The organism is Vibrio sp. 3-2(1), from assembly GCF_963887575.1.
In the GTDB taxonomy this organism is placed as follows: Bacteria; Pseudomonadota; Gammaproteobacteria; order Enterobacterales; family Vibrionaceae; genus Vibrio; species Vibrio anguillarum.
In genome coordinates, this window is the sequence record NZ_CAWPGB010000022.1 from 57,672 (window position 1) to 115,342 (window position 57,671).

36 protein-coding genes and 2 pseudogenes (1 of these 38 only partly in view) are annotated in these 57,671 nt (G+C 46.0%); 18 read left to right on the forward strand and 20 right to left on the reverse strand.

The window, feature by feature from the left end:
* Window positions 1-246, reverse strand: partial view of an ATP-binding protein gene (locus AACQ79_RS08555; protein ID WP_170898933.1) — the 5' portion only. The gene continues 2,421 nt to the left of window position 1, outside the view; only the first 246 of its 2,667 coding nucleotides appear in the window; the start codon lies at window positions 244-246; its stop codon lies off the left edge, out of view.
* 515 nt (window positions 247-761) lie between these two features.
* Between AACQ79_RS08555 and AACQ79_RS08560 the strand changes: the two genes are divergently transcribed.
* A complete protein-coding gene (locus AACQ79_RS08560; protein ID WP_170898934.1) occupies window positions 762-2,204 on the forward strand; it encodes a glyceraldehyde-3-phosphate dehydrogenase in 1,443 nt (480 codons plus the stop codon).
* Window positions 2,205-2,429: 225 nt separating this feature from the next.
* Here the strand turns inward: AACQ79_RS08560 and AACQ79_RS08565 are convergent.
* Window positions 2,430-2,573 (reverse strand): annotated as a pseudogene (locus AACQ79_RS08565) (hydroxylamine reductase); the annotation flags it as partial.
* A gap of 162 nt (window positions 2,574-2,735) precedes the next feature.
* Between AACQ79_RS08565 and AACQ79_RS18370 the strand changes: the two are divergent.
* Window positions 2,736-2,945: pseudogene (locus AACQ79_RS18370) on the forward strand (hypothetical protein).
* Between the two features lie 82 nt (window positions 2,946-3,027).
* Here the strand turns inward: AACQ79_RS18370 and AACQ79_RS08575 are convergent.
* Window positions 3,028-3,642 (reverse strand): LysE family translocator, encoded by a 615-nt coding sequence (locus AACQ79_RS08575; RefSeq protein ID WP_013868407.1) that lies wholly within the window; start codon window positions 3,640-3,642, stop codon window positions 3,028-3,030.
* A gap of 206 nt (window positions 3,643-3,848) precedes the next feature.
* Between AACQ79_RS08575 and AACQ79_RS08580 the strand changes: the two genes are divergently transcribed.
* The gene (locus tag AACQ79_RS08580) at window positions 3,849-4,001 is read left to right on the forward strand and encodes a hypothetical protein (RefSeq protein WP_170898906.1); all 153 of its coding nucleotides are present in this window, start codon (window positions 3,849-3,851) and stop codon (window positions 3,999-4,001) included.
* A 61-nt stretch (window positions 4,002-4,062) separates the two neighbouring features.
* Window positions 4,063-5,325 (forward strand): L-methionine/branched-chain amino acid transporter, encoded by a 1,263-nt coding sequence (gene yjeH, locus AACQ79_RS08585; RefSeq protein WP_170898935.1) that lies wholly within the window; start codon window positions 4,063-4,065, stop codon window positions 5,323-5,325.
* 128 nt (window positions 5,326-5,453) lie between these two features.
* Here the strand turns inward: yjeH and AACQ79_RS08590 are convergent, their stop codons facing one another.
* Both AACQ79_RS08590 and AACQ79_RS08595 read right to left on the reverse strand, forming a co-directional pair.
* Window positions 5,454-7,190 carry a methyl-accepting chemotaxis protein gene (locus AACQ79_RS08590; RefSeq protein ID WP_047688716.1) on the reverse strand — a complete coding sequence of 579 codons (1,737 nt, stop codon included), beginning with the start codon at window positions 7,188-7,190 and terminating at the stop codon, window positions 5,454-5,456.
* Window positions 7,191-7,329: 139 nt separating this feature from the next.
* Entirely contained in the window at window positions 7,330-11,298 is a 3,969-nt protein-coding gene (locus AACQ79_RS08595; protein WP_170898936.1) for a response regulator, read from the reverse strand.
* 123 nt (window positions 11,299-11,421) lie between these two features.
* On the opposite strand from AACQ79_RS08595, the gene AACQ79_RS08600 reads away from it, so the two are divergent.
* From AACQ79_RS08600 to AACQ79_RS08610, 3 genes are all read left to right on the forward strand, one after another.
* Window positions 11,422-12,516: an HD domain-containing phosphohydrolase gene (locus AACQ79_RS08600; RefSeq protein WP_170898937.1), complete on the forward strand. Its 1,095-nt coding sequence runs from the start codon at window positions 11,422-11,424 to the stop codon at window positions 12,514-12,516.
* A 39-nt stretch (window positions 12,517-12,555) separates the two neighbouring features.
* Window positions 12,556-13,005: a GNAT family N-acetyltransferase gene (locus tag AACQ79_RS08605; RefSeq protein WP_170898938.1), complete on the forward strand. Its 450-nt coding sequence runs from the start codon at window positions 12,556-12,558 to the stop codon at window positions 13,003-13,005.
* A 280-nt stretch (window positions 13,006-13,285) separates the two neighbouring features.
* Window positions 13,286-14,614, forward strand: coding sequence for an anaerobic C4-dicarboxylate transporter (locus AACQ79_RS08610; RefSeq protein WP_013868401.1), 1,329 nt, complete (start codon window positions 13,286-13,288; stop codon window positions 14,612-14,614).
* 126 nt (window positions 14,615-14,740) lie between these two features.
* Here AACQ79_RS08610 and AACQ79_RS08615 read toward each other — a convergent pair whose 3' ends face one another.
* Window positions 14,741-24,175: a retention module-containing protein gene (locus tag AACQ79_RS08615; RefSeq protein WP_170898939.1), complete on the reverse strand. Its 9,435-nt coding sequence runs from the start codon at window positions 24,173-24,175 to the stop codon at window positions 14,741-14,743.
* Window positions 24,176-24,553: 378 nt separating this feature from the next.
* Between AACQ79_RS08615 and AACQ79_RS08620 the strand changes: the two genes are divergently transcribed.
* Window positions 24,554-26,137, forward strand: coding sequence for an EAL domain-containing protein (locus AACQ79_RS08620; RefSeq protein WP_170898940.1), 1,584 nt, complete (start codon window positions 24,554-24,556; stop codon window positions 26,135-26,137).
* A gap of 34 nt (window positions 26,138-26,171) precedes the next feature.
* Here the strand turns inward: AACQ79_RS08620 and AACQ79_RS08625 are convergent, their stop codons facing one another.
* From AACQ79_RS08625 to AACQ79_RS08660, 8 genes are all read right to left on the reverse strand, one after another.
* On the reverse strand, window positions 26,172-26,960 hold the full coding sequence (locus tag AACQ79_RS08625; protein ID WP_170898941.1) for a LytR/AlgR family response regulator transcription factor: 789 nt from the start codon (window positions 26,958-26,960) through the stop codon (window positions 26,172-26,174).
* A complete protein-coding gene (locus tag AACQ79_RS08630; protein ID WP_170898942.1) occupies window positions 26,957-28,009 on the reverse strand; it encodes a sensor histidine kinase in 1,053 nt (350 codons plus the stop codon). The genes AACQ79_RS08625 and AACQ79_RS08630 overlap by 4 nt, the downstream gene beginning before the upstream one ends.
* Window positions 28,009-29,310 carry a hypothetical protein gene (locus AACQ79_RS08635; RefSeq protein ID WP_170898943.1) on the reverse strand — a complete coding sequence of 434 codons (1,302 nt, stop codon included), beginning with the start codon at window positions 29,308-29,310 and terminating at the stop codon, window positions 28,009-28,011. The genes AACQ79_RS08630 and AACQ79_RS08635 overlap by 1 nt, the downstream gene beginning before the upstream one ends.
* A 1-nt stretch (window position 29,311) precedes the next feature.
* Complete coding sequence (locus tag AACQ79_RS08640; RefSeq protein WP_017042180.1) at window positions 29,312-30,073, reverse strand: outer membrane lipoprotein-sorting protein; 762 nt, start codon at window positions 30,071-30,073, stop codon at window positions 29,312-29,314.
* Entirely contained in the window at window positions 30,066-31,325 is a 1,260-nt protein-coding gene (locus AACQ79_RS08645; protein ID WP_170898944.1) for an ABC transporter permease, read from the reverse strand. The genes AACQ79_RS08640 and AACQ79_RS08645 overlap by 8 nt, the downstream gene beginning before the upstream one ends.
* Window positions 31,313-31,996, reverse strand: coding sequence for an ABC transporter ATP-binding protein (locus AACQ79_RS08650; RefSeq protein ID WP_170898945.1), 684 nt, complete (start codon window positions 31,994-31,996; stop codon window positions 31,313-31,315). The genes AACQ79_RS08645 and AACQ79_RS08650 overlap by 13 nt, the downstream gene beginning before the upstream one ends.
* A 14-nt stretch (window positions 31,997-32,010) precedes the next feature.
* The gene (locus AACQ79_RS08655; protein WP_096036932.1) at window positions 32,011-32,829 is read right to left on the reverse strand and encodes a hypothetical protein; all 819 of its coding nucleotides are present in this window, start codon (window positions 32,827-32,829) and stop codon (window positions 32,011-32,013) included.
* A 204-nt stretch (window positions 32,830-33,033) separates the two neighbouring features.
* Entirely contained in the window at window positions 33,034-33,942 is a 909-nt protein-coding gene (locus AACQ79_RS08660) for an aldo/keto reductase (protein ID WP_017048162.1), read from the reverse strand.
* A gap of 321 nt (window positions 33,943-34,263) precedes the next feature.
* On the opposite strand from AACQ79_RS08660, the gene AACQ79_RS08665 reads away from it, so the two are divergent.
* The 10 genes from AACQ79_RS08665 to AACQ79_RS08710 all read left to right on the forward strand — a co-directional run bounded on the left by AACQ79_RS08665 (window position 34,264) and on the right by AACQ79_RS08710 (window position 47,042).
* Entirely contained in the window at window positions 34,264-36,312 is a 2,049-nt protein-coding gene (locus AACQ79_RS08665; RefSeq protein ID WP_170898946.1) for an alpha-amylase, read from the forward strand.
* Window positions 36,313-36,657: 345 nt separating this feature from the next.
* Window positions 36,658-37,893, forward strand: coding sequence for an outer membrane protein transport protein (locus tag AACQ79_RS08670; RefSeq protein ID WP_170898947.1), 1,236 nt, complete (start codon window positions 36,658-36,660; stop codon window positions 37,891-37,893).
* A gap of 15 nt (window positions 37,894-37,908) precedes the next feature.
* On the forward strand, window positions 37,909-40,245 hold the full coding sequence (locus AACQ79_RS08675) for a VolA/Pla-1 family phospholipase (protein WP_170898948.1): 2,337 nt from the start codon (window positions 37,909-37,911) through the stop codon (window positions 40,243-40,245).
* Window positions 40,246-40,556: 311 nt separating this feature from the next.
* Complete coding sequence (yhfZ, locus tag AACQ79_RS08680; protein ID WP_026028897.1) at window positions 40,557-41,453, forward strand: GntR family transcriptional regulator YhfZ; 897 nt, start codon at window positions 40,557-40,559, stop codon at window positions 41,451-41,453.
* A gap of 52 nt (window positions 41,454-41,505) precedes the next feature.
* Window positions 41,506-41,883, forward strand: coding sequence for a hypothetical protein (locus tag AACQ79_RS08685; RefSeq protein ID WP_228209306.1), 378 nt, complete (start codon window positions 41,506-41,508; stop codon window positions 41,881-41,883).
* Between the two features lie 3 nt (window positions 41,884-41,886).
* Window positions 41,887-42,762 carry a phosphotriesterase-related protein gene (locus AACQ79_RS08690; RefSeq protein ID WP_094123395.1) on the forward strand — a complete coding sequence of 292 codons (876 nt, stop codon included), beginning with the start codon at window positions 41,887-41,889 and terminating at the stop codon, window positions 42,760-42,762.
* Between the two features lie 37 nt (window positions 42,763-42,799).
* A complete protein-coding gene (locus AACQ79_RS08695; RefSeq protein WP_013868383.1) occupies window positions 42,800-43,159 on the forward strand; it encodes a DUF2620 domain-containing protein in 360 nt (119 codons plus the stop codon).
* Window positions 43,160-43,168: 9 nt separating this feature from the next.
* Window positions 43,169-44,470 (forward strand): YhfT family protein, encoded by a 1,302-nt coding sequence (locus tag AACQ79_RS08700; RefSeq protein WP_094123394.1) that lies wholly within the window; start codon window positions 43,169-43,171, stop codon window positions 44,468-44,470.
* A gap of 159 nt (window positions 44,471-44,629) precedes the next feature.
* The gene (locus AACQ79_RS08705) at window positions 44,630-45,787 is read left to right on the forward strand and encodes a YhfX family PLP-dependent enzyme (protein ID WP_094123393.1); all 1,158 of its coding nucleotides are present in this window, start codon (window positions 44,630-44,632) and stop codon (window positions 45,785-45,787) included.
* A gap of 1 nt (window position 45,788) precedes the next feature.
* On the forward strand, window positions 45,789-47,042 hold the full coding sequence (locus tag AACQ79_RS08710) for a phosphopentomutase (RefSeq protein ID WP_170889666.1): 1,254 nt from the start codon (window positions 45,789-45,791) through the stop codon (window positions 47,040-47,042).
* Window positions 47,043-47,217: 175 nt separating this feature from the next.
* On the opposite strand, the gene AACQ79_RS08715 is transcribed toward AACQ79_RS08710, so the two are convergent.
* The 6 genes from AACQ79_RS08715 to AACQ79_RS08740 form a co-directional block, all read right to left on the reverse strand.
* Complete coding sequence (locus AACQ79_RS08715; protein WP_017042172.1) at window positions 47,218-47,775, reverse strand: Lcl C-terminal domain-containing protein; 558 nt, start codon at window positions 47,773-47,775, stop codon at window positions 47,218-47,220.
* Window positions 47,772-49,232: an Lcl domain-containing protein gene (locus AACQ79_RS08720; protein ID WP_094123391.1), complete on the reverse strand. Its 1,461-nt coding sequence runs from the start codon at window positions 49,230-49,232 to the stop codon at window positions 47,772-47,774. The genes AACQ79_RS08715 and AACQ79_RS08720 overlap by 4 nt, the downstream gene beginning before the upstream one ends.
* A 2-nt stretch (window positions 49,233-49,234) precedes the next feature.
* The gene (locus AACQ79_RS08725; RefSeq protein WP_170898949.1) at window positions 49,235-51,511 is read right to left on the reverse strand and encodes a proprotein convertase P-domain-containing protein; all 2,277 of its coding nucleotides are present in this window, start codon (window positions 51,509-51,511) and stop codon (window positions 49,235-49,237) included.
* A 9-nt stretch (window positions 51,512-51,520) separates the two neighbouring features.
* A complete protein-coding gene (locus tag AACQ79_RS08730; RefSeq protein ID WP_129532894.1) occupies window positions 51,521-53,662 on the reverse strand; it encodes a TonB-dependent hemoglobin/transferrin/lactoferrin family receptor in 2,142 nt (713 codons plus the stop codon).
* Window positions 53,663-55,675 (reverse strand): prolyl oligopeptidase family serine peptidase, encoded by a 2,013-nt coding sequence (locus AACQ79_RS08735; RefSeq protein ID WP_170898950.1) that lies wholly within the window; start codon window positions 55,673-55,675, stop codon window positions 53,663-53,665.
* Between the two features lie 256 nt (window positions 55,676-55,931).
* On the reverse strand, window positions 55,932-57,278 hold the full coding sequence (locus AACQ79_RS08740) for a DEAD/DEAH box helicase (RefSeq protein ID WP_026027154.1): 1,347 nt from the start codon (window positions 57,276-57,278) through the stop codon (window positions 55,932-55,934).
* Window positions 57,279-57,671: the final 393 nt, after the last annotated feature.

The window sequence follows — 57,671 nt, forward strand, 5'->3', positions numbered from 1 at the left end:
CCGAGAGTCCTCGCTATTTTCGCTGCGCAGCTGCGCACTGAGCAAGGTATAAAAAAGGGCAGAACTGGTGGTGACCTGATTGATTGCCCCAATCTTTTGGTTCAACACATGGTATGTGTCTAAACGGCTTTCAAATGGGAGGAATAGACGCCATGCCACAGCCAGAATAACCAGTGTTGGTATGAGGCAGAGTAAGAACAAGCGTGCCTTAATTGAGAAGTGGGTAAGTATTACCATTGTTATCATCCTTGGAAGTAATACATCCTAGCCAATGGTTAAATAGTAGACGCTATTTTATGCGTCTGCGCTCTTATTAAGATAAAACCAGCGCGGTAACGAAAGCGTTGCCCGTCACGATTCATCCAATAAGCGTGATGGTGAATTAACCGAAAACTCACCACATTTTAAGATAACAATTTGAATCTAATCTCATTTTTATGAAAAAGGAAAAACCTCAGGCATCAAATATTTGAAGCAGACCATTATCATCACAAAATAAGTCGCGACTTTAGAATTTGTCAATATCTCTAACCACCGCCAAAAAACACTCAATACGCTGATTTTTACCTAGTTTTCAGTAAAAAATGTCGCCATTATTTTTGCTAGCAGAATAACCATTCCACATTTACAATCCGGCCACATAAAAACAACAATAAACATCGACTTGTATCTCAGCACAGATGACCGTGCAAGATACGCGTTCACCAGCCCTACACTGTGAACATTACTGCTTAACATAACGTGAAAGGTCCCAAGTCAATATGAGCCCAGAGAAACATCTCTCAGACTGGCAAGCCAGCCAAACGATTGCTGAATCTATGTCTCCCCTCATCGGTCAGCTTTATCGCCAACAAGGTGTTGAAGTGGTTTTATTTGGAAAAACACTCATCAACGCCACCACCATTGATATCATCAAGGCACATCGTGTTGTTCGTCGCTACACAGGTGAGGCGCTTTCAACCCAGCAAACGATGCCGATTTTACAAAAACTGACCACGCTTGCTCTGTCGCCATGTCGTATCGACATTGGCCAACTTGCTCATCAATTTTGGCAACAACATGATGATGAACATGGCCTTGAGGATTACCTGCTAACGGCGCTTAATGGTGCGTTGAATGGTGAAACACTCAGTGAACCTAAGGATGTGGTGCTGTACGGTTTTGGCCGTATTGGTCGCTTGCTGACTCGTCTTTTGATAGAAAAAAGTGGCCCGGGCTATCCACTGCGCTTGCGAGCGATTGTCGTTCGTGGGGGTAAAGCAGGGGATTTAGAAAAACGGGCAAGCTTGCTACGCCGTGACTCAGTTCATGGTCAGTTTAACGGCAGCATCATCATCGATGAGGCTCGCAAGGCCATTATTGCCAACGGCAATTATATCCAAATCATCTACGCCAATAAGCCACAAGAGGTTGATTATTCACACTATGGTATTCATAACGCGTTAGTGGTCGACAATACTGGTGTTTGGCGTGATAGCGAAGGGCTTAGTCAACACTTGAGCTGCCAAGGTGTGAGTAAAGTGCTGCTGACAGCACCCGGCAAAGGTGAGATTAAAAATATCGTGTTCGGCGTAAACCACGCTGATATTCAGCCCGAAGACACCATTATCTCAGCCGCCAGTTGCACCACCAACGCTATCACGCCAGTATTGAAAGCGATTCATGATCAATATGGCGTACTTTCTGGCCATATCGAAACGGTGCACTCTTTTACCAATGACCAAAACCTTATCGACAATTTCCATTCAGGTGAACGACGTGGCCGCAGCGCATCACTCAACATGGTGTTAACCTCAACGGGTGCCGCCAAAGCAGTTGCAAAAGCGTTACCTGAACTCGCGGGTAAGTTAACCGGTAATGCAATTCGTGTCCCCACGCCAAACGTGTCGATGGCCGTGGCTAACCTCAACTTAGCCAAAGCAGTGAATAAGCAAGATCTTAACGCATATCTACGTGAAATGGCGCTTAGCTCGCCACTTTCAGCACAAATTGATTACACCGACTCAACAGAAATTGTCTCCAGTGATTTGGTTGGCTCTCGCCATGCTGGCGTAGTTGATGGCGCAGCGACGATCGCTCAAGATAACCGTTGCGTACTCTACATTTGGTATGACAATGAATTTGGCTACAGCGGCCAAGTTGTACATTGTATGGAGCAGATGATGGGCGTTCGTTACCGAACTTTCCCAACTACCGCCCAGTAAACGGCTTAATATTATTTTTATCTCCACAACATAATAATAGTGAGTGTTTATCTCACCTCCCCCTGCTTGCCGCCTTTTGATATAAGGCGGCTTTTTTATGAAGTGATCAGTTCAATGAGATTTCAACGTCCGAAACTAATGTGCTTGAACACGCTAAGGCATAGCCTTGTTCACGCAGCGCCTTCTAGTCATTCAAAGCCTAAGGTTGCAAAATATTCATCAAGTTTCGATGAGTAATGCTGGTGCAGTTGGTCCGATATAAATTTCTTTCACACCCAATGCGAGTAGCGTCAGATCGATAACGATCGCCTTTTGTTCAAACCAAGAAAGAACTAATGTCAGTGGGAGTTCATTCACACCACAAACAAAGACACCAAAATGACTCAAAATTTGAACTACCTGTCAGAGTCCCAATATTATTGGGGGAATGAACGTCGTCCATACCACTCCAAAAAATTAGAGACACAACATTCATGTTGGATTCATCTTGGCTGCGTTAACCTAGCTTCAATTCAGAAAGAGGTACAGGTTATGAATAGATTTATTGTGACTACATTTGCGCTGGTTGTAGGGTTTTTCGCGTTGATGCTGAGTTTGCTGCTCGCCATTCCTCTCGCTATTGCGGCGATCATCACTGGCAAACGTATAGAAAAGTAGCTCAAGCGCCACACCTTTACGTCAAAAAGCGGCTACATTATTGAAGGTGAATATGAAGAAAAAACTCAAGCACACTATCGATGAACAACCCTATTCGCACTCTTTCATTGGCACGGCGAAACTCATTAGAAGCGGGAGGCATTTCCTCCCGTTTTTTTGGTATTAGCTAAAGAGTCATGACGACACGGATGGCAAGCGCAATCAGTACTACGCCCGACAAACGGTCAATCAATACGGCACGCGCGCGCAGTTTATCGAGTAATATTGGGCTAGAAAGAATTAAGGTGATGAACGTATACCAAAGCCCGTCCACTAAAAATGGTGTTAACACAATAATAGCTTTGCTGCTCAGTTCGTTGCCGATGGCGACAAATTGACTGAATAACGCGATGAAAAATAACGCGATTTTAGGACTAAGCAGAGAAATCAATAATCCCTCTTTAGCCGACTGCCACACACTGACTGTCTCACCCGATTCTAATTTAGCCGCCACGCCCCCTTTTGAACGTAATGCATTGATACCCAAATAGGCCAAATACAACGCGCCTGCATAGCCTACTGTCTTAAACAGTAAGGGGGATTGATGCAGTACAACCGCTAAGCCAATTAAGGTAATGAAGGCATAGACACCAATACCAAATGCGTGCGCCCACGCCGTTGCAAACCCATTTTTACGCCCACCAGCGAGGCTATGTTTGGCCACCATCGCTAGGCTTGGCCCTGGCGACATCGCGCCTAAAATACAAATGGTAAATAGTGATAACCAAACGGTGAATGTCATGGATTTCTCGCTGTTGTTTCGGTGATTTAAGGTAATGACGATAACGAAATGACTCGCATAACGCTACCTGAATGTGGCGCTGCCCAAACGGCCTGATATTGCAGGTGAGCCGTTGCACTCAATGGGCGTAAGCAAACTGAGATAGATGCATATTATTTCGCTTCAGCGTATGCTAACCGCCAGAACGATATTTGGGAACGGAAGCCGTGAATAAGTTAAAACAAGAGATCACCTTGCTGTCTGGTATTGGACAACTTTCCACCACTTTAATGGGAACAGGGTTATTTATGATCCCAGCGATTGCCGCTGGTATTGCAGGTGAGCCGTTGCACTCAATGGGCGTAAGCAAACTGAGATAGATGCATATTATTTCGCTTCAGCGTATGCTAACCGCCAGAACGATATTTGGGAACGGAAGCCGTGAATAAGTTAAAACAAGAGATCACCTTGCTGTCTGGTATTGGACAACTTTCCACCACTTTAATGGGAACAGGGTTATTTATGATCCCAGCGATTGCCGCTGGTATTGCAGGTGAGCTCTCACTGTGGGCATGGCTACTGCTGTTTGTGGCGATTTGCCCGATTGCACTGACGTTTGCAGCTCTGGGTAAGCGTTACCCTAACGCCGGCGGAACCGCCTACTTTGTCCGCCAAGCTTTTAACGCTAAGTTGGAACGCTCGGTTGCTTGGCTTTTTGTCAGCGTGATCCCTGTCGGCGTTCCGGCCGCTGTCGCATTGGCGGCAGGCTTTGCTCAACAACTCCTCCCTGCGCCACTCAACTCGGCGATGATGGCGCAAGTATTAACCGTACTGTTGCTGATTGCGGTCAATTTGGCGGGCACCAAATCTTCCGGGCAGTTACAAACCGTTATTGCGCTGAGCATTTTCGTATTAGTTGGTGCTTTTTTCTGGATAGGCGATGTTGGTGCTGCAGATTTAACCATGCCCACACTCAGCACGGACAGTATTTGGCCAATTGGAGCCGCACTCGGAGTGATGTTCTGGTGTTTTGTTGGCATTGAAGCGTTCGCTCATATGGGAGAAGAGTTTAAAAACCCACAGCGCGATTTTCCGATCGCGATCATTGTCGGCTGCTTTGTGGCTGGAATCACCTATTGGGCATGCTCGGTGGTCATCCTTAAATTTGGTGCGTATGGCAGCGCAGAATTTGATAGCACCTCCATTCCTTGGCTGAGCGAACAAATTTTTGGTAGCAGTTTGGCAACGGTGATAAGCCTTATCGGCTTTTTTGCATGCTTTGCGAGCATCAATTTATACACCCAAAGCTTATCTCGCATGGTGTGGGCACAAGCAAGGCAATATCGACCAGAAAGCGCAATCGCCAGAATTTCAAGCCGCGGCGTCCCAGCCAATGCAACCATTGCTGTTGGAGTGGTATTAATGGCTTCTTGCCTGCTTGGTGAATGGTCTGGTCTCAATCTGGAATTTTTCCTAAAACTTGCGAATAGTATCTTTGTCTTAGTTTATCTGTTAGCGATGTTCGCCGCTTATAAATTGCTCAGTGGCATCAACAAACTGTTGGCGGCAATTTCGTTGATCCTCTGCACTGCGGTATTTATCTGCTTAGGCTGGTCAATGCTGTATGCTCTGACTATCTTCATTTTGCTCTCTTTACCTTGGCAACGTTTGGCAAGAAGAAGTCAGCCGAAGCAAGAGCTTTAACGTATCGCTTACCTTGCGGTATTACCATGACCACTTAAGTGTGCATCATTCTGTAAATAAAAAATTTTGCCAAACAAAAGGCTCTCAATACAGAGAGCCTAAAAAATAGCAAGGGGAGGATATTAAATTTAAGTGCGGATGTGCTTAATCGCGCTGTTTAATTCATCGACATTACGTTGCAAATCAACAACGACTGGCCCGAGTTGATTGATGGCAACGTTCATATCCCCCGAAAGGGCTTTAATGTTACTAAGATTGCTGGAAATTTCGTCGCTCACAGCCAATTGCTCTTCTGTCGCAGCCGATATCGACGTATTCAATTTATGGATCTCAATCGCCGATCCTTGGATGGTACCAAGCGCTTCGTTCGCCACCGACATATTAGAGCGCGTTGACTGCATTTTATCAGCACTCACTCGGATCGTTTTGGTCGATTGTTCTGCTTTCTCTTGCAGCATCGAAATCATGCTCTCGATCTCACCCGTCGATTGTTGAGTTCGTTGGGCAAGTGAGCGTACTTCATCCGCTACCACCGCAAAACCGCGACCTTGCTCACCCGCACGAGCAGCCTCTATCGCCGCGTTCAATGCCAGTAGGTTGGTTTGTTCAGCAATCGCTTTAATCACATCAAGCACATTACCAACGTTATTAGACTCATTCGCAAGTTGCTGGATGATCTCGGATGTTTTGGTAAATTCACCCTCTAATTCACCGAATTCATGGGTCGTTTTATCAAAGACCTGTTTACTGGTACTGGCTTCTTTTTCCGCGCTGCCCGCATACTCTTCTGCCATGGTGGTGCTTTCCGCCACGCTAGAGAGCGCCGATGTCATCTCTTCCATCGCCGTCGCCGCCATTTCAAGTTCTTGATTTTGCTGATTCGCCACTTTGACGTTTTGTTTGGTGACATCGCTTATCGTTTCAGAGATGGCCGAAATGGTGTGGTTTACCTGGTTTATTTTGCTAATGGTGGTGGCATAACTACCAAGCACCTTATTAATGGTGCCGCCGATTATACCCAGTTCGTTGTGACTGTTATCGTCAACTCGCAAAGTCAAATCAGAATTTTTGTCTACTTGTTGTAGCAATTTAGCCATGGTATCAATCGGCTTCACTACTTTTCGGTTAACAATGGCATACCCAATAATGGCAATAATAAAAACACTAATTAAGGAGATATTTCCAACCAATACCGTACTTTTTACTTTCTGCGCCGCATCCATGAATTGTTTATTGGTTCGATTTTCTAATTCAATAAAGAACTTATCGATCGGAGCCATGATTTTGGCTTTCTCTTGATGGTATTCATTACTGTGTAAGAGAGAAATCGCCATATTACGGTCTGGCTCTTTTCTAACGGTGTAGTTGCCATTGCTATCAGGATAAAGCCCCTTAACCGCATTCATCGCTTTGACTTCCATGTTCACTAAGCCATCTGAATTAGCTTGAGCTTCTTTGAGCAAACTAAACTCTTGCTGAGTAAAACCAAGATCCGTCATCATTTGGTTGAGAGAGATATTCTTACCGTCTGCTTTAGGCTTTTGTCCATATTGCAGCACAAGGTCCCAATATATCGTGTGGTAGTTCTGCGGGCGAGGTTTCTTACCATTACGAATATCAAGAATATCCATGTACATTTTTTCGTATTTTTCATCGCCACTGACCACATAAGTCCGGCCTAACCGAGTTAAGTCATCAGAGCTTTGACGAAGCTCATCGGCCGCTTGGTAAGATTGATAACGAACTTGAGCCATATTATCAACTTGTTGCATCAGCCCATTGAGCTGCAATACCGTCACAACACTAATGACAATACCAATACCGATGACAGCAAACACGAGCTTCATGGTGTTGTTGATATTCATAAAAGTATCCTTCTTCATTTATCAACGAAATTATTTCTGTTTATTCATTATTATTATTGCTTTTAGCATAGGATGAGAATGGCCAAAATGTCGAATTTTACGCCACAATTATTGCATCAATTTTAAGCACCATCATACTTCAACTTATTTTTTCAGTCGGTACTGGCAACTGAGCCAATACCTCTTTAGCCGCTTCAAAATCAAAATCTTCAATCGCATGCATCAAACTTTTCTTTTGCTCGTCAGACCATAAATTGCATTGTTTAATTTGGTGGATCATATGAATCGCATCAGCATCGTAGTTTTCAACACATTGCACTAATTGTTGGTAGAGCAACGCAATATCACGGTGCTCTTGCTGCGGATGTAATTGTGTCTGCTCCCAATCTCTTAGCTCATCCAACAAAGTAGACATCAACTTTGATACCGTGTTGAGATCTTGAATGGCGGGTTTCGTATGTCGCTGTACTACCCCTTCCATCTCGTTGGCTAGCTGCGCAATAGGCTCAATCCCTAGATTAGCCGCTGAACCTTTTAGGGTGTGCATCACTCGCTCTGCCTCTTCCCACTGCCCCTTATCAATCAATTTAGGGAATTGCGCTATTTCTTGCTGCTGGCTGGCAAGGAAGTGATCCAATATTTCAAAGTATCGCTGCGCATTGCCACCAATTCGGAAAATCGCTTGCTCCACATCAATACCCGTCAATTCTGGGTAGCCAGTGCTCAGTTTCACTTGATCCGGTAATACCGTAGAGGGTACTGGCGTGGTTTCATTAGCCTTTAAATATTTGCGCAGTACCTGATACAAGCGCTGTACATCAATTGGTTTCGCCACATGATCATTCATACCTGCATTTAAACAGTGCTCGACATCTGAAGACATCGCATTGGCGGTCATTGCAACAATCGGTAGCGTTTTCCACTCCTCATGTTGGCGGATCTCTTTCGTCGCACTGATACCATCCATAATGGGCATCTGCATATCCATCAGCACTAAATCAAAAGCTTCTTTCTGCAGTTTCGTCAAAGCTTCTTGTCCATTATTAGCAAGAACAATGCTCAATTGAGTACTTTCTAACAGGCCGAAAGCCACCTCTTGGTTCACTTCGTTATCTTCTACCAAAAGCACTTTTTGCCCAATAAATGTTGGCCTTGTATCATGATCAAGATACTCATGGCTCTGCCTTAATTGCTCGATGCCGTAGCTGTCCATAATGGCATCAAGGAGATTTGATGGGTTCACAGGTTTCACAATCAAGGCATCGACTAATTTACTGTTTTCTCCCACCAAGGAGATTTCTCGGCCGTAAGCCGTGACGAGGAATCGTTTGGTGTTATCAAAAACACCCAATGGTTTCACTCTCTGCAGCAACTCTATGCCATTCATACCCGGCATATTCCAATCAATAAACAGCATATCAAAATGCGTATTGCGGATTTCATCGAGCGCCTCAAAACCGTTACTGACTGACTTCGCTTCAAAATGCATCGCATTGAGCAAGGTCATTAAAATATTGCGTGCCGAGTCATTATCATCGACTACCAACGCACGTTTGCCTGCTAGAGCGCTGAGTGGCTTAGCGATATCGCGCATTTTGGCTTCTTGCAGGCCACACTCAACCGTGAATTCAAAGGTGGATCCTGACCCTTCTTCACTGCGAACTTGAATGTCGCCACCCATCAATCCGACTAACTGTTTACTGATACTAAGCCCCAAGCCCGTGCCTCCATATTGGCGAGTAATGCTATTATCAGCTTGAGAAAATGCAGAGAATAGAGTGGCTACGTTAGATTCAGCAATGCCAATACCTGTATCAGAAACGGTAAACTTCAAGGTCACGTTGGCGTCATTTTGCCCCACGACTCGCGCCGAAACGATGATCTCCCCTTGTTCAGTAAATTTCACCGCATTGCCACATAAGTTAACGAGAACTTGCCCCAAACGCAGCGGGTCGCCCACTAAGCCCACTGGAATATGTGGGTCGATATCTAATAAAAACTCGATGTTTTTCTCTTGGGCTTTTAGCGAAATTAAGGTGGTGAGGTTATCCAATACCTCATCAAGGCTAAAATCAATGTGCTCAACATTCAGCTTGCCCGCCTCTATTTTGGAAAAATCCAAAATGTCGTTAATGATGCCAAGCAAGTTTTTCGCCGATTCATTAATCCGTGAAATGTATTTTTGTTGCGTAGGATTGAGCTCGGTGTTGAGCGCCAAATGTGCCATGCCCAAAATGGCATTCATTGGTGTACGGATCTCGTGGCTCATGTTCGCGAGGAAATCGCCTTTGGCTTGGCTCATAGCATCCGCAGTCTCTTTAGCTTCTCTTAATTGCTCTTCCATCTGCTTGCGATCCGTTAAATCAAGCAAAATTCCGACAATTCCAGAGACTTCACCGCGATTATTTTGGAAAGAAGCTTCGTATACCAACATCTCTCTTTTGTGGTGTGAAGCGTCATAGAGAGACAATTCGTAATCTTGCGAAGACTGCTCCTCTCCAAGCCTTTTATGTACTTGGGCAAAAATGGTCGCCGTTTCATTTTGAAAGATATCTTGCGGCGATTTACCGATAATTTGCTCGGCCGACAGGCCAACTAAATCCATAAACTTAGCGTTAATGGTCAGATACGTACCCGAGGCCGACAAGCAATACATGGGGTTCGGCGTCGCATCGAGGATCTCTTGATTCAGTTGAGATTGTTCGAGTACTTTCTGCTCGGCTCGTCGCTGAATTTCAATGTTTTGGCTCAATTGAATACTGACCGATAAGTCATCCAACATTTGCGATAACCACTGAAATTGCAAACTCGACAACGACCCGATAGTGCCAAGCTCTAGTAAAGCGACAGGATGCTGATTGACGTGCAGCGGCAAATAATACACTTCGTTAATGACTAACTTGCCACCGTTAAATTCAATGTGACAGTTGCCATCGAGTGCTTTCATCGCATAGGGCTGACCGCTGAGCAACACGCTAAGCTGCGTCGATGATGGATCGGTGTATTCTCTGGCCGAATGCTCACCATAACCCACTCCAGCCACTCGTTTTAATACGCCCTCTTGATAGATGTACATGCCAACCATTTCCAAAGGAAATTGATGCAGTAAGAATTGCGTAACTTCATTACACAAACGGTCCGTAGAATCGTTTTTGCGCAGGATGATATTGAAATCTTTAAGTAAAGTATTTTGGCTAAGCTGCTCAGCGATATGATGAAACACCACATTCAAACTGTCGATAAAATGTTGCAGCTCTGCATAGGCGGTTTGAGTGATGGTAAACGCGTAATCTTCCCGTTTGACTTGAGTCACAACCGTTTTGAGTAGCTGACTTAACGGATTGATGTAAAGACGCCACAGCAGAACAAAGGAGGCGATGATCACGCTGAGTAAGGTTAATACTAACGCCAAGCTTATCCATTCATAACGCAGCGCTTCGCTATCGGCACGTTGGATGTTTTGCTCCATGCGTTGCATGATCGATTGATGCGCAGAACCAATCGCCTGCATAATTTTCGCCTTTTCCGCGAAGTATTGGTCACCATAGAGAATAGCCCGAGCCAATTCCAGATCCGGCTCACCTGTGTCGACAAATTCGCCTTGGCTATTCTTTTTCCATCCTTTGATGGCCATGAAGGCTTCTCTTTCGAGTGACACCAGTGAATCAGACAAAGTAAGCGCATTTTTGAGCTCTAAAAACTCCACCGATTCAATGCCCGAAAGACGCATTCTATCGAGTAACGAAGGGTTGTCTGGTGCGCCACCCAGTGAGCGGGCAAGTAGTTTGTTTTGTGCAACGACATCCCAAAATTCGTACTCATTCCCTTTCGGTAACGGCACAGAACCATTTCTGACGCTCAGCACATAATTAAAAAGGTTGAGCCACTTTTCATCGCCAGTCGAAGCGTAGGCTCGGGCAAATTTGGTTAAGTGATCTGAGCTCTGCTTCAACTCTTGTGACAGACGATAGAAACGGTAAAGTTCGTCGTTCAGTTGTCGGCTCTCAGTTCTCAGAGCGGCTACTTTGTCGGTGATACTAAACATCGCAATGGAACATAATCCCATAGCAATAAATAAGACGGTGAATAAAGTTCGGATGGATCGCATGTGAAGCGCCTTCTTAATAATTTTCTCACTCTACTAACGCTGAGATTAGCTATAGTTATTGATAAGTTTAGACTTAAACCCAACCTTCGCCGCTCAATTGCTATTTTTTATTAGGAAAGACTCATGCCCATCGAAAACTTGGACAATTGTACCGTGTTAATCGTCGATGATTCGCCAGATAACCTTGCATTTATGTCACAGGGGTTGGCTAACCGATATCATGTCAAGGCCGCTAAATCAGGCCCGATGGCGCTCAGTATCTTAGACAAGTTTTCTATTGACCTAGTGTTACTCGATATTGTGATGCCGGAAATGTCAGGTTTTGAAGTCATACAAAAGATCATGGCAAACCCTAACACCCAAGACATCCCTGTGATTTTTCTGACCGCAAAAGATAACCCTGAAGATCAAAAACTGGGGTTTGAGTTAGGTGCGGTTGACTATGTATACAAACCCGTAAGCGTACCGTTGCTAAGAGCCAGAGTAGATACTCACCTGCAAAACAAAATTTCAAAAGACATACTGAAGAACCAAAATGGCTACTTGGAAAAAGAGGTGATCAAACGTTCAAATGAATTGGATAAAATGCAAGACGCGGTCGTGTATGCTCTCGCCAGTCTCGCTGAAACCAGAGACCCAGATACTGGTAACCATATCCTGCGAACACAACATTACGTCAAAGCGTTAGCCGAGCAACTGGCTAAGCTGCCAAAATATCAACAAAAGCTAACGCCGAATGTTATTAATACCTACTTTAAAGCCGCCCCTTTACACGATATTGGTAAAGTGGGCATCGCCGACAACATACTATTAAAACCAGGAAAACTGGACAGTGATGAGTTTGAGATCATGAAAGGCCATGCCAGCTTAGGGCTACATGCGCTAGAAAAAGCGGAAAAGATGTCAGGCGCGAAAAATGACCTTATCGATATGGCGAAAGAGATCGCCCATGGGCACCATGAAAAATGGGATGGATCTGGCTATCCTAACGGTTTACAAGGTGATGCTATACCACTCAGCGCACGGTTAATGGCTGTCGCTGATGTTTATGACGCTCTGATTTGCCGACGCATCTATAAGGAGCCGATGCCTCACGCCGATGCGAAAGGGATTATTTTGGACGGAAGAGGAAGCCATTTTGACCCTGAAGTCATTGATGCCTTCTTGGCAATAGAAGAACGCTTTATTTCGATTGCCCATGAATACGCCGACGATTGATATCTTGGTAAGCAACGTATTAAACAAAAAGATAAACGTATGAAGGTAACCTTTCGCCCCGCAAGTGACAGCGATTATCAATTTGCTTTTGATCTAAAAAAAGTCGCAGAAATGGATGCTATTACGGCGATATTTGGCTGGGATGAAGAGTTGCAGCAAGTGCTGCATCGCCAAGAATGGCATTCTGGTCTACCAACGATCATCTGCGCTGATGGCCAACCGATTGGCACTTATTTACTGCAGAGCAAGCATGAAACGCTCTACTTCTCGCGCTTTTTTATTCTGCCTGATTTTCAAAATAGAGGAGTGGGTAGCCAAGTGTTACAACTGGTCGTCAACCAAGCCAATCTGACTCAATACCCATGTAAGCTCTGTTATTTGCAAGGTAGCCCGGTCGGTGCTTTGTATCAGCGATTTGGGTTTACGTACTACCAAATGGACGATGAGTTTTCTCATATGCATTTCATTCCAACGCCCAAAGGCCAATAGCTCAGTACCCTTTGTGCTACCTTAAATTAAGGTTAGCGATCGGCAAACAGCCTACGCGGCGAGAAAATAAGCTTCATCATTAACGCCAGCCCACCTGTAGCACAACAAAATGGTTACATTTGTTTATTCATATTCATTACTTATTGAATAAAATGCGTGAGCAATCTCTGATTAATGTCGTTTCATTTATAGGGTAAATGGTTGTGTGAACAAGGTTTCATCTTTTTTTAACGTTACGTTAGACAATATTTTCATTAACACCTTTGGATAGGAAACAGATATGTTGTATTTGGAATTTTTATTCCTGCTATTAATGCTCTATATAGGCTCACGCTACGGTGGTATTGGCCTTGGTGTGGTTTCTGGTATTGGCTTGGTCATTGAAGTTTTTGTCTTCAAAATGCCACCCACATCACCACCGATCACCGTCATGTTGATCATTCTTGCCGTTGTCACCTGTGCTTCAATACTCGAAGCGGCTGGCGGATTGAAATACATGCTGCAAGTGGCAGAACGTTTACTGCGTAAGAACCCGAAAAATGTCACTTTGATTGCACCGTTCGTCACTTACGCAATGACGTTTATGCTGGGTACTGGCCATGCGGTGTATTCCATCATGCCGATCATTGGTGATGTGGCATTGAAAAATGGGATCCGTCCTGAACGTCCAATGGCTGCGTCTTCTGTTGCTTCGCAAATCGCGATTACCGCTTCCCCAATCTCAGCGGCCGTTGTCTACTACCTTGCTCAATTGTCGAATATTCAACACGAGATCACCTTGCTCTCTATTTTGCTGGTCACTGTGCCTGCGACCTTATTCGGAACGCTGTTGATGTCTTTGTACAGCTTGCGCCGTGGGAAAGAACTAGATGATGATCCTGAGTATCAAGAACGTCTGCAAGATCCAGTGTGGAAAGAGAAAATCCTAAACACAACCGCGACAACGCTGAATGAAACGTTACCCGCGGCAGCGCGTAATTCTGTGTTGATTTTCATTGGTGCGATATTAACCATAGTCGTGCTAGCGATGGTGCCAGAAACACGCACTATTGTTGAAGGCAGTAAACCGATCAGTATGGCGGTGGTTATCCAGATGATGATGCTCTGCTTTGGCGGTATCATTTTACTGGCAACCAAAACCGACCCACGAGATGTACCAAACGGTGTGGTATTCAAATCAGGTATGGTAGCGGCAATTGCCATCTTCGGTATCGCTTGGATGTCGGATACCTATTTCCAATACGCGATGCCGCAGTTTAAATCAGGCATTGTTGAGATGGTTACCGACCATCACTGGACCTTCGCGCTTGCACTATTCATTGTTTCTGTTGTGGTGAACTCACAAGCCGCAGTAGCGGTGATGATGTTACCTGTAGGCCTCGGGCTAGGTTTAGAACCTGCGCTACTAGTAGGCTTAATGCCCGCACTGTACGGATACTTTTTCATTCCAAACTATCCGTCAGATATTGCAACGGTCAACTTTGATACCACAGGAACCACCAAAATCGGTAAGTACTACTTCAACCACTCGTTCATGTCCGTCGGTTTAATTGGCGTCGTGAGTGCGTGCTGTTTAGGTTATGTGCTGAGCCAAATCATCATTGGTTAACCCACTGTAAATGCCCCAGACTGATACAGCGCTGGGGTGTGTTTACTGCTAAATAAAAAAGTGCACCCAACTGAGCCTGAAGCCGTTGGGTGCACTTTTTCTTTATTTAGCTGCTCTTTTCTTTATTTAAACGTCATGCTTGATAATGTTGTTGTCCAATAAGAAGCCAACAATGTCAATCGACGCCATGCCATCAAAATTGAATTGGCTGGCAAGATCTTGCACCACAATGGTTTGATGTACGTTATTGTCCGTCAGAATTTCCAATTCCACATCCGTCGTGTTGGTCATCACTTTCGCTTCTATCTGATGAGAAGTGTGTAACGAAACGAGCAGTTGATCCATGGGCAAATGTAAATCGGCCACAACATCAGTGAGATCGATCACATCACCTTCACCAGCGTTGAAATCAGTGATAGTGTCGGTTTGCTCATCAACAGTATCGGGCGTCCATTTAAATATGTCAGCGCCACTTCTCCCGGTTAAGATGTCGGCACCAAGCCCGCCAATCAAGGTATCATTTCCGCCACCACCCACTAAGGTGTCATCACCATCGCCACCTTCAAGGTGATCATGACCACTGCCTCCTAGCAACTGCGCCCCAACATTACCGGCGAGCAATTGCGCATCATCCCCGTTCGTTGATTGATCAATCGTGCTGCCGTCAGGCAATACTTCAATCGCAATATCAATTGATGCAGAAGCTGCACGGCTACCATCCGTTTCTGTTGAGATAGCCGCTACCGACAGAGTGTGTTGCCCTAAATCGAGCCCGCTAACCTGTAATCCGTCGATAGCATCAGCGGAAACAATCCACACTCCGTTTTGCTCAGTCACGCTGCCCGAGCTACTGGAAAGCGTTGCACCACTTGGCAGACTGTCGATCTCCAATGACAACACTTCATGGCTATCCGTTAATGCCGCGATTAACCCCAGCAATGCAATACCTTGAGCGCTGATACTTTGGCTAACATACGTCTGCTTCATATAATTAAAGCTCGGATCAAGGGTTAATATCGGCGTATTGGCTTTGGGCGTCACCGCAATACTGACGGTTTCTGTCTCTTCTAGCGCCATACCAGAAACATTGTCGGCATAAACACCACCATCATTGGCCTTAATTGTCAGATCAATATGGTCACTACCAATCGCGGTGGCATCGACAAAAACACCACTGGCGGGATCGCTGCTATTGAGTAGCGCATTAATATCCGATAACGTGCCTTGTAGGACGAGTTCTCCAGCCAAATTGGTGCTCTGCGTGACAGAACTTAACGCGGGGATCACGGCACTGAGCAAACCTTCGCTCACGCTCAAAATCACCGTCATGGGGTCGTTGGCATGTGAGCCTGCATAATCGACATCACTCACACTCAAGCCGGTAACTTTTTGCCCCGCCTCTTCATCAATCGTTGTGGTGACCGTAGCAGTATCAATGGTGGGCGCATCATTGACCGCCTGAACATCAACTGAAACAGTAAACTCACGCGCAGGCCCCAAATGTTCAGTACCGTCCAGCCCTGTATCGACCGACTGCACTTTAATCGTCAGATCTCCCGCCCAAGTGTCCTTATGCCAATCACCAGAATTAAAAATCAGTTTATCTAAGCTTTGTGCATCGGCATTCAACAGCCATACGCCACCACCGATGTAAGTCCCCAGCGTGCCATTAGGCAATGCAATACTTGCTCCATCTGGCACCCCGGAAACTTCAATTCGCAACGTTTCTGGCGAGTTTTCACTATGGTTCGCACCGGCTGCAATGGAATCGGCTTTATCGATAATTTGCGCGTTGATATCAATTTCAATGTCAACGCCTTCATCGCCAGCGCCGTTAGTCACTGGTTCAACATCCATCACATCCCCAACGGGCGCAATATCCAATCTAAAGCTGCCGTTATGCTCTACAGGCACACCAAGCAAGGATTCTTGGGTAAAGACCTTGATGCCGATTTCCACTTCGCCACTGAAGTTCTTCGCAGGTTTCATCGCAATATCGGATAAATTGATCGAGGTTTGTGCTAGGTTGTTAATCTGAATACTCCACTCACCACCACCATTATTTTTCACGGTATAGTCAGAAGAGAGAGAACTCACGACAAAATCCGTTGGCACCCCAGTAAGCTTGATCGACACAAATACCTCAGAGCCATCTGTATCGGTCAGATCAACGGTAAATTCAGAACCCGGTTTAGAAAGGACAATCCACTCATCTTCCAATCCATGCACTTCAATATCACTGCTGCCACCACTGGAAATAATGACGTCGTCTACCACTGGCGTCACATCAAAACTTACTTGTGTGGTAAATGGTTTATCAGCATCAGTATTAGCCACACCCAACGCATTGGCATTGGTATCATCAAATTGCGTGATATCAGTCACTTTCCCCGCCACAGTAATGTTGACGGTATTATCATCACCGCCAGTAGGATAATTGGGTGCGGGTTTGAAATAAACATTGTCTAATGCCGCAGGTAGCTGAGGCTGACTAAAAGTGATACTGGTACCGAGATCATTGCCTTGCGCATCAACAAAGGTTCCGATATTGGTTCCTTGTAGGGTTAAGGTGACTTCGCTCAGCACCTCTTGTCCTTCCGTAGCGCTATTGCGAATATCAGCAAGGTCAATGTCGAGCGAAAGATGAATAATACCATCTTCATACCCGATGCCGTCATTGGTCGGAACGTCGGACGAGCTTGAAGTCGGCTGATGATTTGCATCTAACCCAAGCGAACCTTCCACAGTCAATGTCGCTTTAGGGTTAATGTTATCATCTTGCGGTTGATGCGTTCCGGGAACATCGGCTACCGGAGAAACTGCCACTGGGATTTGCGTACTGAGGGTTTTTTCGTCACCAGAAGCCATGTCTGTCGTCACAAAAGTGATCGGCAAATTAAAGTCGCCAGCGTAATCTTCGGGCAGATGCAGATGCAGATTTTCTAACCCTGAAATCGAGCCATCGGTATTCACGGTACCTTTGTATACATACAAGCCATCAACGAAATCAAAATGACTACCAGATAAACTTGCGCCCGCTGGCAGGACACTTTGCGCGATAACAATACTGAGCTCATCTTCTACACCATCAAAACCTGAAGCGCTCACCATCAATTTATCTTGAATTTGCTGACCTAAATTAATGGCGTTATCTTCGATACCTAATACAATATCATCCGCATTGCCAACTAAAGTAATGTCAGCCGCTACCGTGTTGTTGCCCGTAGCCGTGAGCGGAAATTGCAAGGTGATCTCTGATTGCACTTGTCGAACTACTTTGGCTTCAGAGCTATCTTCCCCTTGGTCATACACTTGGGCAAAAATGGTCACAGTGATGTCGTTATAACCATCACCATCAGGATCGTTACCACTACTCAATGTCAGGCCATTCGGTGCTTTTACACTGAAATTCTGCTCATCAACAATGGTCCATGAACCATCCCCATTATTAATTGCACCAGTAATCAGTAGTTGATCAAGTACCTGTGGCGTCATATTGCTAAAACGCACCACCAGTTGGTCAACCACTTCTAATGATTGGTAACCCTCTGTCGATTGAGTGTCTGCATTGTCAAAGCGTATAACGTTCGCATCAGGCTCGCCGCCGGCCGCATCATTAATCGTAAAGTAGATAGCACCAGAGGCATCCGCGACAACCTTGTTTATGACTGCGCCGTTCTCTTCAACACGCAGTTGTCCATCAGCTTCAACTATCGGCCTTACCGTGACATCAACAGAACCATGAATGACTTTCGAAGCAATACCTTCGCCAGAATTGATTGCATCGACGTATTCGTTGTCTTGCTCTTTAACCACAATCTCAGTGCTCAAGGTAAAATCAGTACTGGAGTGCTCTGGTGGCTGAACTTGAACGTAACCAATTGCCAGCACTTGCGCTGAGAAATCTTGCTCGCTCTGTCCCAGTGCGGGGGTCAAAATGAGCTTGCCATCACTATCTAAGGTCGTGACAACACCATCGACGTAAATAGTACTACCTGCTGGGAAGCCAGAAAGTGTAACAGAGGCAAAATATTCATCAGCATCAAGATGTTGTTCCTCTTCTGGCTGCCAATGAATATTAATGCGGCTGTCCTCGTTACCAAGCGAGTGTGATTGATAGTTGTCAACAACATCAATCACCGGTGCCACTTTAATGCGAATTTCCGACTCAATTTGACGCGTATGTCCATCATTTTCAGTAACGATGGTGGTCATTTTGATGTTGATGTTTTCGGTCGATGAATGAGATGGCTCCACTCGAATACCTGAATCAACCTGCGCTGAAGTTAGATTCGCCTGATAAATAGGTTGCTGCGCAGTACCGTAACCAACAAATACCAAGTTAATCACGCTACCAACACTGTCATACAGTTTGACACCATCTGGAATGTTCGATAGCAAAACGGTGATCGACTCAGAGCTGTCCGCTGGATTATCCGCAAGCTCACCGGATAACACACTAAAGCCAAAGCCAACGGATTGATTTTCATCAATCGTCGTTTCAATCACTTGCAGACCATTTTCACTAAATTCATTCCAAGTGTTAGTACTGTTTGAGTGAAAATCAATGGTTGGAATATCTGCTACGCCCTTAACTGAAACATTAACCGTCTTAACACCTAGCGAGATTTCATCTGTCACCGCACCCGTAGAAAGAGTAACGCTATCTTTAATGATGCCTTCAACAGAGAAGGTAAAATCAGCGTTGCTATGCAATGGGGGTAGCACTTCAACTTGGTCAAGATATTGTTCAGGAACTTCATAATAAGTATGACCATTGGCATCGGTTATTTGTGATATTTCGCTGGCTCCGGCTCCCAACCAAATCAGTGTGACACCTGTTTCTGAAAAATCAGAGAGACGCACATAGAGTGTTTCTGAACCATCAGAATCAACGGATCCCGCCATCGTAATGACTTCACTTAATAACAAGGGATCGTGATCTGTGGTGGGGTCAACGGTATTTTGCGTAGCGGCATTATCTTCAAAAACATTGATTCGATTGACAGAGAAGCTACCCATATCGGCAACAGGGCTAACATCTATCACGATTTCTTTCGTTTCTGATCGGGCGCTCTCTTTACCAATGTGAGCGTTAGTTTGCTCGGTCGTGATCGCTGTAATATCAAGTTTGATCTGACCACTGAAATTATCATTAGGGTCAACTTGTACTTGGTTAATGTTACTCGCGCTAACAAGATAATAGTGACCTGAAGCATCCGAGCTCATTCCAACCGGCGTACCATCTGCGTAGACTAGTTGCGCCTCACCTTCACCTTGAGTAAAGCGGATCTCATACAGGATTATTTCGGGGGTACTGTTATCTTGTGTCTGCGCTAAAACATCGAGAGTAATATTGTCACTATCTTCTACTGCATCATAATGAAATTGGCTGCTTGAGGTCCAAGTCGCAATATCGGCCACACTTTCCACCTCAATGCGCAATTTCCCGTTCACATTATGATCATGCTGGCCATTATTCAAAACCTGCACAGTAATATTGAGTTGGAAGCCACCGTTAGCGCTGGCATAGTGACGGTCAGGCACAAAATACAAGTTTTCAATCTTAGCAACACTGCCTGTTAAGCTTTGCTCCACCGCATCTGCGGGCAAAACAAATCGTCCACTGACTAGCTCTAATTTGACATAAACATCCGAACTATTGAGATAGTAAAAATCGCCATGCGCGTTGCTGGCCGTGATTTTTACATCACCAATCGATTCATTGCGATCCAAATCATAAAGATTGATCTGCAAATCCACTTTAAGCGGTGAAGTATTTAAGCCGGATTGGTTATCTTGCCTATTAGTGATTTGATTGGGGTCGTTAAACAAAATAGTGACACCATCGCGTCCAGCGTCTTCAGCGCCAATAACATTAGCAACTGTGATAGTGGCATTTCTATCAAGAATATTGATGTTCAACTGTTCGGTTGAGGCATCGCCATCAAAATCTTGCGCAGTGACATCGACAGTAAATGAAATGGTCGGATCATCACCATGTTCAAGGCTAGCAACTGGTTTAAATGTCGCGTTACCGTTAGGCGTAATCGTCAGTGTGCCTAAGTCTCGCTCAACACCATTTTTTATTTCGATAACTGTGACCGTTTTTGTGATGCCGTTAAGTTCAATTTCATTCGCTAAGCTTGCGCCATTGCCATCCCTAAATTGAATATCACGACCCACTTCATCAACGGCCACAAATTTAGTGATCGCACCATGATCTGCACCTTGAGTATCCGGCGAGGTATTGTTGTCTTGGCTAAATAAATTGACTGTTTTTATCGCCGTATTTTCAACACTAGTGATGCTTTTATCATGCAAAGTTGGAATATCATCAACAATCGATATTGGCAAACTCGCTGACGCTGAAACATCGCCATCTCTATCAGTTGCGGTAATCGGAAGATCTAAAATATAACTATTTTCACCATTACCCGTCGGGTGGTCGATGGCTTTAAGCAGTTCAAATTGGTAACTATCGGCCGAGCCATTTAGCGTGAGACGAAAAACCACGTCCGTCGTATTCTTAATCACCGCCTCATAAACAGTGACACCATTACTGCTTGAAATTTGGATGATATCTATCTCTTGACCACCGGACGTTAAATTCTCGACAGGCGTTACAAGATCCGATAATTGATAACTGACAATACCATCGGCACCGTCAATCACATCAAAATGTCCAGCAATAACGGTGCTGTCTGAACGATCAGAACCGATCGTGGCTAAGTCATCTTCATCCACGCTCTGTTCGCTACCGGTGCGAATGCCGACAATCGTTGGCTTGTCATCCACAATAGTGACAGGCAGTAGAATGTCAGAGGCGTCGCCATCATAGTCCGTCGCCACCACTTTGAAATTCACCGGTCGCTCATCGCTGCCTGCGGCGTGATCAATCGGACCTTGCAAAGTAAAACGGTAACTGCCGTCCGCATTGAGCACTAAGCTAAACACCGCATTGCCACTGGGTGTGGTGCTGGCTTGGTAGTGGTAGTTACCATTGACATCGATTGTCGCCGCGCCCAAGATCACCGCTTCGCCTTGCGAGGTTAAGCCCGTAAGCGGGTTACTGCTGGTATCCAACTGATAGCTCACCACCTTATCGGCGCTTTGAGTGGTAAACATTCCCTCAGCGAACAGCGGCTCTTTGCTACTGTCTGAGCCTGACGTTAAATCGTCTTCGTCAACGCTGAGCGCTTGCACGCCGGTGATGATTGGCTGATCATCATGGATAGTGACGGGCAGCAAAATGTTGGCGCTGTCGCCATCATAATCGGTTGTCACTACCTTGAAATTTACCAGCAGCTCATCGCTCCCCTGCGCATGGTCAATCGGACCTTGCAGGGTAAAACGATAGCTACCATCCGCATTGAGCACCAAACTAAACACTGCATTGCCGCTCGGTGCAGCGCTAGCTTGATAGTGGTAGTTGCCGTCGGCATCGATTGTCGCCGCGCCCAAACTCACCGCTTCACCTTGCGAAGTTAGGCCTGCAAGCGGGTTACTGCTGGTATCCAACTGATAGCTCACCACCTTATCCGCGCTTTGAGTAGTAAAAACTCCCTCTGCAAACAACAGCTCTTTGCTGCTATCTGAGCCTGACGCTAAATCATCTTCGTCAACGCTGAGCGCTTGCACGCCCGCGATGATTGGCTGATCATCATGAATGGTGACGGGCAGCAGAATGTTGGCGCTGTCGCCATCATAGTCAGTTGCAACCACCTTGAAATTCACCAGTAGCTCATCGCTCCCCTGCGTATGGTCAATTGACCCTTGTAGGGTAAAACGATAACTGCCATCTGCGTTAAGCACTAAGCTAAATACCGTCTGACCGCTTGGGGTAGTACTTGCTTGATAGAGGTAGTTACCGTTGGCGTCAACTGTCGCCGCGCCCAATACCACACTTTCACCTTGCGAGGTTAACCCAGCGATGGGGTTGATGCTGGTATCAAGCTGATAACTCACTACCGTATCGGCCCCTTGGGTGGTGGTGAAATAGCCTTCGGCGAACAACGGCTCTTTGCTACTGTCTGAGCCTGACGCTAAATCGTCTTCGTCAACGCTGAGCGCATCCACACCAATGATTTCAGGTTTATCGTCAATAATGTTGATTGGTAAACGCACACTTTCAGAGCTATCACCATCATAATCGGTTGCCAATACCGAAAGGTTGAGTAATAACTCATCACTATTGACTGGATGATCCAGCGCGCCTTGTAACGTAAACTGGTAACGACCGTCTGGGTTTAATATCAACTCAAAAATAGGCTGGCCATTGGCGCTCGCCTGATAGGTATAAACCCCGTTCAATGACGAGGAAGAGGCCAATTGCACCGCGACACCAGCCGAGGTTAACCCCGCCAACGGATTAGCACTTAAATCCAACTGATAGCTTTCAATTTGATCAGAACCCAATTGGGTATCAAACTGTCCTGAAACGGTAATCGTCTGTGAAGCACTGGCATCCGAGCCGATCTTTGCCAAATTATCCTCATAAACGGACGTCGACGGTTCATCGGACATAACAGGGTTATTACCATCACCAATACTGATTGCGATAGAAATCGGCGAGCGAATAGGATTTCCACCCGCATCAGAACCGGTTACATCAAATTGAATCGCAATTTGATCATTGGCAAAAGAAACTAAGCCACCTCCCACGGAGGGAACATGGTCAATCGGTTGACTAATGGTCGTCACTATCTCTAAGTTGATGTCTTTACCGACAGACGTCGCCACTAAATCAATCCGTAGCACTTCACTGCCGTCAAGTTCACCGACAATATGGTTAGCCGTAGCATCATAACGAAAGCTTACTGATCGCCCAGCCGAAGTAATATCGCTATTCAGCTCTGACAATAGCGCAGCTAATGAAAGGGATTCAGGGACAAAAGAGGCGGCATCCAGTGGCAGATCTCCCGCCGCGATTAAAACATTTGCCGTCACTGATTGTGGATACGAACTTAGTGAGAGCGAACCTTCAACTAATGCCGCTGATAATGATTCACCCCCAGCGGTAAAACGCAACGGACTCAAATTCGTTTCAGTCAATGATTGCTGAGCATCACGCCCTGCAGTTTCGAAAAACGTACTCGCCAATACTTCTGCAAAATTGTAATCAATGGTGATGAAGCCAGCATTTGCAGAGCCTTCACCACCGGCTCCGGCGGCGGTTGCTTCAAGTATTTGGGTCGGGTCTTGGCCATCTAAAATGGCTTGTTGAATAGCGGCTATATTATCCGCATCAAAATTAGCCTCATTAAGTTGGGTGAGATCAGCGTTAATGTCGCCCGCGACAGGAAACTGGATCAGATCCATTGATGTATCGTGTTCTAACACAGTGTCACCAAAGCACGCGACGCAGTTTTGTTCGACCACCGCCACTTGCCCATTGATAAACAAAGTGACCGATGAATGATTAACCGTGATTAAGATTTCACCTTTCATCAAGGAGTCACCCACCGTCACTTGACGCGCGTTACCTTTGGCATCGACAGCAATAACATCCCCCACCACTTCGCTTACTGACGCAGGCTGAACAACCACTTGTAAATCCATAAGGCCCCCAAATACTTCTCGACGATGAGATAGATGAAAAAACGATCAGTAAACTAATTGTTAGTTTAGTCGCAATTGATTATGCAATTTTATATTTCTGTAGATTACATTTTAATCTAATTGTGCGTTAAAGGCTCACCAGCGTCAAAATGGAGTCGCGCTAGGCACTAACCCCATAAAAAAACACTATCGACTTGTATATTAAGAAAATTATGAAATTGGAAATGAGCAACAAAGCCTTTGAAAAACAGATAACTGCTCTTTCGTCTCACTTTTGAGACAAGACTCTAGGTTACGTTTAGAAATTAATTACTTATAGTAATCAACATAAAAGCAATACTGATTTTTACTGGTAATAACCTATGAGCACTGTCTGTAATGCAAAACAATGACAGTTCACCGAGCAAATTTAGCGTTGCAAAAGAGATACTTTCGGCAAAGATAAACGCATTTATTCCTATTCTGGGTATTTTCTTGTTTGTGTTTACTTTCGCGATAGTTAAAAACTTTTATGACACTAACCGGCAGGCAACCCGCTTCGGTGAACAAGCCATTACACAACTGGAACATCACATCAATCAAACGTCGGATGAACTGAACCAGTTAAGTAAAAACATTTCAAAGCACTGCCAAAGAGAAGACATCATTGCTCTGAGGAGCTATGTATTTCGCTCGAAAATGGTCAAAGAAGTGGGCATGTACAACGCTCACGGGACTATTTTTTGCACCAGCAATGAAGGCCATACCACCATTCATTTATACAAACATATTCTTGACAGGCTTAAACAATCTCCAACGAATACTACCATTTCATTAACAAAATCTCGCAGTAAAGAGCAAACATTTTTTGTCTATGCTTCACAGCCAGATATGAGCGGCCTCAATGCACTGATGCCTCCAGAACAGTTTATGAACCTAGTCGCTCCTAAACTTGCCAAATGGCACTACGGCTATCAGGTCAACGTGTTAAGCCAAAGTATTCGCAGTGATCAGGAAGAGATCGATTCTGCTCATACTAGCTTTCTCTTTAAATCCGAGCATTACCCACTCTCCATTCAGATCTACTTAAATAACGGATCTTATGCTTACCATTTTCTCGATAACTTATGGCTTGCCTTGCTTACAGCAAGTGTTATCTCTTTGATTTATCTTGCTTATTACAACTATCACCTCAGCCGAAATACCTTAGAAGTCTCTTTGAGAGAGGCAATATCAAACCATCAGTTGGAACTCTATTTACAACCGATCGTCGATATTACCGAGAATAGAATTGTTGGTAGCGAAGCGCTACTGCGCTGGAATGAACCCTCTCAAGGCTATATTTCACCCACCATTTTTATCCCGTTGTCAGAGCGTATTGGCGTGATTCACCAAATCACCTACCGTGTGTTGAAATTGGTGACAGAATGTGTGGAGCAGCACAAACATGCGTTGCACGATCAATACATCAGTATCAACATCAGCCGGTTATTGATCATTGATAATTACTTTATGGATTACATGAAACGCTACGCGGCAAAACACCCAGCCATTGTTCCACGACTTCTGTTGGAGATCACCGAGGACAACCATTTCAACGTGGACGAGTTGAAGTTAGCCATGGAAAACTTACAGCGACTGAAACAGCTAGGTTTTAAAATCGCGATTGACGATTTTGGTACCGGCTACTCAGGTTTAAATTTTATCCACCAACACGACTTCCACACTCTCAAAATTGATCAAGTTTTTATTAAAAGCTTGCATCAAAATTCAGCCATTACTTCGGTGTTAGTGTCGATGATTAAACTAGCAAAGCAATTGAACATGCGGCTGATTGCTGAGGGCGTTGAGAACCAAGATCAGGTGAGAGAATTAGAGCTGTTGGGTGTACGTTACATCCAAGGTTTTTATTATTCTGAACCTATGTCTGTGGATGCTTTCTTCCAATTTACCCTGTCCGCCAAGCAGATCGCACACCGCTAATCACGCGATCAATCGAACGACGGTTTAAATTAAGTTACGACTTAAATTGAGCTTGCAGCGCACGGCTGACGGGTAACTTATCATGACCAATCAAGACGTACATTTTACCCGTGAACTCTTTTTTCACTTTATCTATCTTGGCAACATTCACTGCCGTTGAACGGTGGATTTGCCAAAACTGATTCGGGTCAAGCTGCTGCAGCAACTCTTTCAATGAACTGCGCAGTAAGAACTCCTGCACTCCAGAATCACTCTTTACGTATATGGATAAATATTTGTCTTCAGCTTTGGCGTACAACATATCCGCCACCGAAATCAGGTGAATATCTTCACCTTTTTGAACTTTTAACCAGCTTAAAAACGACGGCGATGCCTGTTGGCTTATATGCTGTATCTGCTGTAAAAGGGTTTGCAAATCAGGTAATTGTCGCTCAGAAGAATGCTCGGCTAATCTTAGCTGCAACTTAGTACAGCACTGCACTAAACGCCCTTCAGAAAGCGGTTTCAATAAATAATCCGCCGCATTGGCTTCAAAAGCTTGAATGGCATACTCGTCATAGGCGGTGATAAATACAATCAGTGGTGGCTTTGCCAAACCAGCCAATTGCCTTGCGAGCGACATACCATCCATTTCTGGCATTCGAATATCAATAAAGGCCACCTCAGGCTGATGCTGCTCAATCATGGACAATGCCACGCGTCCATTTTCGGCTTGCGCGACAATATCGAGCTCTGGCCACACTTCTCCTAATGCACGGTTTAAATGATGCCGCAATAGCGGTTCATCATCAGCAATAATAGCGGTCGCAGAGACAGTACTCATGTGGCACTTCCTTGTAGTTGGTCCAATAATAGCCGCTTTATTCTAATCGTTGCCGTCACGCCAGCATCATGATTTTGGGCGATAGTGAGACACGCATCATCAGCGAATAGGCCGCTTAAGCGTTGGCGAATATTATCCAACGCAATGCCATGCCCTGCTGAAAGAGCACTCGGCTGTAATCCAATGCCACTGTCACAGACACTGACTTCAAACCACTCGTCATAAATTTCACTTTTGATGGTCACTTTCCCCCCCGCGGCTTTCGGCTCAATACCATGGCTAACAGCATTCTCAACCAAAGGTTGTAACAGCATCGGCGGCAAAGGAATGTCATCCGCTGCGCCAGGCATTGCAATCTCATAATCCAGCCGATCACCTAAACGAATTTTTTGAATACCCAAATACGCATCGACTAAATGTAACTCTTCACGTAGCGTTGTGGTGCGATTGCGGTTACTACGCAGCGACCCACGCAATAAGTCGGTTAGCTTTTCGAGCATCATTTGCGCTTTATAAGGCTCAGAGCCAATCAACACGCTGATATTGGCAAGCGTATTAAATAAGAAATGGGGTTCAATTTGACTTTGTAACTGCTGCAACTGGCTCAAAATCAAGGCTTTCTCTTGTTCAGATTGACGCCGTTTGGAGGCTTCCAGCGCTTTTTCAGCAATCAGCTTTTGTTCATGCGCGTAGAAGTAGAAAAAGCAAACGCCAGTAAAAACGAAACCGAGAAAAACCACCGGTTTCATTGCTGAAAAATGACTAAAGTGCGCGTATTTACTAAGCCATAAATAAGCGTGTAACGTACCGAAAATCATCGACCCCGTGAGCGAAAAAACGTTCACTAAGCGTGCGGACAACTGCGGTGCGAAGCGACTCAATAAGTGAGCAATAGCCACAGCGCTGTAACCGTAGCCAAAGCTTATTGCTAAGTGCAACGTGATATCACTGGGCCAAATGGCCTGAGTGGTAAAGGCGATCACCACACAAAACAGCGAAGTAAATAACAAGCTTTTGGCAAGATTTCGAATCTCAACTTTCTCGCACATTAGAATTTCCCTTTCATATTTAATAGAATCATATGCTTATCTGGTAAGTTTGCATATGTAGAGTCAGCAGGCCCAGTCATAAAACGTGCGGCTAGTTCGATTTCGATAGAGGCTGTACCCGAATCGTACACTGAGTAATTGAGCCATTGGGTAGCGATCACGCCGCCATCTTGCGGTGCAATCAGCACATCAAGTGTCGGCACTAAGCCTTGCAACCATTCAATACTCTGGCTCCACTGCCAATGACGCCAAGCTTGGCTATCTAACGAAGCATGCAACATCACATTATGCTGCACGAGATTCACGTGGTTATAGCCTTGTGCGTAAGACCAACCTAACGCTTGATTATGCTGATAACGAACCGAATCCGCGTTGGTCTGCGCTTGTTGCCACTGCTCTTTTCCCCAACTGCGACTGTCGAACCAATATTCTGCAATGACGCTTTGCCCATCACTTCCCGACCAGTTGAACCCTACCAGTGCCTGATAGCCTTGCGTTCGTGATTCAAGAGCCATGAGCGATTCAATCTCTTGTTGTTGAGAGTAAACTGCTTGAGCCAATGCGCTGGGCCGTTGGTACGCTAAATAATGACGCTGATAGAGCGCTGATGCATGCACTTCCCATGCGTCAGTGAGCACAGTAACAAACGAGCTACCCAGCACGCCGCGTCGAACGTCATCATAATAAGCAATCGCCTGCCATTCGGCATTGCCCATCAACTGATAACGCCTTACGCCCGCCCCTTGTTGTTCGGTCATTTGTTGTAATTCGCTGCCTTGCTGCTCTGTCCAAGAAGAATCCGTATAAAAAAGCGTCCATTCACCTCGCTGATCATAATAAGAAGCAGAGAGCGTTCCGGCACCCTCTTCTACCTGAATACCGACCGGATTGCGGCGATAAGGCTGAAAGAGATCAAGCGGACGATAACCGTAGCCCACTCCCCAATCCAAGCGCACTTTTCCTAGTGTCAGCTCAAACGGCACATCAGCCAGCACTAGGCTGCCTTGCCAAAACAGTTCTTGTAGAATGAACTCGCTGTCGGCGTGCTGCTGTGCATCGCTACTCCACAGGGCGTTTTGTTTGATAGCCACTAGACCCAGCCAGCCATGCCACCTCATTTCTACATCCAATAACGCCTCAATCTGCTGCGTATCGCGCGCTTGATTACTAGGAAAAAAAAGGCTGTCGCGATGCGCCGTGGTGGATGCGCTCATTACCCAATCCCAATCAAAACTGGGGGCTTCTGCCCGCGCAGCTAAGCTCAATACGCTAGTTAAAAAAGCGAACGCAACACGCTTCATCTCATAACTCCGATAAACTGTTACGAGTCAGATAGGCGGGGTTGTAATATTTTTCATCTAGCTCCATGGGCTCGATGTGTTGATACTCAACCACCGTTTTTTTGGTCGGTTGAATTTGATCAAGCAGCGTCATACTGGTTACGCGCATTCGTCCCTCTTTTTCACCAGCGCGAAACCAAGCCTGCTTGGCAAGTTTCCCAGAACGTAAATACAAAGAAGCTTTGATTGGGAAATCGTTCTCTTTATCCAACCATAAGATAATTTGCTGGTAGTTCGCCCCTTCTGTGACAGCCAGTAATGACAGCTTATGCGTCAGGTAAGGTTGACCATTGGGTGTTTCTATCTGCTCTTCACCCATCAATTGACTTTGGTAATCCTCGCTCCACGTCAGTGTTGAAATATCGCCCACCGAAGCCTCACCAAGCAGTTTTTGCATTGGCGTAATACGAATAGGGCGGCGGCTTTTTGGCATCAACAACCAGTAGTTTTCATCGAGCATCAGCATTTTTTGCCCCGCTTCAACGGAAGATTTGAACACCACTAACGAGTCGCGATTGGCTTTGGTATACACGTGATATTGACGCGTTTTATCGAGCTCACCACGTTCATAAAGCGACACCAAAGAGACGACTTTAGCCGCGCTGTAACCAAGGCGATATTGGTCGGCGTTTTTGGTCATTTGCCCTGCATCCAGCGCCGCCCAGCCAGCGGCCGAGTAGCCACCGCTAAGCGTGATCAGTAATAACATCATCCATTTATACATAAGCCAGTGCCTCCGTGATTGGCTTGTTGACTCCTTTGCGTGCCGACAACCAAGCCGCTGCAATACAAATGCTCAGTACGCCAAACGCACTCAGCAGAACCAATTCCCATGAAAAATAAATATGTAAAGGATACCCTTCCGTGCGTCCTGGTGGTGGTGGCATTTGCACATCGACTACCATCAATAACACGCTTGTTAGGGCATTGAACGCCGCACCCACCAGCGTGCCTAAAATGGCTAGCAGTACGGCTTCGCGTATGAAGCTGGCGACGATTTCATTTGGGTAAGTGCCAAGCGCCGACAGCGTTCCGATTTCACGTGTTCTCTCCGTGACCGACATGGTTAAGGTGTTAAATAGCGCGACGAAGACCACCAACCCCATCACCAAGCCCATGATGCCGAAGATGCGATCGTAAAGATCTTTTACTTTTTGATAAAAAAACGCGCGCTGCTGCCAAGGCGTCACTTGAATCGCTTGGCGAAGGCTCATTAATGACAGTTTGTTTTCAACCCAATGCCGCATGGTTTCTGTCTGTTCAGTGCTAAACAAAAACAGCGATAAGGTGCTCACTTTATTCGAAGCTAACAGCTCAGAGGCCGATTGAATGTGCAGATACAATTGGCGTTTATCCAATTCAGGCACACTCGTGGAATAGATGCCGTGCACTTTGAAATCAACCGCGTTGAGCGCGCCATCAGCGGTACTGGTCAGTAAAGTAACCCAGTCGCCAATCGACACGTTTAAGTTTTTGGCGAGATCCACCGCCAGCATCACTTCCGGTTCACTCGCATCAAATCGAGGGGAGTCAATATTGGACAAGGTTTTGCCTTGGCGAACGTCCAAAAATGGCCCTTTCATATCAAACTCTTTATGGTTAACGCCGGAACCGACAAAAATGGTCGATTTGCTACCGTTAGAGACCAACCCGCTAAACTCAATGCGTGGCTGAATGCCTCGTATCCGCTTATCGTCGATTAATCGCTCAACAATCAACGCACTGTCGGCAATCCCATTAGCCAGTGGCGACTCTTCATCTTGCTCAAAAAAGCCCGGTTGGCTGAGCGTTAAATGCCCAGTGTCGCGCGCAGTGGATTCGCGCAGTGCTTGGTAAGTGTAAAGGCCAAATCCTCCGGCGCTAGTCAATGCGAAAACCGCAATGGCAATGATCAATACCGAAAGCAGGCTGCGGCGGCGATTGCGCAGTAAATTCAGCGCCGCCATACGCCATTCCATAGAAATCAGCTTGCCCATTTCATCACCTCCTGAATCACTTTGCCATCCACAAGCTGCAAGGTTCGGTCGCAGCGGTTGGCCATGCGCGCGTCGTGCGTAGCCACAATAAAAGTGGTGCCCATTTCGTGGCCAAGGCTTTTCATGATGTCGATCACCACATTGGCGGTATGGCTATCTAAACTGGCGGTCGGTTCGTCGGCAATCACCATTTCTGGGTTATGGATCAGCGCGCGCGCAATGGCTACGCGCTGTTGCTGACCGCCTGAAAGGTGATCCGGCCGGTGGTGAGCCAGCGTTTCTAACCCCACTTTGGCCAGCATAGTGCGCGTTAAAGTACGCTGATCGCGCAGGCTGTAGCCGTTTAGCATCAATGGGTAAGCAATATTTTCCGCCGCTGTCATCACCGGAACTAAGTTGAATTTTTGGAAAACGAAGCCTAATTTTTTGCGGCGCAGCGCCGCCGCCTCTCTTGGATCGGTTGGGTAAGGGTAACCCGCCAGTTCAATGTCACCTTGGTAATCTTGATCAAGCAGCCCTAAGATATTGAGCAAAGTGCTTTTTCCCGAACCTGACGGGCCGCACAGCGCTAGCATTTCACCTTGTTTGACTTCGCCATTCACCGCGCTCAACGCCAGCAGCGGCTGCATGCCTAATTGATAGGTTTTACTGATCTGTTCAAATCGTAGCATTTTGTTGCCCTCCCTCATTCGCTTTTCAATTCATGCGTTTTTTCAATCAATCCGTTTTCAATCAACGCATTTGTAATCAAAGCCTTGGCTTGGATGATTTGCGGATGCTCTGCTGGCTGGTTGTCAACTTGCTTACCTTGCTTCTGATGGTTTTGCATCTGGGCAAGCCATTGCTCTGCTTGAGGAATGTCGTTGGCACGAAGGGCGGCTTGAATGGCGTATCGATAAACCCAAGCAGTGGCGGCAAAAGGTTGCGCAGTTAATTCGGGTTCAACAAGAAGGTCGAGATACAAATCATAACCACGCTCAAAATGGTTGAACATATCGGGCAGTGAGGTGTAAGTCGCGGCCGAAACCGCGCGCGTTAAATAGCTATCCGGCAGCCCCATGACGCGCTCTTGTTCAGCAAGCGGCTGCGGGTGATTGCTGAGTAAAGTCAGGCCTTTGTCTATGGTGGCCAAGCCTTCTTCGACGTATCTCATCTTATTCCAAGGCATGAATGCATCACGCCCTTGCAGGGTTTGTGCACTGCCCAGATAAGCTAAGCTGAGCGGTTTGGCCCCTTGCTGTTTAATCAACTGCTCTAGTTGGTGAAGCACAAGCTCCACTTTGTCACTGTCGCCTTCGGCCGCTTGGTTGTACTGCATAATTAAAGCGTCGCTTGGATTAGCTTGAACAGCCGTGATACCCAGCAGCAACCCGACACTGAGTAGCAGGTTGCGAAGTGAGCGTGAATAAGAAAATGTCGTCATCATGATGGTCCCTTTCATTCGTTGGTGATGAAATTTGCTTGATGACGACAGATTACGCAGCAAATAGGCCAGATGCGCCACTTTGCGATAAAGGGGGATTATGCAGCGTTAATGGCAGGCTGGATGACGTGAATGGGAAGTAGACAAAAAAACCAGCCACTGAGGGCTGGTTGGGAGAGTGAGATTAAAACCTAATCGTAATACTGAAATAATAGCAATACGAAAAGCGTATCGCGGGGCAAAAACATCTGTTTTCAAAAGCACCTGTTCCAAAAAACATCCGCTCTATGGCACGCCATGCCCTTTGGCGGCGACCCAAACCCGATACCACTGCTCGCGGGTCAGTTCTAAATCAAGCGCAGCAATTGCCGCTTTGACGCGGTCAATTTTACCAGAGCCAATAATCGGCAGCGGCTTAGAAGGCAGACGCAACACCCAAGCGTAAATAACCTGATCAATACTGTCTGCGCCGATTTCTTGGGCGATCGCTTCTAGCTCACTGCGCACGCGTTGGGCTTGTTCAGTCTGGCCGTTAAAAATCTCGCCACCAGCTAAACAAGACCAAGCCATTGGGCGAATGCGCTGCGTTTGCAAATGATCCAAAGTGCCATCGTGCACCACATCGAAATTGAGCGGGTTCATCTCCACTTGGTTGGTCACTAACGGTTTACCTAGGCGAGATTGCAGCAGTTCAAACTGGCGCGGGCTGAAGTTAGATACACCAAAGTGCTTCACTTTGCCCACTTTGCGCAGTTCAGAAAACGCTTCGGCGACTTCATCGGCATCCATCAAGGCATCTGGGCGGTGGATCAACAGCAGATCGATTTCGCTCACACCAAGTCGTTCCAGCGAATTATTGACCGACTGATAGATATGTGCAGAACTGGTATCGTAGTGGTTTATCTTACGCTGCGGCGTTTTTGCGCCACACAAATTGATGTCGCACTTAGTGACGATTTGGATCTGCTCGCGCAGCGCGGGCTCCAGCGCTAAGGCTTCACCAAACAGTTTCTCGCACTGGTAGTTACCGTAAATATCCGCATGGTCAACCGTGCTAATGCCCAATTCAATGTGCTGTTTTAAAAACGTTAAACGCTGTTGTGGCGTCATGCCCCAATCTGCCAAACGCCAGTAACCTTGTACTAGCTCTGAAAAATCTGGCCCTTGCGGCGCGATTGTTACTTTAGCAACCATTGGTTGTCTCCTTTGACTTAATTGCCGTCATCCTAAGCAGGTTTCGATGACGGCTCAATGAATCTACCGAATAAGTTAAGATTACGCGCCGAAGTTGTGAGATTCACTACACGTTGACAATTTATATCGCTGGAAAATTCATCGCTTCTACGCCCCCAAGACATGCTTTGTGATCAACGCCAAATTCTTAAGGCTTAGGCACAAGAATGATGTCAACTTCTCTCTCTGCTTTTATTGTTAGCGATGAAGCACCTCGCCCTACAGCGACTGACGATAATGCAAAAACGAATCACCCTAACCCATGAAGGCCAAGGATAGAGCATGAAATTCTCCACGTTAACACTCGCACTTTGCGCTGCCGCGCCTGTTGTGTTTGCCGCGCCCAATCTGACCATTTCGACCACCACGACTAGCCGCGACTTTCCGCTGGATGCCACCGCACCTTTAGTCATTCCCTTGACCAAAGAAAGCTACACAATAAAAGTGTCAGGGATTGAAGGCCAGTGCAGCGCGCCAGCTCAGCAGAACATCAAATTCAACGCGCCCATCGCTCTCAATTGTGGACAAGAAACCGAACTGCCGCTGACGATACGTTTCACTGGCGATTACTCCTTCGCTTATGATGACGAGCAGCAGACCTTAACCTTTGTCCGCCAAGCCAAAAAATCCACTACTAGCAAATTTAAACGGCCGATACCGAGTGTTTCGTGCGAGCAGTACCAAGGCGGTGAAGTGACCTTACAACTGGGTAATACGTTCCCCGATGGCACACGACTAAAAGAGACATTTACCGGCCAAATCCTCAGCGTGAAAAATAGCCAAGTCACCTTAATGCCGTCACCAACCAGTGGTGGATTGGTGCTGCTTGCCCCCGCAACGGATTCCGCCAGCGAACCCTTTACCTACCGCAATGCCACGATTTACTTTGTGATGGTGGACAGATTCAACAATGGTGACCCAAGTAACGACAATAGCTATGGCCGTAAAAAAGATGGCAAAGAAGAAGTGGGTACTTTCCACGGTGGCGACCTAAAAGGTGTGATTGCAAAACTCGATTACATCAAAAGCTTAGGCACCGACGCGATTTGGCTTTCGCCGATTGTGGAACAGGTGCACGGTTTTGTCGGCGGTGGTGACAGTGGCTCGTTCCCTTTTTATGCCTATCACGGTTACTGGACGCGTGATTTTACCAAGATCGATCAAAATTTTGGTGATGAGGAGGATCTCAAAACGCTGGTCACTGAAGCGCATAAACGAGGCATAAAAATCTTGCTCGATGCGGTGCTCAACCATTCTGGCTACGCCACCTTGGCTGACCTGCAATTGGATCAGATTGAGGTGGTTAATCCCCAAAATTTACCGCAAAAATGGGTTGATTGGATGCCGAAAGCTGAAGAAAACTGGCACAGCTACAATCAATCCATTGATTATCAAAGCGCCAACTGGTCGCAGTGGTGGGGCAAGGATTGGGTTCGCGCTGGGTTGCCCGGCTACCAAAAACCCGGCTCTAGCGATATCACGATGACGCTGGCCGGCTTACCGGACTTTCGCACTGAATCAACACAAGCGGTGATCCCGCCGCAGTGGCTACTTAATAACCCCGGCACTCGCGTGGTAGCGCGCGAACAGTATAGCGTTGCCGATTACTTAATTGAGTGGCAAACCGATTGGGTTAAACGCTTTGGTATTGATGGTTACCGCGTCGACACCGCAAAACATGTGGAAGGCGAGGTATGGCGACGCTTAAAAAGCGAGGCATCACGCAGTTTAGAAGCTTGGCGCGAGCAAAACGGGCAGCAAGGGCAACCCTTTTGGATGATGGGCGAAGTATGGGGCCATTCAGCTTACCGCAGCCCCTATTTTGATGATGGCTTTGATGCACTGATCAACTTTGATATGCAAAAAAGAGTCGATAAAGGCGCAGCCTGCTTAAGCCAAATGGCGATGGTGTACCGCGACTACGCGCAAACGCTAGCGAAATACCCAGATTTTACCCCCGTGAGCTACTTCTCTTCTCACGATACCGAGCTGTTTTTTAGCCGTTTTAACTCCTTTGAAATGCAGCGTAATGCCGCCAATGCATTGCTTCTCGCACCGGGTGCGGTGCAAATTTACTACGGTGATGAAGTCGCACGTCAAGTTGGCCCTTACGCCGATGATTTTCACCAAGGCACGCGTTCTGACATGGTGTGGTCACTGGATGAAGAGCGACAAGCGCTGCTGAAGCATTGGCAAACGCTAGGCCAATTTCGTCAATCACACCCTGCCATTGGCGCAGGCATTCATCATGAGATTGAACAGCAAAATGCCTATCTGTTCTCTAGAACGTTAAATAATGACCGTGTCGTTATTGCTTTTGTTGGCCGTTAAACCCACTACAGAGGTAGTTGCAAACACCATAGTGACTGCCTCTGTTTCTTCACCATTTTTTTGGTCAAATAATTTAAACTCACCCACCAAAACATCAATATTATGAACGTGTTGAAGCATAAAAATTAACTTTAGCACAAGCTAAACCAATTACCCCGCCAAATAAGCACAACCCTACTGGTCATACCAAAACTGTCAACTTTTCATTTGATTTACAAATACTTACACACTATCATTCGCCGCTAATTGAAATAAAGACATCATTTTCTTTGACATATCAACAACACAAAATTAACATCTCGCATTGCAATGCCATTACCATAACAAGGCCTTAGGAGGTCGAGAATGATCATCAAACCCCGCACGCTACTCGCGCTATCAATATTGACAGCGTTTAATGTTCACTCTGCAGGCTTCCAAGTGGCAGAGCATTCAGCCTCAGGGCTAGGACGTGCTTTCTCTGGTGAAGGAGCGGTGGCCGATAACGCGAGTGTGATTGCACACAACCCCGCAGCCATGACACGGTTTGATACGACGCAGTTTTCTGGTGCACTGTCCATCGTTGACCCAGAGGTTGATGTATATGATGTGAAAAACCAACAGAAAATGAACGATGTTGCGCCACTGCAAGTCGTTCCCGCGGCTTACTACGTCAGTCCAATCAATGAAAAATGGGCTTGGGGGATGGGAATATTCACTACTTACGGCGTAGCTACAGACTACCCTAATGATATTTATGCAGGTGATCTTGCAGGCGATACTTCTCTTCTTTCTGTCAATTTAAACCCGAATATTGCCTACCGTGTTAACGAACAGCTTAGTCTCGCTGCGGGTATTAACCTCGTCTATGCCGAAGCAAAACTGACACGACATAAAGGTGCTTTAGCCGTATTTACTGGCGGCTCTGCCTCTGACAACCTAGTCGGAATGACTGGCGAAACCATAGCTTTGGGCTGGAACATAGGTAGCTTATATGAGTTCAACCAAAACCACCGTGTCGGTTTTGCTTACCGCTCTGCTGTTGATCTGGATTTTGATGATGGTGAGTTTTCAAGCTATAGCTCAGGTGTTGCAACAAACGCTGTTGTTGAAGGACGTTTAAAAATCACGCTACCTGCGATGTGGGAAGTTTCCGCATTTCACCAACTCACGGATAGCATGGCGTTGCATTACGGGTACCAACGTACCGACTGGAGTTCATTCAAAGAGTTAAAGGCAACGTCATCACAATGTACCAACGGAGAGTGTTTTTATAAGTCTGAAAAGTATGAAGACAGTGGCCGTTGGTCATTGGGTTCAACTTATCAATTAAACTCGACTTGGACACTACGCGTCGGTTTTGCTTTTGATGAACAAGCTGGCGAAGCCACATTGAGTATTCCAGATAGCGACCGTTATTGGTATTCAGCGGGCGTGAGCTACGTGATCAGCGACTCGCTATCCATTGATGCGGGTTTTGCACTGGTGAAAAGTAAAAGCGGCACGTTTACCGAAACCAACAAACTCAATGAAACATTGACGTTTGAATCACAAGGGACTGCTTACCTTAGCGCTATTCAACTTAACTACACATTCAACTAAACTCAGGGATAAGTCATGCTTAAAACAACATTCAAAATATCGCTGCTCTGCTCTGCGTTATGGTTAATCGGTTGTGGTGATGAAACGAACAGTTCGGGAGCAAGCACAACACCCACTTACGAAGCCTACATTCAAGACGCGTTAAAACGCGACACCAGCATAAAATTCACGCTCAGCGGCGCAAACGCAAACGTACCACTACCCTCTTTTGCACTCATGAATGCCAAAGACGGCACGTTAGAAATTCCAACCAAGGGTGATGACGCCTTAACCAATCCAGTCGCCGCTATGGGTACCATGGATGGTTGGTCAACATCAATGCCACTGTTTTTAGACTTTGAAGGCGTAGGATTGGCTGACGGTCTTATCTCTAACGGTATTTATTTAATTGAACTGACCGACAGTATGATTGGCAGCCCAACGGTTAAAAACGTGCTGACATTGAACACCGACTTTGCTGCCATCGCCAGTGCCAGCAGCGATAAAATTGCGATCGTGCCAAACAAAGCGCTCAACCCTGCCAGTGAATATATTTTAGCCGTGACAGATGAGATTACCGATGTAAATGGCAATATTGCAGGCACATCCAGCAGCTACGCCGCATTGAAGTCCAAAGTGAAAATCTATACCGATGATAAGCTAGGGGCACTACAAAAAGTGACCCAAGGCGTAGAAAGCATTTTCGCTTTGGCAGGGGTGGATCAAACCAAGATTATTTATTCAACGTGGTTTAGTACTCAATCTGTTGGTCAGACACTTTACAGTGTGAAAGGCGCTACCGCAGCAGGCCTTGCAACGACAGATATTGGTAATATTTGGAAGCAAGGTGCAAACCCAAATAACCTTAATTTGAGCGCCGCTTATACCATGAGCTTTGGTGCTACAACCGATTTTGTAACCGCACTTAATAACGATGCAAATTTTCAAACTTACATTGGCGCAGAAAAAACAACCGCTAAAGCGTTTATTGAAAATGAATACACAACCAGCAGTTATCACATTAATGTCACGACTGGAACGGTTAAGCTCCCTTATTATTTAGAGAAAGGAAGCAACTGGAACTCACAGCCGTTTGAATCAGCAATGCCAAGTTTAGCCTTGATTAAAAATGCTTTGGCAGATGACAATGAAAAAGCCACCATCGCCAATCAGCTCATTGCTAACAATATCGACGTGACTCAACTAGCAACCAGCCCAAGTGAACAGCTTAAGCTAGTGGGATTGACCCTCACAAAGTCTGATGGCAGCGCACTCGATCCTCAGCGCATCATTACACGCTATAGCCCTGTACCTAAGGTGAAATCCTTAGAAGACGTTGATTTCTTACTGTTTACTCCTAACGCGGGAACAGACTGGCCGATCGTGATTTACCAACACGGTATAACTTCTGTTAAAGAAGATGCGTACTTCACAGCAGCACATTTAGCCAATGCTGGTATCGCCGTGATTGCCATTGATCAACCACTGCATGGTGCTCGCAGTTTAGATGCACAGCGCTCAGCTAATGCCGATATTCTAGCGTACCTCAATTTGAACAACTTGGCCGTCGCTCGTGACAACACGCGTCAGAGTATCTTAGATATCATGGGGCTGCGTGCGGCCATTACTTACTCACAAAGTGCAGGGTTGTTTGTTGGTTCCCAATTAGCAAACGCAGACAATACCGCGACGACACCACCAAAATTCCTTGGCCACTCATTGGGAGGAATCGTCGGCTTAAGCGCTGTCGCGAACGCGAACCGCACTATCGGTGATGCTAGTGGTGATGCGCTGTATAAATTCTCTGGAATGGCCATTGCAAACTCAGGTGGTCAAATCGGTAACTTGTTAATGGGTTCAGCAAACTATGGCCCACTCATTAAACATAATCTCGCCTTAAGTGCGAGCCCCAAATACAAAGCATTCGCCGACCAATACTGTCCAGGGTTAACAGAGAAAGTTTGCTACACCACGTTTGAAAACACAGCCTCTGCCTCAGACAAAGCGGCACTGCAAAGTCAGTTGGATCAATTTACCTACGCGACTCAAACCTTGCTCGATACTATGGATCCATACACAAACGCAAGTTACCTAATCAGTGGTGGAACCGCGACAATCCCTACTTATTTATTGCAAGTGGCGGGAGACGAGAGTGTACCTAACAATGTCACAAATACACGTGCAGGCACCGAACCCCTAGCAACGCTATTGGGATTAGCCAACGCAGTACCCTCTGATGTAATCACTAATACGTCTAAAGTCTTCGTAAAAATGGACAGTGGTACACACACAACCTTTCTCGCACCGCAAGATACGGCCGATGGTGTGCTTCGCGCTGGAGCACTATCACAACTGGCTATTTTCTTGAACTAACCGAGTAAACAGCCTGTTTACTAATTCAAACAGCTTCCTTATTTGGAAGCTGTTTGAATTCTCCATCTACTGACTGCATCAAATTATTCACCTATCCACAGTGGTAATTTATTTCGAATGGAATGGATGTGTAAAAACAGCCAAGATCAGCCTGAAATCTGGAAATATCCCAGATAAAAAGATCAAAACCGTCTATAAGCTGACATAAATAAGAAAAAGTTATTCGAGGTAATTCACATTTCTCCCACCCACTCCTTTTTGTTTTACTCCTCGGCTGATAGTTTATCTTCAAAATATTGAAGATAAAAATTATGCCAACTCAATACATCAATAAAGAAGGTACGGCGATCATGAACATCGCCCAATACTTGATGACAACGACAGAAGGTGACCGTCTTAGAACGATTGATTCACTCTCTGAGGAATTTTGCGTATCAGTAGGATTTATTCAGAAAGCCTTAACAACCATAGAGCATCGCAATGCAGTGATACTTTCAAAACAAGGGCGCAACGGCACCTTTATTACTCAATTGAATTACCGTGAACTAGTGGCTTGTGCTGGGATAAACAATGTCGTATGTGCGATGCCGCTGCCTTATACCCGTCATTACGAAGGGTTAGCAAGTGGGTTGAAAGCTCAAATTGGAGATTTGCCGCTCTACTTTGCACATATGCGCGGGGCAAGCGTACGCGCAGAATGCCTCAGAAATGGTACTTATGATATTGCCATTATGTCGAAATTGGCAGCAAAAGAGCTAGCCAATGGGCTAGTAACGGCCATGACTTTAGGGGTCCACTCTTACTCGCATGAACACCGTCTCATTTTTAAAAAAGGAGGCTATGACCAGATACGCCGAGTTGGTGTTGACCCAGACTCTCCTGACCAAAAAATTCTTACTCACCAATCGTTTAAGGATAAAAACATTGAAATTGTAGAAATCCATTATGGCGAAAGTCTCATCCACTTAACGAATGGCGATATTGATGCCGTGGTTTGGTTACCTGAAGCGATTGAGATGGAGAAATATGGTTTAGATGAGAAATCACTCAGTGATCTTCCTGCTTGTCGGGATGCATCCGAAGCGGTGATCTTGGCGAATGGAGCTTCTACTCACATAACGACCTTGCTCAGAAAACTGATCCGGATGGATCAACTAATTAAGCATCAACGAGCCGTCGTCAATGGGGAAATTACTCCCAGCTATTGACCCTGTTTAACCACACATAATGCTTATTACAAATAATCGCAAAAGGACAGATATGGAACAGCGCCTTGCACTTTTACTGCATGCTAATGTGATTAGCCAGCGTGCTTATGATGGATGTTTACAAGTTATCGCCATGATGGACCGTCAACTGGGTTTGCCTCATGACAATGAGCAATACCAAATGGCCCTCACCCATTTATCGCGTGCTGCGGATCGAATTTGGCAAGGTGAAGCCGTAGCTGAAGGGCTTGATAGCGAACTACTCGATGAAATCTATGACGATCCGGGGATTCAATCGGTCATCGATATTCATCAAAAAACACTCAATGCGATGAGTTTAAGTACCGTCCCTGCCACCGAGGAAAGTTTTCTCATCGCAAATATTTATGCTCTTTATCTCGCGGCGCAACACGATGAAACTCAGGAGTGAACGATGATTGACAGCACTGGTTACACCTACTGCCATGAACATTTACATATCGATTTATCCCCACAAAAAGGCAACCTTGATTGCCGTCTGGATCAATATGAGTTGTTGTGTGATGAGATGAAAGAGCTGCGAATTCGTGGGGTGAGAAATATCATCGAAGTCACTAATGCTTTTATGGGTAGAAATCCTCATTTTATTGAAAATTTAATCGACGACACTGGAATGAATGTGTTGCTGGCCACTGGATTTTATATCGAAGGTTTCTTCCCCGATTTTCTCTACACCATGGATACCCAGCAAATGGCAAAACAGATGATTAAGGAAATTGAAGTGGGTATCGAGGATTCATCCCTCAAGGCGAGTGTGATTGGCGAGATCGGTAGCAGTGAAAATGGCTTTAGTGATACCGAGCAGAAAGTCTTTAGAGCGGCGGCGATTGCTCATTTAGAAACAGGTCGACCGATTTCAACTCATCAGTCGATGAGTACGATGGGCAAAGTGCAGATTGATCTGCTGAAAAGTTGCGGTGTTGAAATGGAAAACCTCACTGTCGGCCACTGCGATCTACGCGATAACTTGGACGATATCCAGTGGATGCTCGATCAAGGTTGCTATATCCAATTCGATACCATTGGTAAAAACAGCTATTACCCCGATACGCGTCGTGCTCAATCACTAAAAACCTTATGTGAACGGGGTTATGTTGGCCAAATCATGTTGTCGATGGACATTACACGTCGCTCCCATCTAAAGGCAAATGGTGGCCTTGGGTTTAGCTATCTAATCGATGAATTTGTTCCTTTGCTCAAGCAGCATGGGATCAGTGATCTGCAAATAAGCACAATGTTACAAACTAACCCTGCACGCTTATTTGGATAAAGAGCACTTGTGCTCATTAAAATAAAAAGGACAAAACATGAAAAAAATCGCCATCGCGGGTTTGCAACGAGAGCAAATCCGAGCACAGATTGAACTCTCTGAACCGGGCATATTTGAATGCCATATTCTGAGCGACATGGAAGCCGCACTGAAAGTGAAAGCGGGGGAAATGGACTATTTCATTGGTTGCTGTAATACCGGCGCCGGAGGCGCATTAGCCATGGCCATTGCTATTATCGGTTTTGGTCAAAGCTGCACTATCGCTAAACCTGCGATTAAGGCCAAGGAAACTGAAGTGGCCCAGTTTATTGAACGTGGATGCGTTGCATTTGGACTCTCCATTGAACACATCGAGCATGCTATACCCATGCTCGCAAACTTACTCGCTAAAAAGTAAAGGCAACCTATGGATATTATGCATATTGGACTCGTTGCAACCTTATGTGCAATGACAGCTTTAATCGCCAACATGAGCGCGGCGGTTTTTCATGATGGGATCCGGCCTATTCTGCCCCAATTGGTTGAAGGCAATATGACTCGCCGAGAAGCGGGATCCGTCGCTTTTGGCCTATCGATTGGCTTTGTGGCATCAGTGGGGATTTCATTCACTTTATCAACGGGCCTACTCAACCCTTGGCTGCTTTTCTTACCAACAGACATTTTAGGCGTAATGATTGGTAGCCGTTGGCTGGCTGCCGCGGCGGGTGGTTTATGGGGTGTGTTGGTTGTCACTTCGCTTGCTGGTGTTAATGCCGTCTTAACGGGCCTTCCCGTCGATGCATTGGGCGCACTCGGTGAGCTGGGTACTCCCGTCATGTCGGCTTTTGCCCTGTTCCCATTGCTTGCGATATTTTATCAATTCGGCTGGAAAGCCGGGGCAATTACGGCAGTCGTCATCCTATTTTCTCGATTAATGGTGATGAAGTTTACGGGGATTTATCCAGAATCAATCCAGATTTTTATCGGCATGTTAATGCTGGTATTTTTCGCAATTCAAAAAGATATATCCGATCGTAAAAAAGGCATTGAAGCACCAGATATGTCTGGTTTACATGGCCTATTTGAAGAGCGGACTAAACGTATCGTAAAAAACCTGCCATTTCTTGCAGTCACAGGGGCATTAATTGCTGCGGTTTCAAATGGTGGTATTTTCGCGGGATCTGAAGTTTCTATTTATTCACTCGCTGAAGCTTATAAAATCACCGACCCAGCGGCTCACGATACCGCAATGAAACAAGTGGCATTATCGGAATTCATGCGTGGCCTCGGCTTTATTCCGCTGATTGCCACTACGGCACTGGCGACTGGCGTTTACGGCGTGGTTGGGATGACATTTGTATTCGTCGTCGGTTATTTAGCTCCTAATATGCCCGTCGCGGCCGTCCTTGGAGCCATAACCATTTGTATCGAAATTTTCTTACTTCGTGGCATTGGTCGTTTCTTGGAACAATTCCCATCGATTCGAAATGCATCAGACAATATACGTAATTCAATGAATACATTAATGGAGTTTGCATTATTAATTGGTGGCGTATTGGCGGTGATGAAAATGGGCTCAACTACAGGTTTTACTATTTTTGCGATGTTATTTTTCTTAAACGAAGTCATGGGACGACCAGTCCTTAAAATTGCAGCGCCAGCGGTTGCCGCTATTCTCACTGGGGTTATTTTAAATATTCTTTACGTTATTGGGTTATTTGCTTTGTAATGAGACGCTTAACTAACCTTAATTTATTTTGATACTGTATTTAGGCGGGCTGTTCTTCAGCGTTATATAGCACACTTACTCTTTACGTTTATTTTGTTATTAAGCATGCGCATTACCAAATAATGTGCAGGATCAGCTCATGCCTAAAAAGGGGAGAATATGTTTTTAGACGCTTTAGAAAAACAAAATCCAGATTTAATCACGGCGGCACTGACACTCTTTAAGCAAGGTAAGTTACAACCAGACACCACCGTTATCGATGTCGACCAATTGCTCAATAATGCTCAACGCATGAAGGAGGTCGCTGACAGGTTGGGCATATGCCTTTACGCCATGACTAAACAGTTTGGCCGCAACCCATTAATCGCCCGCTTGTTAATAGAGCAATGTGGCTATGAAGGGATTGTGTGTGTCGATTATAAAGAGGCCAGAATGATGGCGGCACACGGTTTACCCATTGCTAACGTTGGGCACTTAGTTCAACCACCTAGCAATATGATTCGGTCTTTGGTTGCTCAGATCAAACCACAAGTAATGACCATTTATAGCCTTGAAAAAGCGCAACAAATATCGGATGCGGCCATAGCCTCCAAGCGGCAACAAGGTTTGTTATTAAAGTTTTTCCACAGTCGCGACAAGCTGTACGTCAATCAAGAAGCGGGATTTCCGTTGGAGCAAGCTGCCGACGTCGTGCGCGCGATTCAAAACATGCCCGGAGTTTACATCGCAGGTGTGACACATTTTCCTTGTTTTTTATACGATGAAACATTAGGGAAAACAGAGCCAACACCGAACCTCACAACGCTTATTGATGCTAAGCAAGCTTTAGCCAATTTAGGCATCGAATGTGAACAAGTCAATGCGCCCTCTTCCACCAGTATAGAGACCCTACCATTGCTGGCTCAATATGGCTGCACCCATGGAGAACCCGGTCATGCATTCACTGGCACCACACCCGCTAATGCTACGCAGCCCCAAGCAGAATCAATCGCATTACTTTATTTAAGCGAGATCTCCCACCAGTTCGCTAACGACAGTTATTGCTTCGGCGGAGGGTACTATCGGCGCGGGCAGTTGGAAAACGCTCGAGTTTATAGCGGTGACAGCTGTGAACGGGTCTCTGTATTCAATGATGATACGGACAGCATCGACTACCACTTACGCATCCCCGGTCTTCATCCTATCGGTTCTCCGGTTGTGATGGCGTATCGAACACAAGTTTTTGTAACCCGTAGTGATGTGGCATTAGTGCAGGGCGTTTCCACGCCTAATCCCAAGTTAATCGGCCTATATGATTCTTTAGGTAATGAGGTTTAATATGGCAAAATTTATCGTTGTTGTACTTGATGGCTTTGGTGTCGGTGAAATGGCGGATGTACCGCTGGTTAGGCCACAAGACTGTGGTGCGAATACCGCGGGTAAGTTACTTGCTCATTTTGCGTTGAAACGCTTGCCTACCTTAGAAAGATTGGGATTGCAAAATATTATTGCCAGCCCACAATCCGTCATGGAGATAAACCCGCAGGCAAATACCGGGCGTGCAAACTTAGCTCACGAGGGGGGCGACACCTTTATGGGGCACCAAGAAATTATGGGCACTCGTCCAACTGCCCCTCTTATCCAACCATTTCAAGTAGCATTGCCCGATATTGAATCGGCTTTGCTCGCACAAGGCTATCGCGTCAATCGCCACACAATACAACAAGTATCACTGTTGATCGTCAATGAAGGGGTGGTGATTGGTGACAATCTTGAAGCGGATTTGGGGCAAGTTTATAACTTAACTTGTAACTTTAACCGAGTGACATTTGAATCCTTGCTGGCAATAGCCGCCGTGGTGCGTAAAGCCAACTCCGTGAGTCGCAATATTGCATTTGGCGGCTCTGGGTGCGGTATCACTATGGATCAAATCTTAAGTGCTGTTGAAGTGAAACAAAACCCGACTAATGGGCAAAAGTATATCGGCATTAATGCACCCAGTAGCGGGGTATACAGTGAGGGATTTCAGGTGGCACACTTAGGCTATGGCGTGGATGCAAAAACCCAAGTTCCTTGGTACTTACATCAGCGTAATATCCAAACTTGGCTTTATGGTAAAGTGGCCGATATCGTACAAAATCCGCATGGTTGTTCGTACACCTCGCTCGTTGATACAAACCAAATATTTCGTTTTCTTATTCGTGATTTGTGTATCGAAAAGGAGGGGTTTTTCTGCGCCAACATTCAAGAAACCGATCTTGCAGGTCACCAACAAGATCCTAAACAATACTGGACCGTTTTGGAGAAAGCCGACGAAGGCTTAAAAGACGTTATTACGAACATGAATGAAAAGGACGTATTAATCGTCATGGCCGATCACGGTAACGACCCATTCATCGGTCACACTAAACATACCCGTGAACAAGTACCACTACTGTGTTATCAAAAGGGTAAACAAGCTATATCTATTGGGCTGCGCACAACACTGTCTGATGTCGGTGCGACGGTCTGTGCTTTCTTCGGCGCGCAACTACCCGATCATGGAACACCAATCACTTCGTTGCTCAATGACCAGCAGAAATGTCATCAATGATGACAATGGTACTTCTTGGGTTTTGATCACTCATGACATCTATCCATGTCGACAGATTGATCACCCATGATAAAACCAGCTAATTTTTTGAACACTCTGGTTAGAGAATCAGTCATGTCAACATGACATGACTGATCGTTTCCCTGACAGCGTAAGTGGCGTCATTTCATAACACTTATTCTTCAGCCACCAGCAAAACACCAAATTCAAAATTCGGTGCGTAGTGGTAAATTTCGCCATTGACGGAATCAAAAGACCACACCTGACCACTCGCTAGATGGGGTGATTGGCTCCATAAATACGACAAGATATTGCCTGTCTCATACTTAAAGCCTTGGGCAAATGCTCTGCTATTCATCGCTGGGCCAAAACACGCCATTTCAGTCAATGACACTAACTCTTTAATATTCGGCAATCGCCATTCGGCTTGGCTGGCAAATTGGTGCAATGCGTGTCGGCTTTGAGGATGGTTGATTGCCGCCACTTCTTGCAAAGCACTTTGCCAACGAAACCCGGTCGCTTCGCCATCACACTGCTCCGTAGCGGCGTTCCATGTTTTACCAACTTGGCAACGCATCCACGTTAAGCCAGTGAGCTTATCTTTGATCGTCCCCTGCTCGCTGTAGACATAGCGCGTGTTGGGTGCGCTTTTCGTCATATCAGGAGAACACTCTTGGGCGACGCCGACAGCAGAAAAGATCAAGCAAGAAGCCGCGATTAAATGAGATTTCATTGGTTGTTCTCCTTGGTTGCAACAACTCGAATCGGCGAGACATAAGACGGGTCATTGTCCGCCGCCGTACTGCTGGAGTAGAGTTCAATTGGGCTACGTTCCCCTTTGGTTGCACCAGACAGCGCCGTGTAAAGATATTGCATCGAACCATCGCTTTGAAATTGAGAGGTATTGAGATAAGCAATGCCAGAAGTCCACGTATGCCCATCAAAAAATTCGGTGTTCTGCGGCTGATGCGGGAAATAGTCCCGGTTGAAACCAACCGCATCGTCACCCAATTCGCCTAAATCGAGCATCATGTATTGCTCGCTGTTGGTCGGTAAACGCCACGTTTGTAACCCACACAATTTATCTTGATTGATACGATTGATGTAATCTTGCGTAGTGCAAATAGTATCACCTGCCACCTGACAGGAAGCAGCCGTCACATCTTTTGCAAAAGGGATAAACTTGTCGGCAATTTCTAATGCAAACAACCGTTCTTTATAGTTCAAAGACGCGGCATCTTCTGACTTCACTTCCCAAATAAGTCCACTGTAAACATCTTTAACGCATGACCAATCGCTCGCTTCTGCCTCAAGTTCATTGCCAGCCGCATCTAATTTGATGAACGCAAAGCTCTTACCCGTCACGCCATTTTTGGCGGTAATATCTAGGCCATATTCAGCATCTTGACCGGGATAATCAGCATCAGCCCGCGCTTGTGCACCTTGATCGGAATAGAACTGAATAATGCCCGTGTCTTGCAGAGGTCGCTCTTCCGATACTTGCGCCATCAATGTATTAGCATATTCGGTCATCTTTTCGCCAGAAACGATCTCAGAGGCAATCAGTGGTGTATTTTTTGCCATGGTTTGCCCAAGCGTTGCCAGCAAATCAATTCGTTCACTTGCTTTCGCTTTTTGGAGCAACACGACAGCATTGGCATCCAATATTGCCAATGCTGTGTGGCTAAAGTTTTGTGAAATATCACCATTCACTTCAACGCCTAATTGCAAAAGCTGCTCGGCAAGCAAGCGATTCGCTTCTTTCTCCGTATTTCCATCCAGCATAATGCCGGCAAAAATAGAACTCACACCGTTGAGGATGTTGCCACTGCTTTTGCCCAGCGCCGGCGCAATCAGGATCGATGATTGGCTGGTTTGGCGACTTCTCGTCATGACACTAATGCCAGTAGAAACGTCAGCCACAATAGGAAAACGGTAGATTTGAGTGCTGTCACTCGTGAGGGTGTAGCGCCCTTGGCTATCGGCTTGCGTGCTGATTTCGCCCACATCACAGGCAAAGTTTTGGTTAGAATCAATGCAGACAGTGGCATCAAGTGCGACGTTTTGCGCTTGAATTTGCCCGCTAATTTTATGGCTGGGTAAAGATGTATTGGCTACATCTCCACTTCCACCGCCACCACAACCAGCCAGTAAAAGTGCCAGCGAAAGTGTTGAAAGTCTTAAGTGCATAGTTATGTGTTCTTCAGTTTAAGTGAAAAAATAGCCAACAAATTACGTCGTCTTATGGCGAATGCCGCGAGAGGAAGTAATAAGAGCAGTGAAGTCGAACCGCCACCTGTTTCAGGTGAAAGTGCGTTGGTCACAGGTTGAGGGCATTGATAGCCCGCTAGGCGGCCTACCCCCCATTCAATCAAGGTGCCGAAATTTCCCGGGTTGTAGTCAACCACTTCCAAACGCCAGTAGCCGCTTAGGGCTTCGCCTTGTAAAGAGCCCAATATGGCATCATGTGCCAGCACCCAATAGTCATCAAAACCATTGATGGCCGATGGTGCTTGGTTGAGTAATTCGACGCGTGTCCCTGCGGGTGAAATTAAGGTAACGCGCAGCTCTTGTAGCTCTGGGTGCGATAACTGCAGGCGAACCACAAAATCTTCATCAATCAATGCGTTGCCAACATCGATCGTCAAGCCATAGCTCTTAAATCCGGACGTAACCGTGTCTGCACCGTCAATACTGGCGTCTTTCAATACTGAATTTATGGCCACTGGCGGCGTTGCAAGCTGTGGCTTACCCACGATAAACGATAAAGTTTGCTTGTCAGATTGCATCGCAAGGTACGGTTGATATTGATAACTCGATTCAAGTTGTAGAGTCTGTTTGACTCCGCAGGTGTAGGTGGTTGGCAGCGCGATGCTCCATTGCTGCTGCTGGAATTTTTCGCTAGCGAAAGTAACGGTTTCACCTTGCAAAGTGGCTACCGTTTGTAAACTTGCTTGGCGATCCGTGGCCTGAATGTGCACGTTCAGCGGATCCGTTGGCATCACAAATCGACGTTCCAACAGGAATTTGAAGGGTTCTTGGACTAAGTTATGTTGCTTAAATTGCTGTAATAGCATCGCATCATAAGCGCGATGCGGGTACAGCTGTTTGGCGGTATACAGCATGCTTTCACTCAAATCATGCATTTTTAGACCACGACCTAAGCCGTACATTGATTCAAGAACAATACGGTCAAATTCAGAAAACGCTTCTTGACCGTACTCATTCACGGCCTGTTTCAGCGCTTGAAATAAAGGGGTAGACCACAATTCGTCACCCAACTCACCTGCAACACTTTCATGCGCTCGATACTCTGCGGATGCAAAATATTTTGCCCGCTGATTCCACAAACTGCGTGTCGAAATACGAGTACCAAAATAGCCATCCCAATTAAACACGGTGTCAATTTCGAACGCTTTTCCTTGTGCATATTGGCGGCGAAAACTGTGCGAACCCGCCCAATAGTCACCAAAGCCTTCACCAATCGCGCCCGAATGTCCATAAGCCCAATCGGGAACGATTTGATAATGAATTCCATGACCAAGCTCATGGGTAACCACGTCGGCATCTAATGCATCGGGCGAGCCCCCAACACCAAACAACACCGCTTTCGGGCCAACATAATAAGAAGAGTTGTTGCTAGATAAACCTCTCGCATCAAACCTCACGGGTTCACTAAACAGGGAAAAACCGAGCTGTTTGGTATAATCAATCGATTGATCAAGATGGTAAAAAGCCATCAACTGTACAAAGCGATCATCCAGCATTTCCATGGAGAGAATTTCAGCATCTGAGTTCCATTGCGCCACGTCTTCAGCGCTAAGTAAGCCAACACCGCTATCAACCCACTGCTTGGCATCATCTTGTTGCTGTATGGCGGTAGCATCAACTTGCCGTACTCGTTCATTGGCTAAGTAATATTTACCTGCACTTTGCAACATCTCGACATTCACACTTTGGTAGTGCGGCTGGTTTGGGTAATCAGCAAGGTCATTCCACGCCGAATCTGGCGCAGGCAATTGATCCATGGTTCTTAAATCGGGGTCAAAAAGTTGCACATTGATGCTCTGCACATCTCCCGATGAGAGCGCAGGCGGTTCATTCGCCACCAATCGGCGGGGCGATTCGAGCTCTGCCGCTACCAATGCAACGCCATCTCGCTCGACTGTGTTGTACAAACTTTTGAACACGCGCGTCACTACGCCGGACTGATCGGTCGAGAGCACTAACGCTTTTTGCGGTTGGTATTGGCCGTTCTGCCATACATCAAAGTTGTAATGATTTCCCAGTAAACTCTCGGTTTGATAACGAAACTTCAGCGTCCCAACATCAGGATAAAGCGAGCTCAAATACAGCTCAGCCGACTCTTTCGTTGAAATGGTCGTTTTCGCCAGTGGATAGTCCCACTCCCCCGCAAAGGCGGAATGGCTCAAGCATAGCAAGGTGCTCAGAACGATAATTTTTTTCATCTCTAGCTCCTAAAACACGTATTTAGCCGTAGCGGTAAAGTAACGCCCGGGCTCAGTGGAATAGAGAGTTTGACTTTGACTTACACCTGCGACGTCTTGGTAACGAACGTATTCACGGTCAAATAGGTTCATGATGTTGAGGCTCACATCAAGGTCACGCATCACTTGATAACTCACGCCAAGATCGACCGTAGACCATGCCGACGTTTGCGCGCATTGCGCTTTACGGCCTATATCATCAGAGCATGCTGGTGCTCGGTCCATCGAACTCGCCCAGTTCCAACGTGCGTAGGCATCCCAATCTTGCTGCTGGTAATTTAGTTGTCCATTACCTTCCCACGGCGTGATGGTACGGACGTATTCATCTTGATCATCTTTGCCATCCACATAACCCGCTTTGAACGTGGTTGACCAATGTTGATTCAGTTGATGGGCGAAGGTGAACTCCACGCCATACGTTTCGACGCCATTAATATTTTGGTACTGCTTGATCCAAGCGCCTCTATCGCTATCAAATCCCACATCTTTGGTGTCCATGAAATTGTCAAAGAGAGAGTAAAAAACCGCGACATAAGCTTGAGATTGGCCATTATCGTATTTTGAACCCAACTCAAAACTATCACTGGTTTCAGCCTGTAAATTCATGTTCGGCGCGATAAAAAACGGCGTCAGTGGAACAAAGCTGTGGTCTGCCGCACCGTAGGCTTTGTCATAGGTCGGAGCGCGGTAGCCGTGGTTGTAACTGAGGTAACTGTTGAATGATGGCGTCCACTGGTAAGCCACAGATGCGCTCGGTGACCATTCACTGGTTTGAATTTCACTAACAGCAAAACCAGCAATAGGTTGCTCTGACTGAGGAGTAAGGTTATTCAAATCAAAACGTAAGCCAGCGCTAAATGTCCACTGGTTAAGGCTAAATCTATCTTGCAAATAGACGCCAAAACCATAGGCCTTCGCTGGTGCAAACGGAATAATATTTTCGTAGGTTCCCCCATTGGAATCCTTGGTATCCACGTGACGAGGGCGTTCATAACGATTGGTATTAAGCACTGCACCGTAAATAAATTGGTGTTCGATGTTGTGGACTCGTGCTGCTTTTTCTAAATCAACCGATAGCCCTATCAACTGATCAGAAAAACTTTCATCGCGTCTCTCACGACGAAATTCAAGGGTGTCGAAAAAGGCATGTTCTTTGGTCAATAAGCGATTGGTTTGAGTATCACTTTGACTATCACGCCAGTAAAGCTTGGCGTCCACATGGTCTGCCCAGAAAGAAAGGGTATCTAATTGCACCCCCAATGATGCCGATAAGGTTTGGTGCTGTTCCTGTTCAAAAAATTCTTTGCTTTCCCATTTGTCATCGCGTTGAATGGAAGCAATGCCTTCTTTGCGGATGTTTTCATCTTTATAGGCGTTAAATTTTGCACTGAGTAACAGCGAATCATTGACCATGTGATCGTGGGCTAACGATGCACTGAATCCTTCAATATCTCGGTTATAGAGATCTTGGTTAAAGTTGCGTGTCTCTTCACCTTGCCAATATGAAATGGTCACCAAGCTTTCACCATTTCCATTGCGCACCGCTAGGGTGCTACTGCTCTTATATTGATTGCTGATCCCTGTGTAGGAGCCAGAGGCATCAATATAGAAATCACGTCCTTGCAAATAATCCGCCGGCGATTTTGTGGTGACAACCACAACGCCGCCGATCGCGCCCGAACCATGAATGGTAGACCCTGCCCCTTTCACAACCTCAATGCTTTTTATGTTGTCTAAGGCGAAAGTATTGCGGCCTACTTTGTCGTTAATGTCATTGGCACCATAGCCGTCCGATGCGGCGACGCCATCTTGAATGATCGCAATGCGGTTGCCCGTCATCCCTCGAATCGTGATGTTTTGTGGCCGACCAGCGCCACCCGTAACACTGATTCCGGGTTCATGACTCAATACATCATACAGTTCTGTCGCGCCTTGTTTTTCAATGGTTTCACCGTCAATCGCTGATATTGAGCCGGCGACTTTTGACAGCGGCTGTTCTACTTTATTGGCACTCACCACCACTTCTTCAAGCTTGGTTAGGCTGAATTCGGCATGCACTGACCCTACCGCAAGCACGCTAAGCACCGCTGCGGTGATTGGAGAAAGCTTCATTTACTGCTCCGCTTTTTTGTTTTTATCTATGGTAAGAAGAAAGGCGTATTCCACGGCCTGTTGCTGTAGTGCCTTACGTGAATCGCTACTGTGCCCGCTATTGAAGTCCGTCCATAACAAGTAAGGCCCGCTACCCGTACTCATCATCGACATTTTTTCTATGTATTTCGCGCCTTCCCAATAAGGGACACGGCTATCAAACCACCCGACACGGACGAGGGTTGGCGGATAAGGTTTGGCTTGTATATTGAGTAGTGGGTCATAAGCTTCAATTGCTGAGCGTTGCAATGGCTGGCTAGGATCTCCCCACTCTTCTCGCTGCTGCACCGAGAGTGAAGAGGAGTCTTCTGTGGACATGCTTCTAAGCACATCCACAAAAGGCACTTGCAGCACCACTCCAGCAAAAAGTGCTGGGTTTTGATTAACCGCGGCCGCAACTAAGGTTCCACCAGCGCTGCCGCCAATCGCATAAATAGCGCGTTGGCCGTTATTAAAATGCTGCAATGAAGAGGCGACGTTCAGGAAATCTGAGATGCCTATTTTTTTCAGAATGCCAGACCCAGCGCGGTGCCATGATTCACCGTGATAACCACCACCGCGCACATGAGCAATCGCATAAATTACGCCTTGATCCAATAAACTGATCACTTGTGGCATAAAGTACGGACGCATAGTGACGCCATACGCGCCGTAGCCATAAAGAAAGACGCTGGACTGTGCGCTCAAGGTGTCTTTTCGGTACGCCAAAGTGACAGGAATAGCCACGCCATCAACATCCACCACAATCTGTTGTGACTCATACTGTTCCGGTAAATAAGCAGGATAGTGGTCTTGACCCAGTCGCTTCCATTGTAAGCTTGCCACATCAAACTCACGCCAAACTCCTGCAGAAACCATCGACATTGAACGCACGCGCAGTTTATTGCTTTGCCAATCACCGTTATGAGAGACCCAAGCGACTTCACTTTCTGTTGCCAAAGGCTGTGATGCTCTCAACTTTCCATGCTGATCCATAATGGCTAGTTGAGAATGCTGTGCTTGGTTGGTTTTAACCACAACGCCAGCTTGATATAAATAAAAATTATCCAGCGTGGAATGATCATCTGGCGCATAAAAAAGCTGCCAAGGGTTTTCATTCATGCTCAGTAATCGACGGTAGAGTGCAAACTTGCCGTTGAGGTTACTATTGATGTAGAGCCAGCCATTAGCAACGTCTGCGTAGTATTCAATACCCGGCTGTGCGGCACGAAGCGGAAGGCTTAAGTGAGAGCTGTTGGTCTCTAAAATACGTTGTTCACTGCTGTTTTCGTTGTTGACTTGCACGAGGGCAAAATGCGGATCCGCCGCCAAATAGAGAGACACGATCCACTGCGGATCAGCCCACTCCCATAGGGTTTTTGTCTGCTTGCTCAGCACATCATAGCGCTGCAATAAGCGAGAAGAACGGCTTTCTTCTGCCGCCAAAAAATAGAGGTATTGGCCATTTTCAGACCAAATCGCTTGAGTCGTTGCAGATTGGCTAAGCACGATTTCCTGCTTCGATACACGATCCACCAGCGTCAGCGTGTAGTGCTCTTCCCCAGTCAAATCTTCGCTTAATGCAATAAAGCGGTCCCCTTTTGCCACCGCCCAATTGGCTAACTGGTAATAATCTGATTGCTGCTGTCTTACACTGATATTGACCAATCGCTCAATTGGGCTGTCTTCTGCGGTCTTTTTAACAATAAAACGTTCACCCTTAATCACTTGATCATGATAGTAATTTTGGTACTGGATGAGCCAAGGTGTCGGTGCTTTTACGCTCTTACTCTCTGACCATGTTTTGACTAGTGCATTAGAAAGTGGTGTGGCTTGATTGAGCCACTGTTGTGTTTTTTTATTGTGATCTTCAAGGTGTGCTCGAACCTTAGGCTGTCTACGCGAGCCATCTTCCAGCCACTGCAGTGACTCACCATAAGATGAATGAAAACAAGACAAACCAACAACAAAAGCAATGATATTGAGTAATTTCATTATGATCAGTGAAAACATAGCCAATTATTATAATGAGGCGCAGCTTGCCACTAAACGATAATGAGATCAATTATCATTTTTATATAAAATAGAGAAATTATGGGATTTATAAGGGTGAACGTTTGCGTGTATATAAAAACACCGCCAATTTGGCGGTGTTTTTATAATTAGTGTGAGGTTGTCTCAGCAAATACTGGCATTGAGTCCACCAGCAGATTCGATTGACCGAAAGGTCACGCTGACAAGACGCTCGCGGTTACTCATCGTCAACTTTAGGTGCAACTCTCTTTTTCGGCACAAATACCGCATCACCCACTGCCACATTCTGATAAAAGGTTTTATCGCGTTTAACGGGCTTCTTATTGGCAGTGTGCGCCTTGGGCTTAGTACTTTTAGTCTTAGCGGCTGCGTTTTTCTTAAAGGCCGGAACGCGTGGTTTTAGTCCGGTAAATTTACCTTTCAGATCATCAAATTGAGAGAACTCGATATCTTGCTGCAAAAAGGCTTCCACGCGCTTGAAACTGTCCCAATCTTTTGGGCCAACCAGCGAGATTGCATCACCTTTGTTACCCGCGCGGCCTGTACGACCAACACGGTGCACATACTCTTCCGTATGTTTGGGCATATCAAAGTTAATCACGTGCGTCACGTTCGCGATATCAAGGCCGCGTGAAGCCACATCCGTCGTGACCAAAATTTTAAATACGGCGCGCTCAAACTGGCTCATGATGGTGTTGCGCTGGTTTTGATTTAAGTTACCACTCAACGCAACAGCTTTCAGTTTCTGCTCGTTGAGTTTAAGCGTTAAACGCTCAGTATCAGAACGGGTTGCGGTAAAAATGATCACTTGTCGATATTCGGCTTCTTGCAGCACGCGTTCGAGTAACGCTTCTTTGTGATCAAGATGATCACAAAGGTAGAATTTTTGGGTGATGTCTTTATGCTCTTCGTTGACAACACCAATCGAAATACGTTTTGGATCTTTAAGCAACTCGGTACCAAAGTCATTCACTTGGCCGTGATCAAGCGTTGCGGAAAACATCAGTGTTTGGCGACGACGGTGGTTCGCTGCATGATGAATACGGCGTAGTTCCGGAGCAAAACCTAGGTCCAGCATGCGGTCAGCTTCATCAAGGATCAGCGTATCTAAACCATCAAGACGCAACGAGCGATGCTCTAAGTGATCCGCTAAACGACCAGGAGTCGCTACAATAAAACGGGGGAAACGGCGCAGTGCTTTTACTTGGTCGTTAAAGTTTTCCCCACCCACAATCAGCGTTGCTTCGTAGCTCAACCCACTGAGCATCGTACGCAGCTCACCGTACACTTGTTTGGCCAACTCACGTGTCGGAGCAAGAATCAGAGCTCTAGGGTCTTTTGCTGATAACGCTTTAGTTTTGAGAGACTTATGCAGCATTGGCAAAACAAACGCTAATGTTTTACCCGAACCAGTCTTAGAGGATGCCAACAAATCTTTACCTGCAATCGCCACGGGAACCGCTTGTTGTTGGATCTCTGTCGCTTGTTTGAAGTCATAGTGTTTGAGGGTCTTCAATAAGCGATTGTCTAAGCCTAAATCTTTAAACTGCAAAGGATTCTCCAAAAATTTGTAAAGTTGCCACAATAAATAGGGCAAGAGGTCAAAATGAAAACGCAATATGATAGCCCGAAAGGCGCTTAGATAGATAGAGATCACATAAAAATAATCAGCACGCACACTTTTTCAAGGCATAAGAAGATAGAAAATACGTCTCTTAACGATGAGACATAGCGGAGTAAATGGGCATAAATTGAAATTCTTGGATTATTTTGACGTTCGGCTACTGGGTGAACGCTAGAATAGTGTCTACAATTGAGTTCGTCACTATATGATGATTTCCAAAAAAGCGTATACCCAAACGACTTGACGTTGCAGGTAAACAGCACCGCTGTAGCTTCAAGTAGGAAAAGTATAATAGGGCATCATTGATAATAATCTTACAAACAAGGAGTTCAA

Excerpts from the sequence above, each read along its gene's own strand:
- AACQ79_RS08660 (WP_017048162.1), bottom strand. The coding sequence starts at position 33,942 with ATGGTTGCTAAAGTAACAATCGCGCCGCAAGGGCCAGATTTTTCAGAG.
- AACQ79_RS08670 (WP_170898947.1), top strand. The coding sequence starts at position 36,658 with ATGATCATCAAACCCCGCACGCTACTCGCGCTATCAATATTGACAGCG.
- AACQ79_RS08650 (WP_170898945.1), bottom strand. The coding sequence starts at position 31,996 with ATGCTACGATTTGAACAGATCAGTAAAACCTATCAATTAGGCATGCAG.
- AACQ79_RS08695 (WP_013868383.1), top strand. The coding sequence starts at position 42,800 with ATGAAAAAAATCGCCATCGCGGGTTTGCAACGAGAGCAAATCCGAGCA.
- AACQ79_RS08645 (WP_170898944.1), bottom strand. The coding sequence starts at position 31,325 with ATGGGCAAGCTGATTTCTATGGAATGGCGTATGGCGGCGCTGAATTTA.
- AACQ79_RS08630 (WP_170898942.1), bottom strand. The coding sequence starts at position 28,009 with ATGTGCGAGAAAGTTGAGATTCGAAATCTTGCCAAAAGCTTGTTATTT.
- AACQ79_RS08575 (WP_013868407.1), bottom strand. The coding sequence starts at position 3,642 with ATGACATTCACCGTTTGGTTATCACTATTTACCATTTGTATTTTAGGC.
- AACQ79_RS08710 (WP_170889666.1), top strand. The coding sequence starts at position 45,789 with ATGGCAAAATTTATCGTTGTTGTACTTGATGGCTTTGGTGTCGGTGAA.
- AACQ79_RS08590 (WP_047688716.1), bottom strand. The coding sequence starts at position 7,190 with ATGAATATCAACAACACCATGAAGCTCGTGTTTGCTGTCATCGGTATT.
- yhfZ (WP_026028897.1), top strand. The coding sequence starts at position 40,557 with ATGCCAACTCAATACATCAATAAAGAAGGTACGGCGATCATGAACATC.
- AACQ79_RS08735 (WP_170898950.1), bottom strand. The coding sequence starts at position 55,675 with ATGAAATTACTCAATATCATTGCTTTTGTTGTTGGTTTGTCTTGTTTT.
- AACQ79_RS08690 (WP_094123395.1), top strand. The coding sequence starts at position 41,887 with ATGATTGACAGCACTGGTTACACCTACTGCCATGAACATTTACATATC.
- AACQ79_RS08635 (WP_170898943.1), bottom strand. The coding sequence starts at position 29,310 with ATGAAGCGTGTTGCGTTCGCTTTTTTAACTAGCGTATTGAGCTTAGCT.
- AACQ79_RS08730 (WP_129532894.1), bottom strand. The coding sequence starts at position 53,662 with ATGAAGCTTTCTCCAATCACCGCAGCGGTGCTTAGCGTGCTTGCGGTA.
- AACQ79_RS08620 (WP_170898940.1), top strand. The coding sequence starts at position 24,554 with ATGCAAAACAATGACAGTTCACCGAGCAAATTTAGCGTTGCAAAAGAG.
- AACQ79_RS08615 (WP_170898939.1), bottom strand. The coding sequence starts at position 24,175 with ATGGATTTACAAGTGGTTGTTCAGCCTGCGTCAGTAAGCGAAGTGGTG.
- AACQ79_RS08685 (WP_228209306.1), top strand. The coding sequence starts at position 41,506 with ATGGAACAGCGCCTTGCACTTTTACTGCATGCTAATGTGATTAGCCAG.
- AACQ79_RS08665 (WP_170898946.1), top strand. The coding sequence starts at position 34,264 with ATGAAATTCTCCACGTTAACACTCGCACTTTGCGCTGCCGCGCCTGTT.
- AACQ79_RS08610 (WP_013868401.1), top strand. The coding sequence starts at position 13,286 with ATGTTGTATTTGGAATTTTTATTCCTGCTATTAATGCTCTATATAGGC.
- AACQ79_RS08705 (WP_094123393.1), top strand. The coding sequence starts at position 44,630 with ATGTTTTTAGACGCTTTAGAAAAACAAAATCCAGATTTAATCACGGCG.
- AACQ79_RS08560 (WP_170898934.1), top strand. The coding sequence starts at position 762 with ATGAGCCCAGAGAAACATCTCTCAGACTGGCAAGCCAGCCAAACGATT.
- AACQ79_RS08720 (WP_094123391.1), bottom strand. The coding sequence starts at position 49,232 with ATGCACTTAAGACTTTCAACACTTTCGCTGGCACTTTTACTGGCTGGT.
- AACQ79_RS08605 (WP_170898938.1), top strand. The coding sequence starts at position 12,556 with ATGAAGGTAACCTTTCGCCCCGCAAGTGACAGCGATTATCAATTTGCT.
- AACQ79_RS08640 (WP_017042180.1), bottom strand. The coding sequence starts at position 30,073 with ATGTATAAATGGATGATGTTATTACTGATCACGCTTAGCGGTGGCTAC.
- AACQ79_RS08675 (WP_170898948.1), top strand. The coding sequence starts at position 37,909 with ATGCTTAAAACAACATTCAAAATATCGCTGCTCTGCTCTGCGTTATGG.
- AACQ79_RS08700 (WP_094123394.1), top strand. The coding sequence starts at position 43,169 with ATGGATATTATGCATATTGGACTCGTTGCAACCTTATGTGCAATGACA.
- AACQ79_RS08715 (WP_017042172.1), bottom strand. The coding sequence starts at position 47,775 with ATGAAATCTCATTTAATCGCGGCTTCTTGCTTGATCTTTTCTGCTGTC.
- AACQ79_RS08725 (WP_170898949.1), bottom strand. The coding sequence starts at position 51,511 with ATGAAAAAAATTATCGTTCTGAGCACCTTGCTATGCTTGAGCCATTCC.
- AACQ79_RS08625 (WP_170898941.1), bottom strand. The coding sequence starts at position 26,960 with ATGAGTACTGTCTCTGCGACCGCTATTATTGCTGATGATGAACCGCTA.
- AACQ79_RS08600 (WP_170898937.1), top strand. The coding sequence starts at position 11,422 with ATGCCCATCGAAAACTTGGACAATTGTACCGTGTTAATCGTCGATGAT.
- AACQ79_RS08595 (WP_170898936.1), bottom strand. The coding sequence starts at position 11,298 with ATGCGATCCATCCGAACTTTATTCACCGTCTTATTTATTGCTATGGGA.